At 67.6% G+C, this 57,076-nt stretch carries 59 protein-coding genes and 1 tRNA gene (1 of these 60 cut by a window edge); 14 read left to right on the top strand and 46 right to left on the bottom strand.

Features of this window, described 5'->3' with window-relative positions:
- A partial coding sequence (locus tag H976_RS30035) for a hypothetical protein (protein ID WP_231388929.1) occupies window positions 1-288 on the top strand: 288 nt, incomplete at its 5' end.
- A 331-nt stretch (window positions 289-619) separates the two neighbouring features.
- Here the strand turns inward: H976_RS30035 and H976_RS0114265 are convergent.
- From H976_RS0114265 to H976_RS0114315, 11 genes are all read right to left on the bottom strand, one after another.
- Window positions 620-1,093 carry an allene oxide cyclase family protein gene (locus H976_RS0114265; RefSeq protein WP_027862100.1) on the bottom strand — a complete coding sequence of 158 codons (474 nt, stop codon included), beginning with the start codon at window positions 1,091-1,093 and terminating at the stop codon, window positions 620-622.
- Between the two features lie 186 nt (window positions 1,094-1,279).
- Entirely contained in the window at window positions 1,280-2,068 is a 789-nt protein-coding gene (locus H976_RS26380; RefSeq protein ID WP_036226588.1) for a hypothetical protein, read from the bottom strand.
- A gap of 22 nt (window positions 2,069-2,090) precedes the next feature.
- Window positions 2,091-2,531, bottom strand: coding sequence for a hypothetical protein (locus H976_RS0114275; protein ID WP_027862101.1), 441 nt, complete (start codon window positions 2,529-2,531; stop codon window positions 2,091-2,093).
- A gap of 12 nt (window positions 2,532-2,543) precedes the next feature.
- Complete coding sequence (locus H976_RS26385) at window positions 2,544-3,344, bottom strand: hypothetical protein (RefSeq protein ID WP_231388935.1); 801 nt, start codon at window positions 3,342-3,344, stop codon at window positions 2,544-2,546.
- Between the two features lie 83 nt (window positions 3,345-3,427).
- Window positions 3,428-4,294 (bottom strand): ZIP family metal transporter, encoded by an 867-nt coding sequence (locus H976_RS0114285; RefSeq protein WP_027862102.1) that lies wholly within the window; start codon window positions 4,292-4,294, stop codon window positions 3,428-3,430.
- A gap of 47 nt (window positions 4,295-4,341) precedes the next feature.
- On the bottom strand, window positions 4,342-5,385 hold the full coding sequence (locus tag H976_RS0114290; protein WP_231388936.1) for a phosphatase PAP2 family protein: 1,044 nt from the start codon (window positions 5,383-5,385) through the stop codon (window positions 4,342-4,344).
- A complete protein-coding gene (locus H976_RS0114295) occupies window positions 5,382-6,071 on the bottom strand; it encodes a hypothetical protein (RefSeq protein WP_027862104.1) in 690 nt (229 codons plus the stop codon). The genes H976_RS0114290 and H976_RS0114295 overlap by 4 nt, the downstream gene beginning before the upstream one ends.
- Window positions 6,068-6,925, bottom strand: a complete 858-nt coding sequence (locus tag H976_RS26390; RefSeq protein WP_051276838.1) for a PIG-L deacetylase family protein — start codon at window positions 6,923-6,925, stop codon at window positions 6,068-6,070. The genes H976_RS0114295 and H976_RS26390 overlap by 4 nt, the downstream gene beginning before the upstream one ends.
- Complete coding sequence (locus H976_RS0114305; protein WP_027862105.1) at window positions 6,922-8,013, bottom strand: glycosyltransferase family 4 protein; 1,092 nt, start codon at window positions 8,011-8,013, stop codon at window positions 6,922-6,924. Before H976_RS0114305 ends, H976_RS26390 begins: the two co-directional genes overlap by 4 nt.
- Window positions 8,010-8,987 (bottom strand): YbhN family protein, encoded by a 978-nt coding sequence (locus H976_RS0114310; RefSeq protein ID WP_027862106.1) that lies wholly within the window; start codon window positions 8,985-8,987, stop codon window positions 8,010-8,012. The genes H976_RS0114305 and H976_RS0114310 overlap by 4 nt, the downstream gene beginning before the upstream one ends.
- A 115-nt stretch (window positions 8,988-9,102) precedes the next feature.
- Window positions 9,103-9,471 carry a phosphomannose isomerase type II C-terminal cupin domain gene (locus H976_RS0114315; protein WP_051276840.1) on the bottom strand — a complete coding sequence of 123 codons (369 nt, stop codon included), beginning with the start codon at window positions 9,469-9,471 and terminating at the stop codon, window positions 9,103-9,105.
- A 211-nt stretch (window positions 9,472-9,682) separates the two neighbouring features.
- On the opposite strand from H976_RS0114315, the gene H976_RS26395 reads away from it, so the two are divergent.
- Window positions 9,683-10,393, top strand: a complete 711-nt coding sequence (locus tag H976_RS26395) for a phosphatase PAP2 family protein (RefSeq protein ID WP_051276841.1) — start codon at window positions 9,683-9,685, stop codon at window positions 10,391-10,393.
- Between the two features lie 25 nt (window positions 10,394-10,418).
- Here the strand turns inward: H976_RS26395 and H976_RS26400 are convergent, their stop codons facing one another.
- Window positions 10,419-12,425, bottom strand: coding sequence for a spermidine synthase (locus H976_RS26400; RefSeq protein ID WP_036226597.1), 2,007 nt, complete (start codon window positions 12,423-12,425; stop codon window positions 10,419-10,421).
- Between the two features lie 165 nt (window positions 12,426-12,590).
- On the opposite strand from H976_RS26400, the gene H976_RS0114330 reads away from it, so the two are divergent.
- On the top strand, window positions 12,591-13,538 hold the full coding sequence (locus H976_RS0114330; protein ID WP_155918263.1) for an alkaline phosphatase family protein: 948 nt from the start codon (window positions 12,591-12,593) through the stop codon (window positions 13,536-13,538).
- Window positions 13,539-13,609: 71 nt separating this feature from the next.
- Here H976_RS0114330 and H976_RS26405 read toward each other — a convergent pair whose 3' ends face one another.
- Complete coding sequence (locus tag H976_RS26405) at window positions 13,610-14,980, bottom strand: HAMP domain-containing sensor histidine kinase (RefSeq protein WP_051276843.1); 1,371 nt, start codon at window positions 14,978-14,980, stop codon at window positions 13,610-13,612.
- On the bottom strand, window positions 14,977-15,666 hold the full coding sequence (locus H976_RS0114340; protein WP_027862109.1) for a response regulator transcription factor: 690 nt from the start codon (window positions 15,664-15,666) through the stop codon (window positions 14,977-14,979). The genes H976_RS26405 and H976_RS0114340 overlap by 4 nt, the downstream gene beginning before the upstream one ends.
- 159 nt (window positions 15,667-15,825) lie before the next feature.
- Between H976_RS0114340 and H976_RS0114345 the strand changes: the two genes are divergently transcribed.
- Window positions 15,826-16,128 (top strand): PepSY domain-containing protein, encoded by a 303-nt coding sequence (locus tag H976_RS0114345; protein ID WP_196804086.1) that lies wholly within the window; start codon window positions 15,826-15,828, stop codon window positions 16,126-16,128.
- Window positions 16,129-16,168: 40 nt separating this feature from the next.
- Here the strand turns inward: H976_RS0114345 and H976_RS26410 are convergent, their stop codons facing one another.
- The 3 genes from H976_RS26410 to H976_RS0114360 form a co-directional block, all read right to left on the bottom strand.
- Window positions 16,169-16,894, bottom strand: coding sequence for a hypothetical protein (locus tag H976_RS26410; protein WP_155918265.1), 726 nt, complete (start codon window positions 16,892-16,894; stop codon window positions 16,169-16,171).
- Window positions 16,895-17,004: 110 nt separating this feature from the next.
- Window positions 17,005-17,559, bottom strand: coding sequence for an LURP-one-related/scramblase family protein (locus H976_RS0114355; RefSeq protein ID WP_027862111.1), 555 nt, complete (start codon window positions 17,557-17,559; stop codon window positions 17,005-17,007).
- Window positions 17,560-17,633: 74 nt separating this feature from the next.
- Window positions 17,634-18,098, bottom strand: a complete 465-nt coding sequence (locus tag H976_RS0114360) for a hypothetical protein (protein WP_027862112.1) — start codon at window positions 18,096-18,098, stop codon at window positions 17,634-17,636.
- Between the two features lie 75 nt (window positions 18,099-18,173).
- On the opposite strand from H976_RS0114360, the gene H976_RS30040 reads away from it, so the two are divergent.
- Window positions 18,174-18,347, top strand: coding sequence for a hypothetical protein (locus H976_RS30040; protein WP_196804087.1), 174 nt, complete (start codon window positions 18,174-18,176; stop codon window positions 18,345-18,347).
- A gap of 328 nt (window positions 18,348-18,675) precedes the next feature.
- Here the strand turns inward: H976_RS30040 and H976_RS0114370 are convergent, their stop codons facing one another.
- The 7 genes from H976_RS0114370 to H976_RS0114395 all read right to left on the bottom strand — a co-directional run bounded on the left by H976_RS0114370 (window position 18,676) and on the right by H976_RS0114395 (window position 28,071).
- A complete protein-coding gene (locus H976_RS0114370; RefSeq protein WP_027862113.1) occupies window positions 18,676-19,746 on the bottom strand; it encodes a LuxR C-terminal-related transcriptional regulator in 1,071 nt (356 codons plus the stop codon).
- A gap of 1 nt (window position 19,747) precedes the next feature.
- Window positions 19,748-20,965: a serine hydrolase gene (locus H976_RS0114375; protein ID WP_231388938.1), complete on the bottom strand. Its 1,218-nt coding sequence runs from the start codon at window positions 20,963-20,965 to the stop codon at window positions 19,748-19,750.
- Window position 20,966: 1 nt separating this feature from the next.
- Window positions 20,967-22,547, bottom strand: a complete 1,581-nt coding sequence (locus tag H976_RS26415) for a biotin carboxylase (RefSeq protein ID WP_081682913.1) — start codon at window positions 22,545-22,547, stop codon at window positions 20,967-20,969.
- Window positions 22,548-22,562: 15 nt separating this feature from the next.
- Window positions 22,563-23,933, bottom strand: coding sequence for an NAD-dependent succinate-semialdehyde dehydrogenase (locus tag H976_RS0114385; protein ID WP_196804088.1), 1,371 nt, complete (start codon window positions 23,931-23,933; stop codon window positions 22,563-22,565).
- Between the two features lie 27 nt (window positions 23,934-23,960).
- Window positions 23,961-26,261 (bottom strand): N,N-dimethylformamidase beta subunit family domain-containing protein, encoded by a 2,301-nt coding sequence (locus H976_RS26420; RefSeq protein WP_051276847.1) that lies wholly within the window; start codon window positions 26,259-26,261, stop codon window positions 23,961-23,963.
- Entirely contained in the window at window positions 26,258-26,650 is a 393-nt protein-coding gene (locus H976_RS26425) for a hypothetical protein (RefSeq protein ID WP_036226600.1), read from the bottom strand. The genes H976_RS26420 and H976_RS26425 overlap by 4 nt, the downstream gene beginning before the upstream one ends.
- A 65-nt stretch (window positions 26,651-26,715) precedes the next feature.
- A complete protein-coding gene (locus tag H976_RS0114395) occupies window positions 26,716-28,071 on the bottom strand; it encodes an APC family permease (RefSeq protein ID WP_027862116.1) in 1,356 nt (451 codons plus the stop codon).
- A gap of 625 nt (window positions 28,072-28,696) precedes the next feature.
- Between H976_RS0114395 and H976_RS26430 the strand changes: the two genes are divergently transcribed.
- The gene (locus H976_RS26430) at window positions 28,697-29,920 is read left to right on the top strand and encodes a site-specific integrase (protein WP_051276848.1); all 1,224 of its coding nucleotides are present in this window, start codon (window positions 28,697-28,699) and stop codon (window positions 29,918-29,920) included.
- 327 nt (window positions 29,921-30,247) lie between these two features.
- Here H976_RS26430 and H976_RS0114405 read toward each other — a convergent pair whose 3' ends face one another.
- From H976_RS0114405 to H976_RS0114425, 5 genes are all read right to left on the bottom strand, one after another.
- Window positions 30,248-31,099, bottom strand: a complete 852-nt coding sequence (locus H976_RS0114405; protein WP_081682914.1) for a DUF4238 domain-containing protein — start codon at window positions 31,097-31,099, stop codon at window positions 30,248-30,250.
- A complete protein-coding gene (locus tag H976_RS31145; protein ID WP_196804089.1) occupies window positions 30,985-31,344 on the bottom strand; it encodes a DUF4238 domain-containing protein in 360 nt (119 codons plus the stop codon). Before H976_RS31145 ends, H976_RS0114405 begins: the two co-directional genes overlap by 115 nt.
- Window positions 31,345-31,453: 109 nt before the next feature.
- Entirely contained in the window at window positions 31,454-33,655 is a 2,202-nt protein-coding gene (locus tag H976_RS0114415) for a DUF3732 domain-containing protein (RefSeq protein ID WP_027862119.1), read from the bottom strand.
- Between the two features lie 4 nt (window positions 33,656-33,659).
- Window positions 33,660-34,139 carry a three component ABC system middle component gene (locus tag H976_RS0114420; RefSeq protein ID WP_036226605.1) on the bottom strand — a complete coding sequence of 160 codons (480 nt, stop codon included), beginning with the start codon at window positions 34,137-34,139 and terminating at the stop codon, window positions 33,660-33,662.
- Between the two features lie 85 nt (window positions 34,140-34,224).
- Window positions 34,225-35,550, bottom strand: a complete 1,326-nt coding sequence (locus H976_RS0114425) for an ABC-three component system protein (protein ID WP_196804090.1) — start codon at window positions 35,548-35,550, stop codon at window positions 34,225-34,227.
- An 88-nt stretch (window positions 35,551-35,638) separates the two neighbouring features.
- Between H976_RS0114425 and H976_RS30925 the strand changes: the two genes are divergently transcribed.
- Complete coding sequence (locus tag H976_RS30925; RefSeq protein ID WP_255337317.1) at window positions 35,639-36,463, top strand: tyrosine-type recombinase/integrase; 825 nt, start codon at window positions 35,639-35,641, stop codon at window positions 36,461-36,463.
- Window positions 36,464-36,796: 333 nt separating this feature from the next.
- Window positions 36,797-37,729: a TIR domain-containing protein gene (locus H976_RS29585; protein ID WP_196804091.1), complete on the top strand. Its 933-nt coding sequence runs from the start codon at window positions 36,797-36,799 to the stop codon at window positions 37,727-37,729.
- 328 nt (window positions 37,730-38,057) lie between these two features.
- Here H976_RS29585 and H976_RS28900 read toward each other — a convergent pair whose 3' ends face one another.
- Window positions 38,058-38,558, bottom strand: coding sequence for a hypothetical protein (locus H976_RS28900; protein ID WP_155918269.1), 501 nt, complete (start codon window positions 38,556-38,558; stop codon window positions 38,058-38,060).
- A gap of 168 nt (window positions 38,559-38,726) precedes the next feature.
- Window positions 38,727-39,503, bottom strand: a complete 777-nt coding sequence (locus H976_RS0114440; protein WP_027862122.1) for a hypothetical protein — start codon at window positions 39,501-39,503, stop codon at window positions 38,727-38,729.
- 202 nt (window positions 39,504-39,705) lie between these two features.
- On the opposite strand from H976_RS0114440, the gene H976_RS26445 reads away from it, so the two are divergent.
- From H976_RS26445 to H976_RS0114455, 3 genes are all read left to right on the top strand, one after another.
- Entirely contained in the window at window positions 39,706-39,942 is a 237-nt protein-coding gene (locus tag H976_RS26445) for a type II toxin-antitoxin system HicA family toxin (protein WP_196804092.1), read from the top strand.
- Window positions 39,939-40,745: a hypothetical protein gene (locus H976_RS30050; protein ID WP_155918271.1), complete on the top strand. Its 807-nt coding sequence runs from the start codon at window positions 39,939-39,941 to the stop codon at window positions 40,743-40,745. Before H976_RS26445 ends, H976_RS30050 begins: the two co-directional genes overlap by 4 nt.
- A 279-nt stretch (window positions 40,746-41,024) precedes the next feature.
- Complete coding sequence (locus H976_RS0114455) at window positions 41,025-41,498, top strand: hypothetical protein (protein ID WP_027862123.1); 474 nt, start codon at window positions 41,025-41,027, stop codon at window positions 41,496-41,498.
- A 223-nt stretch (window positions 41,499-41,721) separates the two neighbouring features.
- On the opposite strand, the gene H976_RS31150 is transcribed toward H976_RS0114455, so the two are convergent.
- The 4 genes from H976_RS31150 to H976_RS0114470 all read right to left on the bottom strand — a co-directional run bounded on the left by H976_RS31150 (window position 41,722) and on the right by H976_RS0114470 (window position 43,904).
- On the bottom strand, window positions 41,722-41,841 hold the full coding sequence (locus tag H976_RS31150) for a YfeC-like transcriptional regulator (protein ID WP_155918273.1): 120 nt from the start codon (window positions 41,839-41,841) through the stop codon (window positions 41,722-41,724).
- A 96-nt stretch (window positions 41,842-41,937) separates the two neighbouring features.
- The gene (locus tag H976_RS0114460; protein WP_155918275.1) at window positions 41,938-42,474 is read right to left on the bottom strand and encodes a hypothetical protein; all 537 of its coding nucleotides are present in this window, start codon (window positions 42,472-42,474) and stop codon (window positions 41,938-41,940) included.
- A gap of 292 nt (window positions 42,475-42,766) precedes the next feature.
- Window positions 42,767-42,840, bottom strand: a tRNA-Pro gene (locus H976_RS0114465).
- A gap of 74 nt (window positions 42,841-42,914) precedes the next feature.
- The gene (locus H976_RS0114470) at window positions 42,915-43,904 is read right to left on the bottom strand and encodes a hypothetical protein (protein ID WP_051276853.1); all 990 of its coding nucleotides are present in this window, start codon (window positions 43,902-43,904) and stop codon (window positions 42,915-42,917) included.
- Between the two features lie 256 nt (window positions 43,905-44,160).
- Between H976_RS0114470 and H976_RS26455 the strand changes: the two genes are divergently transcribed.
- Window positions 44,161-45,399: a S1C family serine protease gene (locus tag H976_RS26455; RefSeq protein ID WP_081682919.1), complete on the top strand. Its 1,239-nt coding sequence runs from the start codon at window positions 44,161-44,163 to the stop codon at window positions 45,397-45,399.
- 65 nt (window positions 45,400-45,464) lie between these two features.
- On the opposite strand, the gene der is transcribed toward H976_RS26455, so the two are convergent.
- The 10 genes from der to H976_RS0114525 form a co-directional block, all read right to left on the bottom strand.
- Window positions 45,465-46,808, bottom strand: coding sequence for a ribosome biogenesis GTPase Der (gene der / locus H976_RS0114480; RefSeq protein WP_027862126.1), 1,344 nt, complete (start codon window positions 46,806-46,808; stop codon window positions 45,465-45,467).
- Window positions 46,805-47,539 carry a 1-acyl-sn-glycerol-3-phosphate acyltransferase gene (locus tag H976_RS0114485; protein WP_027862127.1) on the bottom strand — a complete coding sequence of 245 codons (735 nt, stop codon included), beginning with the start codon at window positions 47,537-47,539 and terminating at the stop codon, window positions 46,805-46,807. Before H976_RS0114485 ends, der begins: the two co-directional genes overlap by 4 nt.
- On the bottom strand, window positions 47,536-48,186 hold the full coding sequence (gene cmk, locus H976_RS0114490; protein ID WP_036226689.1) for a (d)CMP kinase: 651 nt from the start codon (window positions 48,184-48,186) through the stop codon (window positions 47,536-47,538). Before cmk ends, H976_RS0114485 begins: the two co-directional genes overlap by 4 nt.
- A gap of 79 nt (window positions 48,187-48,265) precedes the next feature.
- Window positions 48,266-49,333, bottom strand: coding sequence for a prephenate dehydrogenase (locus H976_RS0114495; RefSeq protein WP_027862129.1), 1,068 nt, complete (start codon window positions 49,331-49,333; stop codon window positions 48,266-48,268).
- Window positions 49,326-49,709 (bottom strand): chorismate mutase, encoded by a 384-nt coding sequence (aroH, locus tag H976_RS0114500; RefSeq protein ID WP_027862130.1) that lies wholly within the window; start codon window positions 49,707-49,709, stop codon window positions 49,326-49,328. Before aroH ends, H976_RS0114495 begins: the two co-directional genes overlap by 8 nt.
- Window positions 49,710-49,719: 10 nt before the next feature.
- Window positions 49,720-50,469 (bottom strand): pseudouridine synthase, encoded by a 750-nt coding sequence (locus H976_RS0114505; RefSeq protein WP_027862131.1) that lies wholly within the window; start codon window positions 50,467-50,469, stop codon window positions 49,720-49,722.
- Window positions 50,466-51,131, bottom strand: a complete 666-nt coding sequence (scpB, locus tag H976_RS0114510; RefSeq protein WP_369759032.1) for an SMC-Scp complex subunit ScpB — start codon at window positions 51,129-51,131, stop codon at window positions 50,466-50,468. The genes H976_RS0114505 and scpB overlap by 4 nt, the downstream gene beginning before the upstream one ends.
- Complete coding sequence (locus H976_RS26460) at window positions 51,128-52,075, bottom strand: ScpA family protein (RefSeq protein WP_081682921.1); 948 nt, start codon at window positions 52,073-52,075, stop codon at window positions 51,128-51,130. Before H976_RS26460 ends, scpB begins: the two co-directional genes overlap by 4 nt.
- Entirely contained in the window at window positions 52,072-52,347 is a 276-nt protein-coding gene (locus tag H976_RS0114520) for a hypothetical protein (protein ID WP_369759033.1), read from the bottom strand. The genes H976_RS26460 and H976_RS0114520 overlap by 4 nt, the downstream gene beginning before the upstream one ends.
- A gap of 41 nt (window positions 52,348-52,388) precedes the next feature.
- On the bottom strand, window positions 52,389-53,300 hold the full coding sequence (locus H976_RS0114525) for a ParA family protein (protein ID WP_369759034.1): 912 nt from the start codon (window positions 53,298-53,300) through the stop codon (window positions 52,389-52,391).
- Between the two features lie 568 nt (window positions 53,301-53,868).
- On the opposite strand from H976_RS0114525, the gene H976_RS26465 reads away from it, so the two are divergent.
- On the top strand, window positions 53,869-54,915 hold the full coding sequence (locus H976_RS26465; protein ID WP_051276854.1) for an ATP-binding cassette domain-containing protein: 1,047 nt from the start codon (window positions 53,869-53,871) through the stop codon (window positions 54,913-54,915).
- Window positions 54,912-55,733 (top strand): ABC transporter permease, encoded by an 822-nt coding sequence (locus tag H976_RS0114535; RefSeq protein WP_027862135.1) that lies wholly within the window; start codon window positions 54,912-54,914, stop codon window positions 55,731-55,733. The genes H976_RS26465 and H976_RS0114535 overlap by 4 nt, the downstream gene beginning before the upstream one ends.
- Here the strand turns inward: H976_RS0114535 and H976_RS0114540 are convergent.
- Window positions 55,717-57,076 carry the final stretch of a BTAD domain-containing putative transcriptional regulator gene (locus tag H976_RS0114540; protein WP_027862136.1) on the bottom strand. It continues 1,787 nt past the right edge of the window, so 1,360 of the gene's 3,147 nt are visible here — the last part of the coding sequence; its start codon lies beyond the right edge, outside the window — the gene reads right to left on this strand; it ends in the stop codon at window positions 55,717-55,719. The two genes, H976_RS0114535 and H976_RS0114540, sit on opposite strands and share 17 nt — an antisense overlap.

A 57,076-nucleotide genomic window follows, 5' to 3' on the forward strand; every position in this document is an offset into this window, starting at 1 on the left:
TCCGGACATGCCGCACAGACGCTGCCTCCGGCGGACTCGTATCGTTCAGGCGTGGCGAAACACACCGGGGTGCTCTTGCGGTTTTCCGACGGCAGGAGGCAGTTCATCGACGACGCGCACGTGCATGGGTTCCGCGACGGTGACCTGCTGATCGCACTTGGACCTGCTGAGGCGGGTCTCCATGCTGTGGTGGCTCGAAGAGTTCCGGTCGCAGAGCTGGCCTTCGCTGACACCCGCAATGCCTATGACGACGACGGCGAGCCTGATACGCATACCCTCAACTGGTGAACCGTCTTATGGCGAGGACATCGCGATCAAGGTCTGGCTCGGACCGGCTCTGACATCGGATCAGCGGGCGGGTGGGGCCGGCCCTCGTGCCTCGGCCGTACCGTCCGCACATGCCGCGATCCGGGCGCCACACCCTTTCCGCGTTGACGGATCGTTCCAACAAGCGCGCCGTTGTTGGAACGATCCGTCAAGACACGTGAGCACCCCTGCTCAGATGGCCTGGCAAAGTACGGGCACTCACGAAGCCGGCGGTCGAGCCATCCCCATGACTGCGATCCAGCAGTCGCATCGCTCACGCGCGATTCCCGAGACGCGTGTCCGCACGACTCGATCAGTGCGAGCGGCGCAACGAGAACGTGAAGTTGTAAGCGCTGCCCGCCGCGTTGCGGGCGTGCAAACGCATCTCACCAGAGGCTCCGCGGTACTTACCGGTGCCTCCCGTGACAGCGAGGGTCGAATCACCGTGGTCTCTGAAGGGGCCGGAGACCACCAGCGAGCCACCGGGCAGCGACGTGGTCCACGTGCACTCGTAGGCCGATCCCACCGCGGTACGGACGCACGAGCCGTTGTCGGTGCCGACCTTGTGGGTGTTCTTCGCATTGAAGATCGGGTTGGCGAAGGCAAGCACGTCGCCCAGGCTGTCGCCGGCCGGACCAGTGTCGGCCGTTGTGTCGGTGAGGGCGCGTTCAACGACAGTGAACCTGCCATGACGATGATGGTCCGGCGACGAGGCCATCGCCTGACCGGCGAAGGCCAGGCTGGCAGCTACGACCGTTCCGACAGTGACCACGATTGATGTGCGCATGACGTCCGCCCTTCGTCCGGTTTCGGGACCGACTGGTGCCCGATGAGCTCGATGCTAAGGGTTGGAGCGCCAGCCGAGAGGCGCGAACAGGCGGCGTGCACAGCGGTCATCCGCACATGCCGCGATCCGCGCGGAGAACAACGCTGCTCGCTGATGTGACCAACGCGTGACCAGATGTGGTGTCGCTCAGTCGGCGCTGCGCCGCGGCAGCGCGGTGCGGCGTACGACGAGGGCCCGGTGGTCGGACGGAGTCGTCACCGATGTGACCAGTTCGGCGGGACCCGGCCCGTGCACGTCGTCGACCTTGCGACGTGGCCCGAGCGTGCCGGGTGCGTGCTCACGCCCCTCCCAGGCCGAGGTCAGCCCGGGGAGCCGGAATCCGTCGAAGTTGGAGTCACCGACGGCATGGACCACATGGCCGGCGGCGAGCAGCCGAGCGACGAGCTGCTCGAGGCGACGCACCTCGCGTCGGTGCCGAGCGACGAGCCGGGGTCTGTCCTCGCGGTAGCGGCCAACCGCTTGCACGCCCGAGACCAGGTGGTAGTCGAGCAACGCCACCGTGCCGCCCACCTGCCGGTCGAGGTAGACCCCGACCGTCGCGAGCCGGGGCGGCTCGAGGCCCAGGAACCGTTCCTCCCGGTCGGCACGCCCAGGACCGCTGAGCAGCACGGCCCGGCATCCCAACAAGCCGTACCGGTCCGCCCGGGCACCGACGACGCAGCCACCGAGGAGCGGGACCTGCCAGGTGTAGTCGCCGGATCCGCTGTCCGCACGCAGTCCCGGCCAGACACCGCGCCACGGCACGGGACCGACCCGCCCAGTCTCCTGGAGCAGCTTCACGCGCGAGGGGTACCACTCCTGGAAACCGACCAGGTCGGGCCCGAGCGCGAGCACGTCGCCCAATGCCTTCCGCGCGTCCTGGTGGTCCAGGGTGTAGAGGACATTGGCCGTGGCGACCGTCGTACCCGCCGGCATCCTGGTGACGCGCTCCCCTTCTTCAGCGTGCCGCCGACCCGGCGGTCACCGTCGTCACCGGCAGCCCGAAGTGGTGAAGCCGGTGCTCCAGGTCCTGGTGCAGCCAGGTCGAGAGTCCGTGGGGAGCGACGGCGATCATGATCTCGTCGATCGGCTCGCTGAACATGGTCTCCTCGATCGCGTCCATCGGGTCGTTGCGGACCGAGACGGTGCCGATCACCGGGCCACCGGCTGCCCGCTCGAGGAGTGGGAGGGCCTGCCGCAGGACCAGCTCTGCCTCCTGCGCCTTGTCGTGGCGTTCGGGGTGGAGCAGGTGCAGCTCGGCCCGCGCCGGGTTGGGTACGACGACCCGGAACTGCACCTCGCCCGTCTCGGCTCGGTGGGTGATCGCCTCCAACAATGCGTCCGAAGGATCTGCGTGGTCGGTGACCACCAGGATCCGCAGCGTGCGGTGGATGTCCATGGTCCGCTCTTCTCAGTCGTGTGCCGGTGCGGGTTGGGCGAGCTCGGTGCGGTCGACCTGGGTCCTGGTCAGGTAGACCACGACCGCGAAGATCGTGCCGAGGAACAGCACGCTGGTGCCGAGGGTGCCCAGGCCAAGCCCGCCGTCGGCGTGTGGTGAGCCGAGGAAGTCGCCGATGTTCGCGCCCAGCGGCCGGGTCAGGATGTAGGCGAGCCAGAAGCAGAGGACGGGTCCCGCACCGAGCTTCCAGGCGACGAGAACAGCGAGGATGAGGCCGAGCGGGAGCAGCACCGCGGCACCGGGCGACCAGCCGGTCAGCTCGATGGTCCAGTCCCCGGCAGCCGTACCGAGTGCGAAGGTCACCAGCACGGCCAGCCAGTAGAAGGCCTCGCGCAGAGTCGTGACGATCGTGTGGATCGACAGGGTGCGCTCGCGGGCGTACCAGATCCCGAACACGCCGGCGAGCAGCACCGAGAAGACCGTCGTACTGATCCACAGCGGTACGCCGCGTGCGTCGGTCAGGTTGTCGGTCAGCAGCGTGCCGACCACGCTGATCAGCACCACGGCCAGCCAGTACACGCCGGGCACGTAGCGGCGCAGCCGGAACTGCGCCACCAGCGCGATCGCCAGGGCCAGGCAGAACACCAGCGTGGTGTTCGTCAGCCCGAACCCGAGCGTCTCGTTGATGTAGTCCGCAAGGCTCTCCCCGACGGTCGTGCACAGGATCTTGATGATCCAGAAGTACACGGTGACCTCGGGCACCTTGTTGAGCATCTGCCGGGCACGGGTTGTCTCACGTGTCGTTGTCGCCATGCGCAGGAGTCTCGGGGGCCTTCCCTGCAGCTAACCTGACTATCCGCGCGGAACGTCCCCAACCGGGACAGCGGGAACTTGGCTCAGGCGCCGGCGGCGACGAGGATCCCGTCGGTGACGAAGCCGAGTGCCAGCCCACCGAGGATGCACCACGTGGTGAGCTCCTTGAGCCCGAGGCGGCGCGCGACCGCCAGCAGCTCGATCACCACGTAGAGCACAGAACCGGCCGCGAGACCGAGGAAGGCGACTGCGAGGGTGTCATTCACGACGCTCTGCCCCACGAGGGTGCCCACGAGGGTCGGTCCGCCAGCTATGAGCCCGAGAACGGCGAGCCGCCCCCACGAGGGGCGCTCGATGTCACCGGCCAGGGGTGCCACGATGCCGAATCCCTCGGTTGCGTTGTGCAGCGCGAAGCCGAGCACGAGCAGCACGGCCAGCGACAGCTCACCACCCGCAGCGGAGTTGCCGATGGCAAGACCTTCGGCGAAGTTGTGCAACCCGATCCCAGTCGCGATCATCAGTGAAAGCTCGGCCGCCGAGACAGCCCCAGGGGATCGGCCGGCCCCCTGGGCCACGACCGCGACGCGTCCGCCCTCGCCGTCGGACCTCGCCGCGGGCAGGCTGGTGGACAGGATCTGGTGTCGCGAGCGTCTGACGCTCATGGCCTTGTCGAAATAGACGAGTCCGGCCATTCCCAGGACGAGACCGACAGCGAGGACGGCACCGTCGCGGGCAGCAACACCCCAGTCGGCATCCGCGAGAGCCGCCTCGACCGGTTCCCACGCGTGGGTCAGGATGTCCCACACCAGGAACAGCAGCACACCGACGGCCACACCGTTGAGCGCCGCCTTCAGGCGTGTATGGGGATTGCGCAGCCGTCCGACGGGCAGCCCCAGGAAGATCGTGGCACCTGCAATGGCACCCAACAGGGCGACGTGGCTGGAAGACATGGCCTCGCTTTCGGTGGACGTCGCAGCAACTGTAAGGTCAGCCTGTCCTAACGGGGCTTGGTGCTCAGGGCAATCTCGTCGTCACTGACGCGCATCCGTCCCTCCGAGGGTTTGATGACCCGCCGCCCCAGCTGCACGCTGACCCATCCGATCGCCAGCCCGGCCAGATCGTCGACGGCGAAGTGCCAGCCCAGGTAGACGGTGGCGAGGATGGTGGCGCCGAGGAACACCGAGAGCACGCGCGTCGTACGCCGCAGGCCGTAGTAGGACGCCATCAGCACGATCACGGTCGTGACGCCCACGTGCAGGCTGGCGAAGGCGGAGACCTGGGCGAAGGACCCGGCGGCATGGGGGTGCGCGAGGAGCTCGGCGCGCTGGGCGAGGTATCTCGCCTGGGTGTCCTGCACCATCGTGTGCGGCAATCCGGCGAACTCCTGAGGCGCGGACCAGAACGGGCCCAGTGAGGGGATCACGTAGTACGTCGTGACGCCGAGGATCCACACCCACACCATCGAGGCGATGAACACGGCGCCATCACGGAAGCGCTCGGCAAGAACGACGCTGGCCACGACGGCGACCGAGACGAGCGTGGAGAACGACTCGTAGACCACGAGCAGGACGTACGCCGCAACGTGCTCCCCCAGCACGTGGTGGAGGAGCACCGCCGGGCTGTGCCCCAGGAAGATCCAGCGGTCCCACGCGAGCAGCATCTGGTCGTGTGGCCGGTTGAAGACGTCCCAGCTCTTCAGGTTGTGGTAGCAGAAGTACACGATGTGGTAGGCGAGGAGGACACTTCCGGCTCCGACGAGCCGACGCGGCGTCCACCGCTCGCGCACCGCCCGGGAGACGGAGCGGAGCGTTCGGCCACCGCGCGTACGCCGAGCAGCGTCGAGGACGACGAGCACGACGAAGATGCCGACCGAGAGCGCGATCCGGGTCACCAGGATGGCGCCGTGCGGGTCGCGCAGCGGGATGCCGACGTGGAGCGATCGCAGGATCGTGACGCCTGCGAAGACAGCGACCACCGTCCACAGTCGGAACATCCACGCCCGAGACGTGTCGTGCTCAGTCGGGTCAGAGGTGGTGGTCAAGCTGAGTCTCCTCGTCTGGGTGGGGCCAGGTACTTCTCCGGGCCGCTCGAGGCACGCGCCCCGCTCTCCAGCCACGCGTGCAGCGCTGCAGCGTCACGGCGCTCCAGCTCGTCGAGGCAGGCTTCTCGCAGGGCCACCAGACGAAGGACTGTCACGGGCGATGCCGGCTCGCGCAGGATCCAGAACGACTCGCGCCACAGCCGGCACAACTGCCAGTCATCCAGGCCCTTGAGCAGGCCCAGCGCCTCGGGTTGCGTCAACCGGGAGTCCGCGCCCTCATCCTGCGGCTGCGGCGCAACAAACGGCGGGTTCGCATCCGCAACCGAGATGTCTCGCGGGGACTGCCGTGCTGAGCGGATTGCTCGACGCACGACAGCTGGCGAAGAGACGCTGGCGGTCAGGACGACCAACAGGGCCAGCGCGGGCGTGAGCCGGCCGAAGGACCACACCGTCAAGAACCCGACGGACCCGATCAGCGACTGCGCGAGCACATGGCCACCGATCCCCCAGCCCGATGATCTCTCGATGATGTCCGGCAACATGTACTGAACGAGGCAGCAGAGCGCGACGAGCGGAACGAGGGTGACCAGCACGCCCACCGCGGACCACTCGAGAACCGCGAGTCCGACCCCGAGTGCCATCACGCTGAACCAGAAGCCGCGCCACAGGCGTTCGTAGACCCTCATGAGTCCAGCCCCGCACGGGTTCTCCAGGGCCGGATCTGTCGTGATCGGAGCGAGGCGAAGGGATCGTCGAGCCGGTCAGGAGCCTCACGGCCGTGCTCGACGTACCACTCACGTCCGAAGACCAGCCAGAAGATGGGCAGCGGTAGCCGCACGAAGCGGTCCATCGCTCGCCTTTCGTTGCCTCCTCGTCGCTGCGAGCCGTGGGCGGCCATCGCCGCCCGCTTCTGGAGAAGTGCACCTCGCACACGGACGCGGTGGGTGATGACGCGTGGGTGTGAGAAGACACGGTCCGTCCCCAGCGGGGCGGAGCCGCCCACGGGATGACCGAGGAACGCAAGGGCACGCAGCACGCTGGTGAACGCGCGTCCGGGGACGGTCGCCTCCAGGACGACGGGGGTCTCGGCCAGCCGGGCGGCCAGTAGACCGACCCGATGGACCTGGACGTGGTCGGGATGGCCGTAGCCCCCGTTCGCGTCGTAGATCGTGAGCACGTCCGCGCGTTCCTGCCGCAGGAGCTGAGCAAGTTCTTCTGCGCAGCGAGCCACGTCCTGGTTGACGAAGCTCGTCGGGTCGGCGGGATCGGGGTGCAGGCCTGAGTCTGCATATCCCAGGGCTACGACGCGCGCACAGCCCAGGACCTCCGCGGACGCGGCCAGCTCGACCATCCGCAGGGCGGCCAGGCCTTCGCGTTCCCGGTCGTCCGCCAGGCCACGCTCGCCCGCGGTCGCCGTGACGAGCACGACGCGATGCCCCTCTGCAGCTGAGCGGGCGAGCAGTCCCCCCGTGAGCAACGCTTCGTCGTCGGGATGGGCATGGAAGGACACGAGCGTGAACTGCTGACGAGTGCGCGTCACGGCTCCAGCACCGCCTCGTACTGGCGACCGCGCGCGAGCGCGTAGACGCGCTCGTGCGTGGCCAGGGACCGTGACCACGACATGCCGTGCGCGACACGGCGGTTGTGCTCGGACATCCGCAGGCGAAGGTGGCGGTCCTCCACCAGCTCGACGAGCGCGGAGACCATGTCGTTGTCGGACGCACACAGCAGCCCCTCGACCCCATCGTCGATGAAGTCAGCGAGACCGGTGGCGGTCCGGCCCACCACGGGCAGCCCGACGCCTCGTGCCTCGAGGGCGGCCAGTCCGAAGGACTCCAGCACCGCGGGGGCGACGTACACGTCAGAACGAGCCAGGTGGCGCAGCACTCGAGTCGGGGCGACGCGACCTGTGACGCGCACCCGATCCGCCAGACCAAGGCGGACGGCCCGGTGTTCGAGACGGTGGCGCAGCGGGCCGTCACCGACGACGGTCAGGCTCACCCCCGGGACGCTGACAGCCCGTGAGACCTCGTCGAGGATCCGGAGCAGCTCCAGGGGACGCTTGCGGCGGGCGATCCGCATGGTGCTCACCAACCGCACCTCCCCGTCGGGCTGGGGTGTTCTCGGGCGAGCTGGCGCCTCGACTGCGTTGGCGATGACGTGGACCGGCGTACCGAGCAGAAGGTGGCGACGGAGCTCGGCGGCCGCCACCCGGCTGACCGTGCTCCACGTGACCGGGGCACCACGCATGCCGGTCAGGGTCGCGGCGACGCGGGGAATCGCACCCATCCCGCTCCACAGCGAGTGCACGGTCACGACCGTCGGAACACCTCGTCGCGCGAACACCCCCACCAGCGGCGCCGTGAAGGGGGCGACCACCGAGACGTGGGCATGCACGAGGTCGAAGGTGTGTACGTCGACGCGCAAGCCGTCCAGCAACGAGCGCACGCGCCTCACCTCCACCGGCCCCACGTCGGTACTCGTCTGGCCCTCGGCGGTGCGCGGAGTGGAGGTGAGCACGGTGACGCTGTGACCCTGGTGGGCCTGACGCTCCGCCAGCCCGGCGACATGTGTCTCGATACCGCCGACGACGGGTGGGAAGTGGTCGGTCAGGTGCAGGATCCTCACGCTGGCACCTCGGATCCGGTCGCCGCATGCGCCGAGCGCTGCGACCACAGCCACCCGGCGAGCAGGACGCTGCCGAGCGGGATCTCCAACACGACCAGGAACACGCGGCACAGCAGCACGCCCGCCACCACCTCCACCGGTGCCAGACCGGCACCGACAAGCCAGGCGATTGCCCCGACCTCAGCCACGCCGGCCCCCGCTGGTGTGATGGGTATCAGCGATCCCAACCGCTCGATCGCTGCCGCCATCAGCACGATCGTCAGCGGCGGCTGCAGGCCGACCGTGTGGAGACTGACGTCGAGCAGCGCCACCTGTGCTGCGATGTATCCCGCGCTCGCTATCAGCAGCCGTGGCGCGCCGACCCTCAGCAGCTCACGGATCCGCTGCCACGAGTCCCTGACCTGCTCGCGCGTGCGCTCGATGACCCGGTGTCGGCTTCTGGTCCCGTGCGAGATCCGCCGCACGACCGGCTCGACCACGGTGCTCGCCAGCAGGACGGTCGCGCAGCACGCGGCCATCACCCACAGGGACGTCGGCACGTGCGCCGAGACCAGGGCCAGACCGGCGACAGCGACGAGCGGCAGCGCCAGCTTCGTCAACACGTCCAGGGCGTTGGTCAGGACGCAGAAGGCAGCGAAGGCGGCGCTGCTGTGACCCCAGCGGGTGACCATCCGCCAGTTGAGCGCCGTACCCGCCGCACCACCCAGGGGAAGCACGTTCGAGACGGCGCTACCGCTGAGGTTGAGCAACAGACTTCGCGGCACACCGAGTCCGGGCAGGGCCGCGGAGAGCACCAGGGAGTAGACGGCGAGACCGGCCAGCCAGATGACGGTGAGGAGGATCAGCTGCTCGGGTGCCACGTGGCGGAGGATCGTGACCACGTCGGACCACGCGACGTGCGCAACCCCGTGCGTGGCGGTCCAGAAGCCACCCGCGACCACGCACAGGACCAGACCGGTCTTCCCCAGACGCACCGCCCAGGTGCGACCGGTCCGCCATCGTTCACCTGTGACGGGGGCGCACTCCACGTGACCAGTAGACGAGAGCAAACCTGACCGTCACCTGACCAGAGCACGGGCGGGCAGGTGGTCAGCGCCCGTAGTCGTCCTCGAGGCGGACGATGTCGTCCTCGCCGAGGTAGGCGCCGACCTGGACCTCGACCAGGATCAGGTCGTCCTCCTGGTCGTTGCCGATCCGGTGAGGTGTTCCGACGGGCACATGGACGCTCCCCCCAGCCCCGAGCACGCGCTCACGATCACCGACGGTGCAGGTCGCCCTACCGCTCACGATCATCCAGTACTCGGACCGACAGGCATGGGTCTGCAGCGAGAGCCGGGAGTTGCCCCGAACGGTGATGCGCTTGACCTTGTAGTCCGGACCTTGGTCGAGCACCTCCCACGAACCCCAGGGGCGTACGTCGGATGTGACCCCTTGGTCGGGGTGGATCGTGATGCTCATGGTCAGACCTCTCCCTCGTCGCGGTCCACGAGGATCGACCGAACAACCTGACCGTCGCCTGACTGGTCCGGTCCCGACACGGGCGTCGGCTCGGCTCAGCGGCCTCCGTGCGGACCCCTCACCTGATGAGCGCGTGGATCCACCTGACCGCAACCTGATCGTGCGGGCCGTATCCCTGTCCGCCGCCGGACCGCCGACCTAGGGTCAGGTCATGTCACGACTGGACGTCTCCTCCACGGATGATGCCCCCCGCCGCTGGCAGCTCTCCGACGCCGGGGGTGCGCGGCTCGTGCTGGTCCTCATCGCCTGCCTCGCGACCACAGGCGTCGTGGCCCTGGCCGACGCCGCGAGGGAGCACGACGGGGTCAGCCGGCTCGACCCCACCGCGGCCGCGGACATTGTCAGGATGCGTACGCCGACGCTCACCGAGCTGGCCCATGTCTTCACCTTCCTCGGCAGCGAGGTCGTCGTCGGCGGCCTCGCCCTCGTCGTCCTCGCGACCCTGCTCATGCGGCACCAACCCAGCCGGGCAGCCACGTTCGCCATCGGCATGGCCGGCTCGGCCTTCCTCACCGTGGTGGTGAAGCTCGTCGTGGCACGTCCTCGACCCGGCGAGGTCGACCGCCTGGGAGCCCTGGACACGTCGTACTCGTTCCCGTCGGGGCACACCCTCAACTCCACCGTCTTCATCGCTCTCGTCGTGTGGTTGTTGTGGCCATCGGTGACGCGTGCTGGGCGCATCGCCCTGGTCACCGGGGGCGCCGTGCTGGCGGTCGGCGTGGCATCGAGCCGGATCTACCTGGGCTACCACTGGCTCACCGATGTGCTCGCGTCGGGCCTGGTCGCCCTCGCGTGGCTGTGCGTCGTAGGACTGCTCGGTTCGACACTCACGAGGGCTGGGCGGCTGACGCAGAGCGTGTAGTGGTCCTGCCCGTGCCGCTCATTCCTTACCGAGGTGCCCGGAGCATCCGGCTCCATGGCGGCGTCAGCAGGAAGGCTGCGAGGTAGAGCAGGCCCGCCAGGATCAGCAGGTTGTCGTAACCGGTCAGCAGCGCGGCGTACTCCAGACAACCGCCGACGATGGCCCCGAGCAGGTTCACCCCGAACGCCGACTGGGAGTCGCTCGTGTCCGCGAACCTCTTGGCGAAGGCGACGTTGGCCAGGTAGATCGGCAGGAACGCCAGCACGCTCGCTGAGACCAGACGCGGCCAGAACGGCAGTCCCAGGAGGTCATCGGGCTGGATCACCCATGCCAGGACGAGCGAGACCGCGATCCCGGCGAACACCACCGGCAGGGGTGGCGTCCTGACTCTCCTGGTCGTCTCGACAGCAGCGAGCACGATCACGAGGATCCCGGCGAACACCAGCGCGTTCACGAACCACGTGGTGCCGAACATGAGGGCGAAGCTGGCCACGTTCTTGGTCTCCAGGAGCAGAAAGGCTGCGCCCATGAAGCAGAGATCGGCGTACGGCCGCATTTCCCTGAACGGTCCGCCGACCGCGCGCACGGACAGCAGCGAGACCACGATGACGCCGAGCAGCGACCACACGTAGAGCCACGGGACCATCCCGCCCTTGAAGTACAGGAACGGCGAGTTGTCCGTGGCGGGCGCGACAACCTTGGTCGACGGCCTGTAGGCCGTGCCACACACCTGGTTCGACTGCTGGAGCGCCACGGCCACCACCGCTTGGTGTGAGGTGAAGTTGTCCACGCACGGCGTGTGGCCGAACACGGTGGCCGCGGTCCCTGCGAGGCGATCGATCAGCCAGTTCTCGCGGTAGTAGTTGTACATCGCGAAGCCACCATCAGGCCTGAGGTGGTCGCGCACCGCCTCCAACGCCTGCTGCGTGAACAAGAAGCTCTCGAGCCTGATCTGGGAAGCACCGTTCACGAGCGCCAGAGAGTCAGGCAGGGCAAAGAGGATGAGGTCGTACTTCGTGTGCGTGGACTCCAGGAAGGCGCGACCGTCGTTCGTGTGGGTGGTGACCCGCGGGTCCTGGTAGGCGTGGTCGGGGTTGCGCTGGCGACCCAGCTGCAGGATGCGCGGGTCGATCTCCACCGCGTCGACATGACGGGCCCCCTTGCTGAGTGCGATCGCCACGTCCGTCCCAGAACCCGCACCCACGACCAGCACGTTGTCCAGCCGGGCCTTCGGCAACCGCTGGTACGGCGTGCCGTACTGCTGCGGTGCATGGATCAGGCGCCATGAGGCCTTGGCCATCGTCTGGTGGGGCACCCCGTTGACCCAGATGGAGAGCGCCCCGGGCCCCGAACGAGACGGCTGGGTCTGCACCTTGTAGTACGGCGACCAGCTCACTCCCGCGGTCATGGTCTCGCTCAGCAGCATGCCGACGACGATGACCCCGCTCACGGCGTACACCAGGCGCATGCGGAGCCCGGTCGCGAGCACGACGAAGACCAGGGAAACCACTAGCCCCCAGACGACCGACGGTGCCCGCAGGAACGACATCAACGTGAAGACCCCGATGCCGAGCAACGACCCGAGCAGGTCGTAGCGGTAGGCGGTCAACGGCGCGAATGCCCCGAAGCACCGTCCGACCATCTCCGCGGGGCCAGCCACGATGACCGCCACCAGGAGGAAGACCACCGGCAGCGCCAACCAGGCCGGTGGTCCCGACACCTTCATCGCCGTGAAGTAGATGACGTCGCTGCCCTGTCTCTGGATGGTGACCGGGAAGACGAGGACCGCGCTGACGAGCAGTGCCAGCAGCGGCATTGCGACCGGCACCACGGTCCAGCGCTTGCGGCTGATCAGGAAGCCCAGGCCGACACCCAGGAACGAGCCGAGCAGCACGAAGTTGGAGAAGTAGCTCAGGTGCACGACGTTGGCGCCGAGCCACCGGATCAACGCCAGCTCCAGCAGCAGCATCAAGGCACTCGAGGCGACCAGACGGAGCGCGATGAGCCGGCTGGCGTCTGAGGCGGCGGTCACGGGCGCCACCGTCTCAGGGGCAACCTGTCTGTAGCCTGACCGGCCGACGGGGATCCACTCACGCCGCTGGCGCAGTCGTGCCCGACGCGACGACGGCAGTCAGGAGACGTGCAGGTTCACCACGGGATCCTCGCCATCCACCCCCGGACCGCGACGGAGAGCAACATGACCAACGCCCGTTCCTTCACCGCAGCAGTTCTCAGTGCGGCGGCGCTGCTGACGGGCCTGGCCGGGTGCGGTTCCAGCCAGCATCCGAACAGCTCCCCGGCGACCACGTCGGACGCCAGCGACACGTCCTCGCCGACGTCCACGGCAGCCAAGCCCACCAAGGTGCTCGTCGTGATCGAGGAGAACCACTCCTACACCCAGATGAAGGCGGGCATGCCGTTCCTTGCAGGCCTGGCCGCGAAGTACGGCTACGCCAGCCACTGGACGGCCCTCGCCCACCCCAGCCTGCCGAACTACCTCGGGATCGCGGGCGGCACCACCTTCGGCATCCTCGACGACAAGGCCCCGGCTGCTCACACCGCCGACATCGGGTCCGCGACCTCGGTCTTCGACCAGGCGATCGCGGCCGGCAAGACGGCCGGGACCTATGCCGAGACAATGCCTGAGAACTGCCATGTCTACGATTTCCCCGACCGCTCGGTCGGGACGCCGAAGTACGCGGTGCGCCACAACCCGTGGGTCTACTTCTCCAAGGGCCGCACCAGCTGCCTCGCCCACGACCGCGACCTGGCCCCCTTCGCCGGCGACGCTGCGCGCAACGCACTGCCGAACGTCGGGTTCCTGATCCCCAACCTCGACCACGACGCACACGATGGGTCACTGGCCACTGCCGACTCCTGGCTCAAGCAGCAGCTCTCTCCCGTCGTGAAGAGCACCGACTTCACCAGTGGCAAGCTGGTGGTGGTGGTCACGGCGGACGAGGACGACAAGAAATCCGGCAATGTCGTGCTCACCTCGGTGCTGACGCCCCGCATCTCCCACAAGGTGGTGACGACTCCGCTCACGCACTACTCCCTGACCCGCTTCATCGCTCAACTCCTCGGTGTCAAGCCGCTGAAGAACGGAGCCACCGCCCCCGACATGGCGGCCGCCTTCGGGCTGTGATTGATGCCTCGGTCCCGGGATGGACGTTGCCTCGACCCGCTCGAGGCGCGGCCGCCGTCACGCGCCCCTGCTCACCTGGAGATGTCAGGTCTCGCTGCGCACGCCGCGTCCGTGGGCAGGAGCAGGCGCATGGTGGCGCCGCCCTCGGCGTCCACGAGGTCGAGTCGGCCCCTGTTGCGTTCGGCCAGTCCCCGGGCGATCGACAGCCCCAGACCGTTGCCCCCGTCACGGGCGCGAGAGCTCTGCGCGCGGTAGAAGCGGTCGAAGATCCGGTCGCGCTGCTCGATCGGAACCCCGGGCCCATCATCGAGGACCACGAGGGCGGCCCACCCACCGGAGCACTCGACCGTCAGCTGCACCCGGGTTCGGGCGTGCACAACAGCGTTGTCGAGCAGGTTCCGCACCACGCGACGGACGTCGTCGGCGTTGGCGTGCGCCGGAGCCGCGGACACTCCGGTGGTGTCCACGTGCACGAGCCCGCGGGTTCGAGCGCGGGCAGCCTCCTCCAGGACGAGGCTGTCGAGATCGATGGCGGCCGGCTCGGGTGACACGTCGGCGTCGATGGATGCGACCACCAGGAGCTCCCCCACGAGACGCTCCATGTCAGCGGTGGCGCCGAGTACCTCCGCCCTGAGCAGGTCGGTATCGATGTTGCGCGGTCGCGAGAGTGCCACTTCCAGGGCGACCCGCTGCGCTGCGAGAGGGCTTTGCAGGTCGTGCGACACGTCGGCCACGAAGTCACGCTGACGCCGTACGGCGACATCGAGGCGCTCCAGCAAGGCGTTCATCGTCGCTGCCAGGCGGCCGACCTCGTCCTCGACGCCGTCGCCCGCCACCCGGGTGTGGAGGTTCTGCTCGGAGATGCGATCGACCTCGGCCCTGATCCGGTCCAGCCGGCCGATGGTGCGTCCGAGCAGGTACCAGATGACGAGGCCGAGGAGGATGACCACGACTGGTACGCCGAACCACAGGGCGCGCCGCAGCGCTGCCGACGCCTCCGAGACGGCCTCCAGGCTGTCTCCCACGTACACCGTCACCGTGCCCTCGGGACTGGGCCCTGCGGCGTACCAGAAGCGATAGCTCTCGATCTCCTGGTCGTCGGCGGCCCGGAACGTGCTCGTCCGCAGCTGCTGGCCCGCCTGAAGCTCGGCGACCGGGGGCTTGCCCGTGATGTTCGGCGACGCCGCCAGCACTCTCCCGCCCGGTCCGACCACCTGCGCGACACCGTTGTCGTCGACGTTGCGCAAGGTCGAGGGCAGATCACCCGTGCGCGCCAGTGCGCGCAGGTCGTCGACCCTGGAGCGAGACAGGTGGTCGGACGCGTCGGTCAGCCGGCCCTCCAGCGTCGAGACGAGAAGCAGCGCTCCGACCGCGAGCAGCGCCGCGATCGCGAGCGTCCCGAGCACGGTCGCCCGCGCGCGCAAGCTCAACCGCCTCTTCATCGGTCCTCGTCCGTCCTGTCGTCCACGACGCGGTACCCCACCATGCGAACCGTCTGCAATGACGCCCGCCCGAACGGCTCGTCGATGCGCTGTCGAAGCTGGCGCACGTACACCTCGACGATGTTGGGATGACCGTCGTAGGCGAAGTCCCACACATGCTCGAGAATCGCCGCCTTGCCCAGCACCTCCTCGGCGTGCCGCATCAAGAACTCCAGCAGGGCGAACTGACGAGGCGTCAGTTCCACCGGGCTTTCCCCGCGCCACACGCGGTGCACAGCAGGGTCGAGCCGCAGGTCACCCACCTCGAGGACGGTCGGCCGCTCGCGGCCCCCTCGCCGCACGAGTGCGCGCAGGCGCGCGGTCAGCACCATGAACGAGAACGGCTTGGAGAGGAAGTCGTCGGCGCCGGCATCCAGCGCCCGCGCTTCCTGCTCTGGCCCGCTGCGCGCCGTGAGCATGAGGATCGGAGTCCAGTCCCCGGTGTCGCGGCGTCGCGCACACAACTCGTCCCCCGCCAGACCGGGGAGCATCACGTCCACGACCATCGCGTCGTAGGCGTTCTCGGCCGCAAACCACTCTCCATCGGTGCCGGTCAGGGCGACGTCGACCGCGTATCCCTCACCCTCCAGACCGCGACGGAGCGCGGCCGCCAGCTGCTTGTCATCCTCGACCACCAGGATCCGCACCGACCCACGATCGCACTGCTGCGCTGAAGCCGCGCTGAACGCCGACTGAACAACGCGTCTTCAGGCTGCCTTCAGCACCTGTCCCACAGGCTGGCGGGACGAGGCAAACCGCGGACAGAAGACGGAAGAGGAGTGTCCATGCGCAAGCGAGCATTTGGCGTGGCTGCTGGGGCTGGAGTGGTCCTCGCAGTAGCCGGCGGTGGCATCGCCGTCGCCACGGGCGGGGACGACGGGCCGGCGAGCCACCAGTACACCCAGAAGCAGGCCGACGCCGCGACGAAGGCCGCGCTCGAAGCGACCGGCGGCGGCAGAGCCAACAGCGTCGAGACCGACAGCGAGAACGGCGCAACCTACGAGGTCGAGGTGACCAAGCCCAACGGGTCGACCGTCGACGTACGACTCGACGACGCCTACCACGTGGTGGTCATCGAGGGCGACAGCGAGGACGCAGGCGGAAACTGACTCAGCACCCCAGTCAGCTGGGGCCACTGACCTTGGATCGTCACGGGCGGTGGACGGCCACCACCTGGAATGTCTCGCTGCCACCCGACATGTCGCGTTCCTTCACGATGCCGACTCCCGGGGCATAGAGCTTCAGCGACAGGACACCGGGCTCCAGTCGCGTCCACTCGAAGCTGCGCACCACGTGGCCGAAGGTCCCCATCGGTGTCTTCGTGCGCGTGGAGTTGCCCACGATCCAGGCTTGGTCCTCCGCGTGGCCGCGGAGGAACTCCTGGCGGAAGGCCTGCGTCGGGTGCGGGCGGGCCGGCATGATCATGCCGGCTCTCGCTCCGTGGAGACCCGCCTGCCAGGAGCCTTCGCGGGACTCGAGGTGGCCCTTCTCGTCGTACGTCGCAGTCGCCTCGCCGAAGTACCAGACGTTGCCCGCGCCGTCGGCGGCGTACCAATCGGTCGTGCGCTCCGCCAGCCTTCGGTTGTCTCGGCGGAGCACGTCGGTGACCACGCGGGTCCGGACGCCCTCGATCACCTTGGTCCGATAGGTGACGTGCACGCGTTCGCGAAGGTGCTCGCCCTCGTCCGTGCCGCGCAAGATGGTCGTGGTGCCGGGGCGCAGCGGGAACCAGGGGTTGGCTTGCGGGTGCGCGAAGTCGGCCCGGGCGATCTGTGTCGAGCCCGCCTGAGTGCCGGCGGCGACGGTGGCGGCAGCGGGTCCGATGCCCACGGCTGCCGCGACCGTGAGCAGAAATGCAGTGGTGGTTCTCGTCATCGAACCAACCTAGGACCGGGCGCCTGTAGCCAGCCTGAAGAGGTTCTTGCAAGAGTGTTCAACAGGCCGTCGAACTCGGCGGTTGCTCCGCCGACCTCCGCGGTCGTTGGTCACTTCGCAGGGTGGGCCATCGTGTCGACGGCGACGGTGACGGCCAGGACGAGAGCGATGTCCACGTCGGGGACGATCTCCACGCCGTAGGTGTCACGAACCCGGAACCACTTCTTGGAGATCTCCGCGATCTTGTGGTCGTCGGCCTCCAGTTCGTACTCGTGGTCGACGACGTTGCCCTGCACCTTCCACTCCTGGTCCCCGGGAAGGTCTACCTTCCATCGCTCCCGCAGTGGCGAGATGAGTGCCTTGTGCACCAGGGCGAGGCGGTCACCGTTCGGGTCCTCGATGGCCATCGAGTCACGGATGTGCAGTACCCGGGTCTGGATCCGGCACAGCTGGTGGCCCTCCGCATCCTCGAGGTCGAGGGTGTTGCGCAGCCGCATCGCCTTGCCGTCCACCCGGAAGACCCGCTCGCCGGCGTCGTTCTCGATCCAGTAGTCATCGCCGATCGAGACCAGCTTCTGCCGCATCTGGTACCGGACGGCGGTCCCGCCGCGGCCGAACGCCGCACGCTCGTCACGACGCTTCTCGCGCCTGTCTCGAAGGCCCATCGGTGACTCCTGTTCGGGTGTGCGTGAGTGTTTGCCGGTTGCGCGTGAGGAGGTTGTCGAGGCGGTCCGGACGACTACGCCTCTCGCAGCTCGCCCCCGTGCACCGTGATGGCCCAGATCACCAGGATGTCGATCGTGATCATGATGGTCGACCAGATGGGGTACGCCGAGAGGAAGGCGATGTTCACGATGGCGCTGAACATCGCGATCGGCACGGCGATGAACCGAGCCCACACCTTCCCCGACAACAGTCCGACCCCCGCCGCGATCACGATGACGCCCCCGATGAGGTGGACCCATCCCCAGACCGTGTAGTCGACGTGGACCGTGAGCCCGGACTTGCCGACGAGGAAGTACTCGTCCTGGAACAGGGCGATCAACCCGTCGATGACGTGGAACGAGCCGAGGATCACCATCATGATGCCGGCGAAGGCCACCCACCCGACCCAGCCGGACATGCCGGTGGAGGTCACGTTCTGCCGGTAGTCCGTCTCCGGCGAACCGGAGGCGCCGGCGCCCGACTGACTGCTCTCTGACATGTCGGTCTCCTATCGCGAGGGCTCTGGTGTCACCACACTTCGGCCTCGTCGTGCTCCGCGGCTCATCCCATACGGGTGATCTGGCGTATTCCGGTGTTCCTGCCGGACTGGAACCGAGCCGTCCGAACCCACGTCATCCTGCTCGCCCAAGACCTCGAAGTCCGCGTCGTCAACGCCGTCACCGGCGAACCGCTGCGCGAGCTCACCATCGACACCAACAAGGACTACCAGCCACGAACCCCGAAATGACAAACACCCGAACCCACGTTCACGTGGGTTCGGGTGTCGCCGATGTCCTGAGACATCACACGGTCGGGCTGACAGGATTTGAACCTGCGACCCCTTGACCCCCAGGTCGGCGGGTTAGCCGTTTGAGCGTGAAAGGCCTTGGTGCTGCGTCGGTTCCGTGCCGATTTTCGCACTGAGTCCCAACTGTTTCGCCTACCGAGGTCCGCGATTGGTCCGTGGTTCAAGGGCACAACCCCGGCACCTCACCTATGAGCGGGTCAACTCGTTACGCCGCGATGACCTGCGGGTGCTCCAGCTCAAGTCGCGTGCGCCAGTGGCCGGACCGCATTCAGATCGCCCCACGCCTGGTTGCTATCAGGTCGAGCCGCAACAGCCCTTCTCGCGCTGCCTTGGCGGCGGCTCCTGCCCGCGACTCCTGTCCGAGTTTGGCCAGGATCCGCTCCACGTGGGTGGTGACCGTCCGCACCGAAATCGAGCGCTCGGAAGCGATGCGCTGGTTCGACGCCCCCTGCGCGAGGCCGTTGAGGACGTCGAGCTCGCGGGCGGAGAGCCCGTAGGACGTCTGCCACGGCGACTCGGTGACAAGGAGCGCGGCTGAGTGCTCGAAGAGCGGATCCTGCACGCGCTCGACCCTGACGGAGACCCAGCTCCCGTGGACGGGCCAGACCCCGAAGAGCACGTGTGAGTGGGTTCTCAGGAGGCGCTCGACGAACCTGCCGAAGTCCGGATCCGCGAGGCAGGTCGCCGGTTCGTACTCGTCGATGAGCCGGGGCTTCCCGGTGTGGTCGACGAGGCTGGCTCGCGATCCCTCGTCGGCCGGGAGCAGCGCCGACCTCAGCCGCCGCAGGCTGCAGAGCCGTCCCAGGCTTGCGGTCAGCGCCTCGATCATGTGCACATGCCGGGCGGCGAAGGCAGTAGGAGACTCAGCGGACATGTGCAAGATCCCGGCATAGGTTCCGTCGGCGGCGAAGACGCACGTTGACATCCCGTCGCCGAAGCCCGCGGGACGCAGCACCTCCTGGTAGAGGGTGGTCTTTCGGTAGTCGTAGGGCAGGTCGCTGATCCGCAGGGGGCGATGCGTCGTGAGCATCCGCCGGTAAGGGTCGGTCTTGGCATACGGCTCACCCAGCCCGGTCAGGGTCGCCGGGTTGTATATCGAACTGCCGAGCACGACGTGCTCGCCCGCCAGTGAGTCCCAGGCCATGAGCGCTGCGGCGTCCTGGTGCACGACCCGCTGCAGCTGGGCGAAGATCTCAACCACGGCCTCGTTGGCACGACCCGACCCGGCAACGTAGGCGCAGTCGACCAGCACTCGCGCCTCAGCGAGAGTGAATGCCTCGTCTGCTGCTGGTATCTGCTCGGCCATGAAGAGCTCTCTCGGCTCCGGCGGAGCGCTCACTCTACTCTCCTGCCGCATCCCCGTCCGAACCCTGAGCCAGCTGGCTCGACACCGCATCGAAAGCACGCAGGGTCGTGAAGAGCTTCCCGGGGTGCTGTGGCTCCGGCCAGCTGGACAGCTTGACCGCGACCACGCCCGTGGCTCCGTTGACGTAAAGCATCTGTCCGTGGATGCCGAGACACAGGAGTACGTCGCGGTCGGGGTAGGGCAGCCAGAACTGGTTGCGGTACATCCCTCCCGGCATCAACGTCTCGGTGGGGCTTGCCGCGAAAGCGTCACGTGAGTCTGGGTCACCCCGGAAGGTGTCCGCGATCCAGGCGCGAGGAACCACCTGACGGCCCGAGAGCGACGTGCCCCCCTGGGCCAGCATGGTGCCGAACCGGGCCAGGTCACGCAGCGTGGCACAGATGCCCCCGTCGTACATCCCAGACCCGACGGAGTCGACCGCGATCCTCGCGTCGTTCTCCGCGCCCAGGGCCGACCACAGGATCTGTGACATGAGCTCGGGCATCCGCATCCCCGCAGCCGCCTCGCATACCCAGCCGAGGATGTCGGTCTCGCTGCTGCGGTACTCGAACGGGCCACCGTGGGGGGCCTTCTGCTCGAGCGTCAACAGGTAGTCGTACATGGTGCGCGGGACCTGCGGATGCTGCCTCGTGGCCCAGCCGATCGCCTGTTCCAAGACGCGCACCTCGGCCTGCGGATCGAGGTAGTCCTCGGAGAAGTGGATCCCCGAGCGCATGTCGAGCAGATGACGTACGACCGCGCCGGCGTAACCGCTGGCCCCAAGTGCTGGGACGTATGCCGTGAGCGGCCGCTCGAGGTCGAGAGCCCCCTCCGTGGCGAGGGCCCCCGCCACGACTCCGACCAGCGACTTGCTGACCGACATGAGCAGGTGGCTCGTCCCAGGCCCCATGCCGGCGTAGTACTCCTCGGCCACCACCCGTCCGTGCCGGCAGACCATCCACCCGTCGGTGTCGGTTGCCGCCATGGTTTCGGCGACCATCGCGAGGGATCCGTCAGGCTGTGGGACGCCGAGGTCACCGACGCTCACGAGCCGGGGAGGCAGCTCGGCCACCGGGTCCGTGCCGCGGGAGATGAGCGCGGTCGGAAAGAGGTCTTCGATGTGTCGGAACGACCACTGCAGCTGGGGGGCTTCCTGCCAGTTGTCCAGGTTCACGGCACCGTGCGGCCGGCTCGACTGTTGCCCCAGCGCCACGTCAGCGCCCCGCCCTGGTCATGGAGCCACCCACGTCCCAGGTCGGGACCACCGTTGGTGGGGGCGTCACGGGCGTTCCGGTGTAGAGGGCACGCAGCGAGTGGATGAGGTGTTTGGCCCGGATCGTCAAGGTCGCCGGCTTCCCAGGCGTTCCGGTCTGGAGGCGCCCCTTAGTGACCAGTACGCCGATGTCGGCACCCTTCCAGCGGCAGTCGCCAGCCCCGTAGATCCGTAGGAAGAAAGCGTCGGACTCACTTTGGAGCTGGTGCCAGTCCAGGGCGGCCCGTTGGAAAACCAGGGCGCCGCTTGCGTCGAGGCTGTATGCCCCGGTGCGGGCCGCCGTGTCGATCCGCTGGACTCCCGGTGACGTCTCCTTGATGATCATCTGAGACCAAAGGTCGACCGCGGCAAGCTCCTGCCAGCGCTGGTTGATGTCGTCGAGGTCAAGGTCGAGCTCAATCGGCAGGTACTCGAGCAGATGAAAAAGGAAGAGCGGCACGTCGGCGTAGGCACCGGCGGTGACATTGGTGATCGACGAGGCGCCACTGATGCGCGGGTTGAGCTCACCGAGGTAGACCTCGTCGGTGTCGACGTCGACGAGCACATCGACCTCGAAGAACCCGCGGTATCCCTCCACGCCGAGCCGATCCCCCAAACGACGCACCAGCGCGGCCGCGCGCGCCCTGAGGTCACCGGTCAGCACCTCGGGGAACATCTCATTGCCGCACCAGCCTCCTCGATACGGCGTCAGCTCGGCGTGCCCCGTCAGCTCGGACATGAAGGGACCCACCACCGTCCCGCATCTGGTCAGTACCGCCTCCACGGCGACCGGGCGGTTGTTGATCCGCCTCATCACCTTGACCTGTTGGCCCACGATCTCAGTGCTGTGCTGGTCCCAGTCGGCCGCCGAGCTCATGAAGAAAGTGGTCTTGCCCGAGTCGCCGTACGCGGTCTGCACGACCAAGTCCGTCCCGAGCCCGGCCTCCTCGGCCGCGGCGGTGAGGCTCTCGAAGTCCTCGACCGTGGTCACCACGTTGGGCACGCTGGGCACATCCACCTCGTTGCCCAGCCGGGTCGTGACGATCTTGGAGTCCAGGTGCGCCCGCAGCTGCGCCTTCGGCAGGATCAGGTCGTAGTCGAGCTCGTCGCAGATGCGTTCGGTCTCTTCATCGAAGAAGACCATCGCGATCTTGGGCCGGGTCCCTGGGCGGGTTCGGCTGCCGATGAACGCGCGTACCTCTGAGTTCTCCAGCAGCCAGTTGTTGATGTGCTCCCCGCTCTCGAAGTCCACGGGCGGACGGTGCGCCGGCGTAAACACCCGCGGATGCGCGCCGTCCCACGCGTCGTAGTAGGCGACATAGGTGAAGTTGCGCACCCAGCGGTCCAGCCCGAGCAGGTTGAACGGCGTCGCGCCGACGAAGTAGATCGGCGTGTCGTTGGTGCGGAAGAAGTGCCTCACCTCGGACATGTTGCGCAGGGGCCGACGAGCAACGCCTGGCGCCGTCGAGGGACTCGCTGGTCCGAACGCCGCATCGGTGGCCACGGTCGCCACCGGGTCCGGGCCTGTAGGCGCAGTGGTCATGGACGTCCCCTATCGTCAGGCATTGGCGTGAGTGCGGATGAGCTTCTTGTTCACGAACTCGTCCATGCCGAAGTGGCCCAGCTCGCGCCCGAAGCCTGAGCGCTTCACGCCTCCGAACGGCAGCTCTGCCGCGTCGAGCATGACGCCGTTGACGAACACCATGCCGGCGTCGATTTGGTTCGCGACGCGCTCCGCCTGCTCCGGATCGGTGGTGAACAGGTAGGAGCCCAAGCCATACGGTGTGTCGTTGGCCAGCTCGACGGCCTCGACCTCCGAGGAAACACGGAAGACCATGGCGACCGGGCCGAACAGTTCCTGGGAGAAGGCGTCCTGGTTCGAGGAGACACCGGTGAGCACCCCCGGAGGGAAGAAGGCACCCGAGCGTTCCCCGGCGACGTGCAGAACGGCGCCTTGGGCCACAGCACGGTTCACCTGCCCTTGGAGCCCTTCGGCGGCGCGCACCGATGACATCGGCGCGATGCCATCGCTCGCCGCGAGCATCGACGTGGTGAACCGGTCGAGGAAGGCCTCGTAGAGCTCGTCGGCCACGATGAATCGCTTCGGGGCGTTGCAGACCTGGCCGGCGTTGTCCAGGCGTGCCGTCACCGCGGCCTCCACGACGGCGTCGAGGTCGTCGGTGCTGAGCAGCACGAACGGGTCGGAGCCACCCAGCTCGAGGACCACCTTCTTGAGGTTGCGTCCAGCGATCTCGGCAACCGCCGCTCCGGCCCGCTCGGACCCGGTCAAGGACACCCCGGCGATGCGCGGGTCGGCGATCATCTCCGCCACCTGGTTGACCGTCGCGTTAACCGCGACGTAGGCGCCACGGGGGAACCCGGCCTCGGCGTAGATCTCGTGCAGGGCCGCGGCCGACTCCGGGCACTGGGGTGCGTGCTTGAGCACAATGGTGTTGCCGATGGCGAGGTTGGGGGCAGCGAAGCGGGCCACCTGGTAGTACGGAAGGTTCCACGGCATGATGCCGAGCAGCGCCCCCACGGGGCTGCGGCGAACCACGGCCGTCCCGCCGCCGTGGCGCAGCGGCACCTGCTCGTCACGGAGAAGCCGCGCCGCGTTGTCGGCATAGAACTCGTAGATCTCTCGGCAGAAGTCGACCTCCCCGAGGGCCTCCTCCTTGGGCTTGCCCATCTCTCTGCCGATGGCAGTAGCGAGATCGTCGCGTCGCTCACCATGAAGTTCGCCCACCCGTCGGATCAGCGCGGCGCGCTCTGCCGAGCTCGATGCGCGACCCCACGACTCGCACGCGGACGCGGCGGCGCCGAGCGCGGCGTCGATGTCGGCCTGCGAGGCCTGAGGGAACGTCGCCAGGCGCTTTCCGGTTGCGGGGTCGATGACGGCATAGTCGTCGATGAGGGCGTACTCCTCCATGCTGTTCTCGCTTCCTGTGCGCCGTGGCTACTTCAGCGGTTCGGCGTCTCGGAAGCGCCGCAACACGTTCGTCGTGAGTCGAGCGATGTTGTTCTCGTACTCGTTGTGGGACAGCGATCCCGTCCACGCGATCGATCCGACCGAGAAGAAACCACCGCCCCCGTCGAGGGCCGCGTAGACGACATCCGAGCGGACCGACGGCTGCTCCGTGCCTCCCAATCCGGGAAGCTGTTCGTAGAGTTCCTCGGCGACCAGGAGGTAGTTGTCGGACAGGGGCCCGGAGGTGGCCAGCACCAGGGTGTCCGGGGGCGTTCCGAGGCTCGGGTTGTAGAGGTCGATCTCGGACCCAGCTGCGCCGCCTCCGATGATGCCGAAGTCTCCGAGCAGCTCCGTGGCTCCGATGCCCTCGAAGATGAAGGCAGCGCGCGCGTCGAAGCTGTCCTCGAGCCGCTGGTAGTGCGTGCACCGGTCGAAGCCTTGGGCAGACATGCCGACACCCACCAACCGCTCCGGAGCCTTGCCCTTGTTCCTCCACAGGCCGGCAGACTCACCCGAGGTGGTGTGCCGTCGCTCCGCGAAGGGTGACTGGTGGGGTCGGGTGCCGCCGTCGGCACGCCGTACCTCGACGACATGTCGGTTCTCCGGGTCGTATGAAGTGGTGGCGTAGAACCCGTTGCCGCCGAGGTACATCAGCCGTCCACCCGCAGCCGTGAACTCGGCGAGCGCATCGAGTTCTGCGCGGGTCATGTACTCCGGGTGGCTGCCGGTGATGATGACCCGGTACCGCGAGATGAGGTCGTAACCCTCGATGTCCAGGGTCTCGTCGGTGAGCGCGTCGAACTCGCAGCCGGCCTCATCAAGCCAATGCGCGATACACAGATCGGCAGGCAGTCCCCACGGTCCTTCGCTCATGAACGACGCTCGGTATCTGGGCTGCATCGTGATGAGCGGGCGTCGAGCGGTGCTGAAGATGACGCCTGAGCCGTCGTTGTGGATCTCGTAGCACGAGCGGCCGAACTCAGGATGGTCCTGGAGATCCAGATCTCCTGAGTGGACGATTGGGGTGTGGCCAAGCAGCATCTCCATGCTGTCGGCCTCGAACGCGATCCGGTCGTTCGCGTAGGCCAGGTAGGTGCCGGTGGGAAACAGCACAGCGACGTCTCGCGCACGCTGGCCGGGCCCGACGAAGAAGGGTACGTGGTGGTCCCTGCCATCGGCGGTGAGCCGGAAGGCGTACACACCGCTGGCGAGATCCTCAGGCACGTCGAATGTGAGGGCCACCGGCCAGTCCGCATCGGCAATGTCGTCGTCATGGAAGTGGATGGCGTCGTACTCGTCCGGGGCCACCCGGAAGTCCTCGACGAGACCTTGGAACGTGGGTCCGGTGACACCGCGAACCGGGCCGTTCACGCAGCGTCCGTCGAGGCCGTTGGGCGAATCGTCGACGACTTCGGAGAGAAGCAGTCCGTCGGGGCGCTCGCTCCGGCCGAAGTGCCAGCGTGCGACCGACTCGAGCCCGTCCGAGACGCGCTTCTGAATCTGGACGCCTCCGATCTTGCCGTTGAAGGCCGAGGTCGCCACGAGTCGTGAGTCCGAGCGAGCAGCGAGAGCCCCGATGCGGAAGGGCATGTCCGATGCCTTCAATCGACCCTCGGTCCGCACCCCTGCCGACTCCGGCGTCAGGCGTGCGGCGGCCGGAGCCACCAGATCCATCGCATGCTTCAGCGGGTTGCAGGTGAGGGTGACCTCCCCATCACCAGCCGGGACCTGGAGAAGGAGTTCGTACCAGTGGTGGGCCGTCAGCGCTGTGTCGAGCTGGACTGTGCGCGAGCGCCCCGACTCGCTCCAGACGAACGTGGGGCGACCATCCTCCAGCGTTAGGGCCCACCCGGTCGACGTCGCGGCATCCCACGTCCCCAGCACTGTCTGATGCTCTCCGTGGAAAGCCACGGAGCTATGGCTGATCCGGTAGGCGCCCAGGGTCCCACTGCGGTCGTCACGCGGAAGCGTCGGGAAGATTGCTGCGCGCACCTCGAAGCCGACTGGGTCCGTCAGCACCCGGTCTGGGTCGTTCACCTCGACGAACGAGCCGGGTCGGCACTCGTAGTGCTGCCCGGGGTACGTTCCGTCGACCCTCGTGGTCAAGACCGTCTCCTGGAAGCCCGGACCGGCTGAGCCGTCGAAGCCGTGGTGGAGCTGGACCACGCTGGCGGCGTAAGAGTCGGCCGCCTCGCAGCTGACGTGAAGCGTGAGCTGCTCACCCGGGCGCGCAGACAGTCGATCTGTGTACCCGTACACCTTCTGGTTGGTATTCGTCGGCGAGCTCATGATCCCGATTCCTTTCGTAGCGGCAGTTCGCGAACGGCGGTCGTCTCGAGGTATTCCGCCCGTCTCTCGTGGAACACCGCCCTCATCGCGTCCTCGTAGTCGCCGTACTCTTCTGGATGGACGACGAGGTTCCCAGGAGCTCCGTGTGTGACCCGAGCCAGGCACCACGGTCCATCGGGTCCGGTGGCGTAGATGAGGTGTTTGCCCCGGATCGGCTGGCTACGGAGTACACGCAGCACTCGATTCGCGCCGTCCTCCAAGATCGAGAGCGGGTCGGCGTCATGAAGCGCAACAACTTCCTCTGTGAACTCCGCGTGCAGGCGCGCCAGGCTGCGCTGGGTGAATACCTCGAGCAGCTCTGCCGCTCTGTCGGTCGCCGTACGAATCATTGACTGTTCCTGTCCCTCATGACGGCTGCGGGCTCCGTCGAGCGTCTGTGGTCGGTGAGATCGAGTCAGAGATCTGACTGCTCCATGGAACGGCCCGTGGCCTTGAAGAAGGCCGCCACTCCGAGTCCCACGGCGACCCAGCAGACTCCAAGGATCTTGGCGTGGGGGTTGGCGCTCCAGAGAGCGAAGAGCAGGATCGCGGTGCCGACGACGGGAGAGATCAGATGCAGGAAGAAGCGGCGGCTCTTTCCGCGAACGATGAAGTGGTTGACAACGGCGACGTTCAACAAGATGTAGGCGGTGAGGGCGCCGAACGTGACCAAGGTGATCAAGAGACCGGCCTGTTCGACGCCGAGAACACCGATCCCGATGGACAGCACCGCGATGAAGAGCATCGCGTTCCTAGGCACCTTGTGAGCGCTGACCCGCGCGAGGAACCGCGGCAGCTGGCCGTCGCGGGCCATGCTGAACACCAGTCGGGATGAGGTCGCGTTGGAGGCGATCGCATTGGCGAAGAGTGCAATGAGGGCGTTGGTCAGCAGCACTACGTGACCGAACCACGACGCCATCGAGTGACTCACGATGTCGTAGAACGCGTTGTTGGTGTCGGCTCCGTCAGCGAATGTGGTGCCGGTGGGAACGAGTACCGCGGCAAGGCAGACTTGGAGTACGAACAGCACGCCGACGCACCACATCACCAGGATGGTGGCGCGGGCCACTGTGGCTCCGCCGTGCTCAGCTTCTTCGTTCAGTGTGGAGATGGCATCGAAACCGATGAAGCTCAATGCAGCCACGGGGACTGCGGACGCCACGAGCGCCCACGAGGAGTTCGAGGAGGGAATGAGGACGTCCAACGACAGATACGCCTTGCCAGTGAAGATCAGCACGGTCGCCCAGCCCACGAAGCCGGCGAGGACGGCGAGCTGGATGCACAGGAAGATCTTGTTCATCCGGGCCGTCACACTGACGCCCATGATGTTGATGAAAGCGGTAGCGGCCACGAACAGGATCACCCAGGCCCAGCCCGGCACGATCGTGACCTCGGAGGCCATGGCGAGGGAGGCGAAGACGCAGAGGAGGGCGGGAAGCAGTAGGTAGTCGAGCAGGATCGCCCAGCCTGAGATGAAGCCGAAGAAGGTTGAGGTCCCCAGCCGGACGTAGGAGTAGACCGAGCCCGCGACTGGGAATTGCAGGGCCATCTCTCGGTAGCTCAAGGCGCTGAATGTCATGACGAGCGCAGTAACTAGGTACACCGCGCCGGCGGCTCCCACCGAGAGGTTGTAGACGACACCGAAGACCGAGATCGGTGCGATCGGCACCATGTAGATGAGTCCGTAGATGACTACGTCGGCCAAGGTGAGAGTTCGCGAGAGCTCGGGCTTGTATCCCAGCTCAGAGAGCCGCGCATTCTCAGTGTCCATCTGTTCTCCTGGGACAACCGTCGCATCCGCCTGGTCAGTCATAGCTGTCTACCTTTCGGAGCCGTCGAGGCTCGGTGTCTGCAGCCGCTCCTGCCTCGATCAGACGGACGACGGAAGCACTCAGGGTGGAAGTGCCTTGGTCTTCGAGTCTCAGTGCCGGTCGACGCTCTGCTCAATACGTACATGTGCGGATGGCGCGGCGAAGCACGCTGCTGACGCGTCGCGTATGTGGAGGCGCAGCGGACGCGTCGAACTACGTCTTCAGACCGCCACGAGCTCATCCGCTCGCGAAACGACCTCCATCGTTCCGGGAGGACCGTCGACGCAGGGAAACAGTGTTCTTCGCAGCCTCATGCACCACCCGCTTCGGTGCCGCGTCAGACCGGGTGAATCGGCTGTCGGCACTGTGGTGCAAGAGGTGTGTGCCTTTGTCTGTCGTTGCCCTTGTTCCTCAGTTTGTGGCCTTAGATCGACACCGTGATACCAGCACTAGATCAGTCTGACTTCCTCTACTGGTCTCTCTCAGTTCCAGGTAGTGGGCTCTTGCACCTCACATGGCTAGGGGTTATCCACAGGTATGACCGGCTCGGGGCCGCGTCGGCGCGAGCGGTGCGACAGTAGGTCCATGGCCGCGCGGGACGAGAAGGTGCCGCCGCTCGGGGTCCGGCTGACCGTTGACGTCGAGGAGCACGAAGGCGCCCGCGGGACGCACTACTGGGCTCGGGTGCGGTGGACAGACCCCAACACCGGCAAGCGCGAGGGTGTGAAGCGCAGCCACTCCTCTCGAGAGGCGGCCACGCGCTGGCTGGACCGGATGGAGCGCGCCGCGAAGACGGGGCTGGACAGTGGCCAGACACTGGCGGCGTACGTCGGGTTGATCGGCGACAGGTGGGCTCGTGGGATTGACCCAACATCGACCTTCGACGCCTACGCCGCCGGACTGCGCCGACGCGTCCTGCCGACTCTGGGGCACCTGCCGGTCGCCATGATCAGCGCTGGCCTGGTCGACCGGGCTATTGACGCGTGGGAGCAGGAACACGGTCGGTCGACGGTGAAGAACAGCGTGGCGGCGCTGGTGCTGGTCCTCGACGAGGCGGTCCGCGACGGGCTCATCACGCGCAACCCGGCCCGTGATCGCGCCCGGCGTCGGACCGTGGGCCGCTCCCCCACATCTGAGACGCCCGCGAGTCCGCGTGACTTGGCGTTGCCCGACGTGGCCACCCTCGAGCGCCTGGTCGCCGGTGTCATTGAGTCCGGGGGTCACCCCGCATACGGCGACGTCGTGACGATCCTGGCCACCACCGCCCTGCGGATCAGTGAAGTAGCGGGACTACGCGTCCGCGACGTAGACCTCACACAAGGTCTCGTGCACGTCGAGCGACAAACCTACCCCGGACGCGGCGGCCTGGCGACCAAGGCAACGAAGGGCAGGAGACGCCGCGTGGTCCCGATCATCGATCCCTTGCGACCGACGTTGGCCAGGCTTGTGGTGGGACGAGAAAAGGACAAGCGCTTGGTAGTCGGTCCACGTGGTGGCGTCATCACGACCGCGACGCTGCGGGACGCCACGAAGTGGGACGAGCTCGTGGCTGAGTTGGGCCTTGAGGGCCTTGTGCGGCACGGGCTGCGGCACACAGCCCTGACCTGGATGGCGGACGCCGGCGTCGAGCTGCACATGCTCCAGCGAGTCGCTGGACACCAAGACCCAGCAGTCACGAGCCGATACCTGCATCCCGACACACGAGCGGTTCTCGATGCCGGAGCCGCCTTCTCGCGCTGGTGGGCAAGTCCTCGCCCCGAGCAGCCCACGCTCGGAGTTATCACCGGTGGCGCCGGGACTGGCGCATAACCCCGGCTCATCCCGCCCACTAAGACGCAGCTGCTCGCGGCGGACGGCACCATCCGCGCGGCGGACGAACGGAGGCCGCCCTCATCTCCGGTGTTCAGCACGTCCACGAGACGGCGAGCGACACCAGGATGCGGAATCTGCCGGGAGTGTCCTAGCCCCCAGCCGAGACACCTTCGTCTGGACGGGACACTCCCCCCTTCTATCCGAGACACGCTCGTGGGATGGGAACCCTCGGCGAGACACTGCGGAGGCGAGAGGCCTTCTCGTCGGCGGGCACGGGGGCTCGACCGAGAGTAGCGCGCTCGCGCTACGTCGAGCCTGCGTCGGTCATGACCAGCGCTCCCACCAGCGGGACACGGGCCACGGCGTGTTCGACGCCGCGACCCAGCGGGTCGGCCGGTGCAGGCGGTACACGATCCGCCCCTCCTCCTTGCTGCCCTCGTAGTGCTCGGTGACTAGAGCTGGGGCCGGACCGGGAACTTGCATCCGCATCCCGATCTGCCGGCTCGGCTTCTCGAAGACCCACCGGCTCGAACTGGCGACCATCTCGCGGTTGATGTCGGCGAGCTCCACGACGTCCAAGGTTTGACTCGGCTCGCGTGGCAGGTCGCCTCGAAGGAGCACTAGCAGCTTCGACGGCGTGAGCGGGAACAAGATGACCGGCGCGTCGGCGAACCCACGCTCCTCCGCGCGCGTTCCGGCGGGTCCGCCGAGGACGACGACTGGCTCGTCGCAGGTGACCAAGAGGGCTGGGGTGTCGTAGACGAGCCACTGTCGCCCGAGCAACAGGTATTTCACGAGTTCACCGGCTGTCTCGGCAGCCTGGGCGGCAAGGGCGGCGTCTTGGGGCGAGACCCGCCATTCGTCCGCGACGATCTTCCCGACTGCTCGCAGTCCGGCCGCCACTGCCTCATCGGTGGCCTCCCCGCCATCCTTCTCCATGAGTCGCCTGACGCCATCCGCGTCCAAGTCCCCGAACCTCAGCTTGGCGAACTCGTGTGTGCCGGCCCGGAGCACTGCCCGGTAGCCGCGGCCACGGGTCGCCTGCAATCCGAGGTACCACGCTAGGTACGCCCCGTTTTCCGGTGAGCACGCTTGTCGGTCCAGCAACTCGTCGATCCCGGCCTTCGCGTAGCCCTCGATCTCACTGAGGAGCACCTCCAGCGCAAGAGGTGGCACTCATCTGGCTCCAGGCCGTCAGCCTCCAGCCGGTAGAAGTCTGCCTCGCGGCCAACTGTCTCCGGCCGTGCGCAGTAGGAACGCCTGGACTCCACGTCGGTGACGCGTACCTGGCCGTCCTCAGTCCACCGGTGCAGGTAGCTCGCGGGTACCAGATGCTGCTTCCGACCACCTCGGTTGGCCTCGATCTTCCGGGCGCGCTCGAACAGATCAGCGACCTTCTGATCATCGTCGTCCTCAGGCACATCACCATTCTCCGCGGCGACGCCAGTCAGTTTTCAAGGAGGCCAGGCAGGCTGTGGACAATGCCCGAAGGCTCGTCACCGCCGCTCCTCCGGTAGGGGGACCGATCTCTTACGACTCGCCCGACTCCTCGATCCAGTCCGCGGGGACCAGTCGTGTTCCATCCCGCCAGTAGTGTTCGACAGCGTCCTGGAACCACTCCTCTTCGAGGTTGGCGTGGTCGCTGACGATGATCTGCATCTGGGGTGCGAGCTCCACGACGAGATCGTGCATCACGGTGAACATGGCTAGGACGGCCTCGCGGTCCGCGTCTGCGACCGCTCCGGCGTTCTTCGCCACCTCGGAGGGGTAGAACGCCTGTGTCGGCTGGTCGACCATCAACAGTCGCGGCACCGGCCGGTCGTTCTCGACGAAGTACTTGTGCAGGGCCAGGTGTGTGGCGAGGTGGTACCCGATCCAGTTGGCGGCGCTGCCGATCCGCTGCAGGGGCAACGGGCCGTCGCTGGTGTCGGTCACCACGGTCAGGTTCGCCAGGTCGAGGCGAACGCCCGCCTCGACGTGCTCGAGCCCGAGCTTCTCGGCCATGTCGGTCATGGTGCGTCCGACGACGTTCAGGCGGGAGTGGAGCTGTTCTCGGTCAGCATCAGGGTCAAGCTCGGCCTGCAGCAGCGCTACTCGCTGATTGGCGGACGTCAAGTTGCGCCGCAGCCGGTCCAGCGATCCACCAGTCCCTGTCTCGAGGACACCGAGGAGGGCCACGATGCGACCGCGCGTGTAGTTCCTGGCTGCCGACGTGTCGCGCTGTGAGCGCGCCGTCTCGTCGGCGGCGTCGAGGGCCTCGACGGCGCCCTCGAGTGCTGCGAGTTCGCCACGGAGCCGGTCCGCCTCGGCCTCGAGGGTGGTCAGCGCGCGCCGCCGTGACTCCGGTGCCGCGTCGAGGGAGGTCAGCTCCTGGCGCAGCTCGGCAAGCCGAGCGGTCAGCTCAGCGGCCGACGCGTCTGGTTCGGCGAGCGCGGACCCACAGACCGGGCACGCGTCCTCAGGATTCGGGTGCTCGTCCTCGCCATGTTCGCCGGCGCCAGTCCCGCCGGTCCCGTCCTCGGCGTCGCCATCATCGTCCGGAGCATCTTCGATGCTGTAGTCGTTGGGGTTGTCGGGACCCGTGGACTGGGGTTCCGCCGGTGGGGGCAGCAGGTCGAGGCTGGTGAGACGCCCGGCGTGTACCGCGACCGCACCTGTGAAGTCCCTCTCCGCGTCGGCTCGGTCGAGCAGGAGGGCGCGGCTGTCCATCACCGCCTCGAGCTCATCGCGCAGAGCGACTCTGCGGCGAAGGAGTGTCCTGCGCCGGTCCTGACGTTCGGTGCCGTCAGCGCCGCGAACGCTCAGGTTCGCGGTCACGGGAGACCGGGGACCTGCGCCACCGCCAGGGTCCTCGTCCACCGCCGGGCCCGGGCCTGCTCCGAGCGACGCGGGTGCGGTCCACGACCCCGGCGAGAGGTCGCGAGTTGCTTCGTGCAGCGCCCCGATGATCTGGGCGCGCTCGGTCAACTCGTTCTCGTCGGTCAGACCTGCGGCGTGCGCTTCGGCGAGGAGTCCACGCAGCGTCGTGTCGACCGAGGAGGCCTCCTGCTGCGCTGCGGTCAGGGCAGCCTCTGCCCGGCGCTGAGCACGGATCGCGTCACGCAGCGCGGCCTTCTTCGCGGCTGCGTCCGCCGGCACCGCTCCGAGGAAGTACGGGATGGTGTCCTTCAGGTGCTCGGCGACCTGTGCTTCACCTTGCCGGTGGAAGAGCAGGTGCCGGCTGGCGATCTCGTCCTGGTCTTGGAGGCACAGCCAGGCGGCGTGACCCAGGTGTGCCTCGAACGGGGACTGGTTCATGCCCGGGCCGCGGGACTCGATGACGTTCTCGGCGATGCCGATGCGACGTCCGAGCTGCCGGCGCAGGCTGGCGGTGTCGGCGTTCTCGGTCAACTGGTCGAAGTCGAACAGTTCGAGGTTCGCGCCGCCGAACTCGAGCATGGCGCGCTGGATGGAAGCCTGTCCCTTCGGTGGGGCGGGCCGCCCGACGAACGCGCGAGGCCCCTCTGGGTCCGCGGTGAGCTGCCACAACGACCCGTACCAGCTGACGTGGTCGGTGATAGGGCCGGCGGGGATCAGGTAGGCGTTGCGACCGAGGCAGAACTCTGTGATGGTCAGCAGCGCGCTCTTGCCGGTCTTGGACTCGCCGGTGACGATGTTGAGACGCCCAGGCTGAAAGGCGACGTCGCGACGACGTCCGTCATGGGCGTAGAGGGCCAAGGCTAGCAACTGCACGGGGTCAGGGTTCCACACCGAGGAGCGCGAACGCGGTGGTTGGCGAGTCCAGCTGGGTCAGCCAGCGGCCGACGAACCCTGCCTTCGCGACGACCTGGGCTATGTCGCCGACCTGCGCCGGCCGGCGGCCGCGCAGGTGGCCGACCAGGGCACTGTCGACAACCTCAAGGGCCCCGGTGCGTATCCCGAACCGGATGCCTTCACGGACCGGACCAACCAGTGCCCTGGCGCGCGCCCCGAACCCGGCGGCCAGGACCTCGTGGGAGGTCACCCACTTGCTCAGGTGCGAGTCGACCCTGCTCGGGAGCTCCTCACGTGTCGCCTTGTGCAGCACCAGGGGCGCGACGAGGAACGCCAACGCGAACGGCATCGGGCGGCCGTCTCGCCGCTCGTACTCGGAGGCGGCCGCCGCGATGGTGATCGAGAGCAGGGCAGGGTTGAGCAGATCGGCGACTGCCGAGTTCCGCTCTGTCCACCGCCTCACGGAAACGCACCCTGTCACGATCCAGCCCGCGACGGGGCCCGTTCTCCCACGTCGCAAGACGACTGGTTTTCGGCGCGAGAGGCGCTCAGGCGTGCTCGAGCAGGAGCTGCTCCAGATGCGTCTGGAAGTCCGGATGCCAACCGAGGTCCGGCCCATCGGCCAGCGCGTGGCGACGCCCGCGCGCATGAGTGGCGTCGTCGAACCGGGCCCGGATCGCCAGCGTCGAGTTGCTCAGCGTGTGCAACAAGGACCGTCCAGCCGAACGCTTCTCCTCCTCGGACGCCTCCTCGCCCAGCTCGCCGCACATGAAGTCGAACTCGCGCTCCCACTCGTCGATGAGCTTCGCGGTGAACCGCTCCAGCTCGTCGTAGTCGACCAGATGCTCGGCCAGCCAACGCGTCTCCTGCAGGTACGCCACCTGGTAGTCCAGGATTGCCTTCTGCAGTTGACGCGGCTGCACCTTGACCCACTTCAGCTGGTGCACGAACGTCCGGTCCTCGTGCTGCTGCAACGCAGCCTCGAGGTCGATCTCGTCGGCCTGGACAAGCACGGGCAGGTTCTCTGAGGCGAACTGATCGCGGACGCGTTCCAGCGCCGTCCGCATACCTGCGACGGTGATCCGCTCTGTGCGCCCTCGCAGCATCGCCAGCGACGTCCGCCCCCACCAACCCCACACCTGGTCCAGGTAGGTGTCGAAATGCTGAGTCGGGGCCCCGGGCCGCAGCCGCGTGGCGACCTCCTCGTCGACGTCATCGAGGTCGGCGGACTCGTCCGCGACGTAGATCCGTTCGACGAACACCATCCGTTCTGCTGGCGACAGTTCGAGGAACTTGTCACGCGCCTTCTTCGTCTCCTTGTTCGTCGACTTCGCCGCCACCGCCGCGAGCAGCCCAGCCGCTGCGGCAGGGTCACGGGTGGCGGCGTCAGGGCGAAGCATCGAAGCGGCCGAACCTTCGGCTGCCGAGGAGTTCGTCACCAACGTCAGGACGGGTCCATGGACATCGCGGGGCCGCCCGTTGTCCAACCAAACGCCGAGGGTGCGCCACATGTCATCGGAGGAGTCTGTGAGGTCTTTGAGCGCCTTCACATGCAACTTCATCTGCTTCAGCTCCGTCGGTGTGCCGGCGTCTTCCCAGGCAACGTCGTCGTGCATCTCCAGGGTCAGGCTCAGGTCCGGGTTGTCGCCCTTGGCCCGCAGCAGTTCCAGGAGGCCCCACCGGGTCTGGTGCAGGTACCCGAGCACACTCGCTGCTGCGGAGTGCGCGGCCGGTGTCGTCGCCTGCTTCTTGACCGGAGTTGTTTGCGCCGCAGGGACGAGCCCGCCTGCCGAGGACGACTCAGTCGGCTCCTCGGTCGGCTCCGTGGACTCCTCCGAGCCAGAAGGGTCGTCACTCATCGACTCCACCTCCACAGTCCGCGTCCCGACGCTCGGCCGTGGCTTCCTGCCACCGACAGTGCTCGGTCGAGATTACTGCGCAACCCCCGGGCGAGGTCCAGACATGGCCGCGGGCCGGTCACACGAACCAGGACCCGACGCCTGTCCTACTCCGTCCCACGATCGGTCATCCTCGCTGCAGGAGCCGTCGGTGACCGAACCACCGCAACCGAGTTCGACCGCGGCCGGTGCGCGCTTGCTCCCTGCAACCGTAGCGTCGCCAGGTAGGTCTCGAGATCAGCGAATCCGAGGGCGCGCACCCTTGCCGCGCACCGGACCAGCGCCTCCGCCCACCGACGGTCCCGGTCCGCGCGCAACGCTGCGGACGCAACCTCACGCGACGCCGACGCCCGTCCCTGAGCGCGTCTGGTGCCGGCCGGATGCGCTCCCGCACGGGGCGCACGCAGTTCCCCGGAGCGCGCCAACTGCTGCCCTCGTGCGAGCATCCGAAGCCGCAGCCGTGCTGATCGAGGACTACGCCGAAACCCTCCGAGGCCACCGAGTGTCACACCTGGTCGGCAAAGGCAACAAGCCCGCCACCATGCCGATCACCGTGCCAGTCCTCCAAGTCTTGGAAGCCTGCCGCGGCCAGCGAACCACCGGACCACTCATCCTCCGACCCGTCTCGGGCAATGCCATCGACCGCCGCGACGCCTACCGGATGATCACCCGAATCGCGAAGGTCGCCGGCATCCCCTGCCACATCAGCCCGCACTCCCTGCGGCACGCCACCATCACCAACGCCCTCGACGCAGGTGTTCCACTCCGAGACGCCCAGATCCTGGCTCGGCACGCCGACCCACGCACGACTGAGCACTACGACCGCGCTCGCGGCAACCTCGACCGGCACGGGGTCCATTTCCTGACTGCCTACGTCGCGGGCGCGTGAGCGTTGCCGCTCAGTTCCACCCACTATGGGACAGTCCCCTGATCGCTCAACAGCCTTTGGGAGCGCCCGGGGTTCAACTCGCTTTCCCCTTCGGCTACTCGCCCTGCGGTTGTTACCAACTCGCGTGGCGCATCTCGGCCGTGGCGGAGCCTCCTAGAAGAGACAACCCGCCCCACAAATGCTGTCTCGATACGTCGCGGGTCAGCCCCCCAGCCCCCACAAGGGTCGCTAGGTCATCACCCCGGGCCCCCAAGGCTATACCTCAACTCCGTAGCCCTGCTGAGGCGCAGTATCGCGCGCGAAGCACCCGGGAAGCCACCTATCATCGGCACCGTGACAGCCCCGGCCAAGCCCGTCCGCGTGTTCATAGGTTCGTCGACCGAAGGCCGCGAAATCGCCCTGAACCTTCAAGAGCAACTGGAGAGAACCAGCGGTTGCGAGGTTGACCTTTGGGAACACGTTTTCGACCCGTCGGGCTATGCGCTGCCGAGTCTCCTCGCTGCCGCTGCCAAGGTCGACTTCGCAGTATTGGTTGCGACACCTGACGACACCACAATCAGTCGAGGAGTGGCCCAGGAGTCTGTGCGCGACAACATCATCCTGGAATTTGGGCTTTTCGCCGGGGCGCTTGGACTCGATCGAACCTATCTACTCCCGACCGGCGACGACGTTAAGTTGCCGTCCGATGTCGTCGGCCTAACGCGGCTGAGCTACAGGGAGCGGACGGATGGCCGGATACCCGCAGCGCTAACAAGCGCCGTCCTCTCCATCAAGAGCCAGCTCGACGCGCTCGGCCCCAGAACTCGTGCGGTCACACCGCAAGCGAACCCGGACGCGCTCACCGAAGCCGAGTTTGACGAGGCCGAAACGATCATTCACGAAAAGCGACGGAGTTACGGCACGGCGAACGCCTTCTATCGAAGTTTTGAGGCCGGAAGGTGGCTAAAGGGATTCAAGCTTCCACCGCGCTTCAGAACTCCATCAGCGGAGATGCAGCTGAAAGAACGCTGGATCCGAGAAGCCGACTTCACGCGAACCTGGGATCACAGCAACACGGTCTTTATGCAACTTCAATTGGTGACAAGCCACATCACTACGGAAGAGCTCGATCATATCCTCGACCTGCCAACTACGGATGATTACGGAAACGACCAGCAAGCAGGACTAGATATCTTCCTGCAATATGTTCAAAAGAACAACCCAGTAATTCTCTCCCAGAAGGCTATCGAGCGGCTCCAGGGATTTGAGAATGGCGGAACTTCGTAGCCGTCTGTGCCCGCCTCTATCGACCCAGATTTTCGAGGCCGGAGACTTGTCACCCGATGTGGCCGATCGGGATGGGGTGCTCGAGAAGAAGCTCACGCGACGAGGTTCGCCGGTCCCAGCAACGGGAGCGTCTGCGGTCATTTGCTCATCACCTGGCGGATGCAGGAGGGGCGGCCGCGCCGGGACCGCACTCCTCGAAACGGCGGCTCTCCTCAACCCCGACATATGCGTCGAACCACCGCTTGAGTGCGATCGTTTAGGCAAGGCCACCCGCCGCGAAGAGTCCGGCGCGTTTGAGCCAAACCATTGACGGATCGCCTCGCGCCAACTACGAAAAGTGATCGAGCACCGACTGCTCGGCGACGACGACGTTGTGGTCTGCGTACAGCTCGAGCAGGCCGTCGGCTACCTCGTCTCCAAGAATCTGAGCCACCAAGTTTGCGAGGACCCTGCAGAACAAGGGCCCGTGCCCGGCGGTCGGGGCGATGTGGTGTGTCAGCTCGTGCAAGACCAGCATGCGACCAAGCCGCCCCGAGCTCTCTGGCACAAGGTGGATGACACCGTCGTCGTAGTAGCCAGCTCGACGCCCGGGGCCAAACTCAAGATCGAACACGAACGCGGGTGAGGGTCGCACCCAGCCCGATGCGTCGAGGGCCTGGCGAGAGAGCGTTGGTACGTCGACTTGGCGGATCTCGTCGTCCCAGTTGCCCCAACACTCGACCATAAAGTCCTCGGCTTCGTAGACCAACCGCGTGATCGAGGCCTTCTCGCCTGGGGGCGTGCGCTCGACCCACATCCATAGTGCGTCGTCATCGAGAGTCGGCTTCACGTCATCATCAAACTCTGACGGTCACGTGCACTGCAGCCTTTTATCCAAGGTCACCACGCATTCGGAGTCGGCTTCCGGCACTTCCGTTGGGCTTGAGTCGTCCTTTTGAGTTCGGGCCGATGAAGGGGCGGAACTCGGCATCAGCGAGCCCACGTATTCCGCCGCGAGTTACCCGCCGGTGAGGGCCTCAATTAGGTGGCTGACGCTTCGGATGTCTGCGGTGACCCTGGCAAGCGGCTGCCTGCGAACAAATCCGGGCAATGGCTGCGCACCCTCTGCGAACGCGATGCCGGCGTTAGTGGGTTGCGCCGGGACATCTGCCTCTGCGTCCACTGATTGAACCGTGTGGTGCGGCGGGATTGTCGCGGACTGCAGGTACTCGTAGCCATCGGTGTCGTGGTCGTAGTCCAGTCGGTCGACCCGAGCCTCGCGCCAATCCTCGAGGGTCTCCCAAGGCTGACGGTCAATGGTCACGGGTCGCGAATTCGTGTAGGTGGGTGACTGCCAGTGGGCTCTGACGCTGCCCACCGTCGACCATCCGAGAATGGTGACTCTCGGCCTTCGCACCGAACGCTTGGCCACGCACCAGACGTATGCATCAGCATCCGTACTGTAAATCTGATCCTCGTTGACTATGCGGCCGTAGGCCGCAAGCCGGTCCGGATGCGTTGTCTTCACCTCGAGTCCAACGGTCGTCGCCCCCGACACCAACGAGATATCGGAATTGGTCGATGAGGAGTCCGCTAGGTGCAGGGCGGTCCACCCCTCTGACAGTTGACTGCGAACGAACGCGACAACGGCCAATTCGCCACAGAGGCCAAGGAGGTTGCTTTCGATTAGAAACTCGTCGGCCTGGTCCCGGCTCCGCAGTTTCCTCGCTCGCCACCTGGCCTGCAACTCCGCGTTGGGTCTGAGGTAGTCCTCGGGCTCGATGCTGATCGTCACACTGCAATTAGATCCGGTTGACGCCGCCGAGGGAACTGCGTCTCCAGTTGCGTCACACCACCGCCAGTCGGCGCGTCGTACTTGCTTGGTGAGTGACCGGACGGGAAGCCTAGATGGGCCGTCCTGCTCTGGGTCGCGCGCGGACTTACGGTTTTGTCTAGGCCGATTGACTAGAAACCGTCTAGGGACATAGACTATTCTCGTGACCAAGGAGATGAAGACGCGGGACTTCCTCCGGGTCCTGCGGGCGGCGGGCTGGTCGCCAGGGAAGACCGTTGGCAGTCACACAAAGTGGCGCTGTCCCGGCGACAACCACTCTGTCCCGGTGCCCGACGGGCACCGCATGATCTCCCCGGGCGTCATCCGAAGTGTCGCCGCCAAGATCGACGACTGCGACTGCACCACTGACACGAAGGACGAGAAGGGGGCGAGCAAGTGAAGCGATTCGAGGTCGAGGTCCTACGCGATGGCAAGTGGTGGATGATCAACATCCCCGAGATTGGCGGGGTTACTCAGGCGCGGCGCCTCGCTGAGGCCGGTCAGGCCGCAGCGGAGTACATCGCCCTCTCCGAGGATCTAGCCCTCTCTGAGGTCGATGTCGACATAGTTTCGGTCGATGTCAATGGCATGGACGTGCACGCTGCTGGTGAGCTCGTCGAGCATCTGCGAACCGAGGTGCGCGTCCTCGAAGGACTCATCGCGCAGTTGACGAGCGCCACCGCTCGCCAACTTGTCGACGACGATGTTCCCCTTCGCGACATTGCCGAGGTGCTTGGTGTCTCCCACCAGCGCGTCGCCCAGATCACAGGGGGAACGGAGCAACCCCGCACGGTTCTCTTCTTCGACTCGGACCCCCTCCTCCTGGCCAATTTTGATCGTGTTGCAACCGACGTCGTAGCCCCACTCGCGGACACCATCGCGCGCATGCAGGAACGGATGCGACCAGTTCGAGAAGCTGCTGCGGCATCCAGCCGTGCCATGGCCCCTGCACAGTCAGTGTTCGAAGAGATCAACCGTTCACTCGCTCCGTTCCGGGAAAGCATTCGCGCCCTTGATTCAGTCGGCAAGGAGATCAGACTCGCCAACAAGGTCGGCAAGAAAGTCGCAGTGGCCTCGGCGGCAGACCGGAGATCAGAACGCGTTGCTGCCAGAGCCGTCTCGATTTCACAAACTCAGCGAGATGCGGTTGAGAAAGCGCGCAAGTTCACAGGCGAGGAGAGGTCGCCAGGGTCGGGCCGCTAGATACCGAAGAGTTACCGAAGCGTCAGACGATGGCGATCCAGTAATGCGCATCAATTGCCATACGTCGCGACCCGCATTGTGATAGCGCCTGTGCCGTGACCTGTACTGGTCAACTCGCGACGCTCCACCGCGTCAGTCTCACGCGAGATCAGTGGGATCGCACTCTGGTCCGTTTAGGCTTCGGTAGTCCCATAGACGTGAGATCCACTTCGTACTGATCGCAGACCCGCCGAAGCCGGCGGCGAGTCATCGTCTGAGCTCAAATGAAACGGAGCATGCGTGTCAGACATTCTTGCCGTCGCCGCCATGATCGGGGTCCTGGCTGCCGTCTTCCAACTGCGTCAGGTGCGGAAACAGCGGAAGCGAGAATTCGAAGATCTCTTCGTCCAACGCTACTGGTCGATCATGGACCGCTTGTCGACTTCGGCCCTGGAATCCGTTCCCCACAGCGGGGCCATTCGTGACGAGGATCGCCGGGCGGTGATCGCGTATTTCCGACTCAGCGAGGATGAGCTCGACTTACGCGCACGCAACTGGATAAGTCGTGACGCATGGGAACTGTGGCGCGATGGCATAGCCACGCAGTTGCGGCGCTGGCCGTTCGATGAGATCTGGCGCGAAGTCGCCGAACGTGAGTCGCAAGCTGGCGCGGACGGCCAGTTCGTCCAACTGAGGCGCGCAGATATTGAGATCTATCAGGAGGGGTTTGATCCGCGCACGGAACCCACATGGTGGCATTGGCGAGGACGCTGAGCAGCCCCCGACTGCTTTCACATGAGTTAACGGAGCCGCGTCTTACCGCCGCGAGCGCTCGTGCGTCATTCGACCATGGGCAGGTCCCCTGCGTGCGACTCAGGTTTCGTGTCCAGCCCGTCGGGCCGCCGCGCCCCTGGCTGAACGTAACCGGCTCGTCCAGCCCGCAGCCGTGGGTCTCAAGGGCGGAAATGTGTGCGGACCTGAGCCGCTTGCTCCTGGGTCAGTCCCCAGCGGGCGTAGGGACGCTTTGCCATCCTTGGTCTCGCAACCACTGGCGGATTGCCCGATCACTGACGCCCAGCTCCGCCGACAGTTCCTTCGGAGTGATTGGTTCGGTCATTTGTCGAAGATAGCTGGGAGCCCTACTGCTCCGCGTCGTCTGGTGGCCGGCCGGAGTAGACACCGACGTCGCGTGGGCTGAACCTGCGTCATACCGCTAGGGCTCGTTAGGTGGCCTACCAATACCAACCGTGTGCGCGCCGGAGAATCGATCGAGCTCAGGCCGAACTTGGCGGAAGTGTTCCCAGAGCGTCTTGTTGAAGTCCAAACCGCTTTGGTCTTCCGGAAGGAGGACATGCAGTGCGCGCCCCTTAGGGTGCGCAGAGGTCGACTCCTCCCAAACCTCGACGTGCAACGGCTGGGACGACACGAGAGTCTGGCTTCCCAAGTATGCGACCCTGGCGAGCGGCCAGCGGAGTGGTGGGTCGTTGCCGAAGAGGGGATTCACGATCAGGGCCTCGGACGTGAGGAAGAGGCGAATCGGAGCGCCGCTTTTAGCGGCGGTCGCCTGTGTGGTAGCGAGCTGATGCTCCCCTTTAGAGATCAGGCCGGAAAAGTCGCCCTCCAGCAGACCCCATTCTGCCAAGTCATCCAACACCGTGTCGTCGTGCGGAGTCGCGTTCACGCGATCGAGTAGAGGATCTCGGCGCCGGCCCACAGGCGGTTCGGCGCCCTTGCGCTTGAACAACCTCATCTCGGCTCAACCACCTTTCCTTCGACGTCACGATACGAATCGTTCACACCAGGTCGCTGAGCAATCGAGAAATTCATGGTGCACCCGGACCCGGGAGGACCTGCGTCACTCCGCCGCCTGTCGGCTACGTGCACGCGCACACCCCGGACAGTCGCCCCTAAGTACCGAAGCAGTGCTGTCGCGTTGATGGTCCGGTTCTGGTCCGTAGCGGCCACGCTCAGTCTTGTCGCCAGAGCGCGGCCGGGAGCATGACAAAGGCCCTGACCTGCGTGAACAGATCAGGGCCTCTCGGTCGGGCTGACAGGATTTGAACCTGCGACCCCTTGACCCCCAGTCAAGTGCGCTACCAAGCTGCGCCACAGCCCGATGCCCCGCGATCTGCTCGACCGGCAAGGCGAATGGAACCCTACCGCAGGGGTTCGACCGCGCCCGAATCGGCCTCAGCGACGGGTGGCGGCCGAGTTGGCGGCGACCTTGAGCCTCGAGGTGTCCACGGCGACGAAGGCCGAGGCGGGGATCCGCTTGAGGGCCTCGACCATGGCCGGGGGCCAGTGCGGGTTGCGCTCGCCCTGGAAGTACCACGGCGACCCGTTGTCGGCGAGGACGAGTCCGTAGTGCTTCATCGCGACGATGACACGGCGGGCGTAGGTGCCGTAGCCCTTCAGCGGGTACGCCGCCTTCAGCCGGAACCGGGCTCCCATCGGCGGGTACGCGAGGCTGTTCTGCGAACCGGCGTCGTGCCTGGCCGGCCAGAGGTGGTGCCGGCTGGTGACGTCGGTGGTGAACCGGATGGCGTGCCGCACCGGACCCGCCTTCACCTCGTTCCAACGCAGCAGACCCGGCAGGATCGGTAGGCCTGCGGCGTCGGCGGAGGTCCACGTGTCACGCCGCAGCGCATTGGACTTCAGCGACCAGGTCGCGCCCGACCCGGCGCTCCAGCGGCCACCGCTCTCCCGGGTGTTCCAGGTCTCGTAGAGCCGGCACGTCCCCTTCTGTACGACGACCGCATGCATGTCCCCGCCGGAGTTGCGACCGCCCTCGATCATCGTGTCGGCGCCGAACGGGTAGCCGACCCGGTTGCTCTCGCTCGCGTAGTCGAACCTGACCGGAACCTTGCGATGTGCCTGAGAGACCACCGTGATCGGGATGCCGTAGTTCGGGCCATCGCCGTACGACGGGCCGAAGTCGGGATGCAGCTTGCGGGACGGCGACATGTGCGCGAGCCACTGCCGACTGCGCGGGTTGATCGGCAACCGGGAGATGTCCCGGTTCCAGTAGTTGTTCGCGGGGAACACCGCACAGCCGCCGACCCGCGGCACGACCGACTTCGCCGCCAGCGCGACCCCCGGCGCAGTCTCCGGGAGCACCGACGCCGTGGGCAGGAGCGCGGCGAGGAGGGCAGCAGGCAGCAGCAGTCGTAAACGCGGCATACGTCCAGATTAGGGGAAGGGCGTCCTGGTGGCGGTCGATGTGCGAGGTCGGTGGGACGGGGGTGGTACTGCTCGGGTGACGGTTTCCCCGGGCGTCCGGGGAAACTTGTCCACTCGCGTGACTCCTGTGACCACGCGACAGGGGCTCGACCAGGCCGAGGCCACCTGAGGGATCTCAGGAACTTCTTCGCCGGTCACAGCCATCCCTCCGACGGCTCACAGGAAACCTTCGGCATTGCCCAGTTCTCTGGGATCCATGCCCGAGAACGACACGACTCCCCCTCCCCACGGCCCCTTCCATGGCGCCGCTCCCGCACCCACCCCGGCACCCGGACCGCCTCGCCGCGGCCGCCGCATGCTCGTCCTCCCCGCGGCGGCCGCGGCGTTGGCCCTCGGCGTCGGCGGCGTCAGCGCCGGGTACGCCTTCGCGCGCCAGCACCCGGCTGGCAGTTCCGGCACCACCCCCCAGAGCTCCAACGTGCTGCTCACCCCGGGGGACGGCTACTCCTACGGCCAGGACCCCGGGGTGCAGCAGCTCCCCACCAGCCCCTACGGGTACGACGGCGGCGACTGGACCGGACAGGGCAGCTCCACCGACACCACCACGCAGGCCTCGGACTCCCAGCTGACCGGCCTCGTCCGCATCGCCACCACCATGAAGTACGACGGAGCCGCCGCGGCCGGCACCGGTCTGGTGCTCACCTCCGACGGCGAGGTCGTCACCAACCACCACGTGGTCGCCGGCGCCACCTCCATCGAGGTGACGGTGATGTCGACCGGTGACACCTACACCGCCAAGGTGGTCGGAACCGACACCACCGACGACGTGGCCGTCCTCCAGCTCGAGGACGCCAGCGGCCTCGACACGGTGAGCACCGACCACGACGGCGTCACCCAGGGCGAGGCCGTGACCGCCGTCGGCGACGGCAACGGCACCGTCGACTACCTCAGCGCCGCCACCGGCTCGGTGATCGCGACCGACCAGTCCATCGCAACCCAGAGCGAGGGCAGCGCCGCGGGCGAGAACCTCACCGGCCTGATCGAGATCAGCAGCGACGTGGTCGGCGGGTACAGCGGCGGCGCGACGTACGACGCCGACGGGGAGGTCGTCGGCATGACCACCGCCGCCTCGACCGGCGGTGACGTGGTCGGCTACGCCATCCCGATCGCGAAGGTGCTGAGCATCGCCGACGACCTCGAGAACGGCGTCTCGAGCGCGGCGTACGCCTATGGCTACCCGGCCTTCCTCGGCGTCGGTCTCGGCGACGGCACCGTCGTCCAGGGCGTGTACGACGGCACCCCGGCTGCCGATGCCGGGATCGCCGCCGGTGACACCATCACCTCGGTCGACGGCACCACCGTGACCGGTGCCGACCAGCTGCACTCGCTGGTCGCAGCCCACTCCCCCGGCGACGACGTCCGCGTCACCTGGACCGACGCCAACGGCTCCAGCCACTCCGCCACCGTGACCCTCGGCAAGGGCCCTGTCGCCTGACCCCCGCTTGCGTCATACGAATCGAGCGCTCTAGGCACCAATTCGTATGACGCAAGCAGCCGTTCTCAGCGCTTCCGCTTCTCCCGAGGACGCTGCTGGATGTCGATCGGGGTGCCGACGAAGCCGAACTCCTCGCGGAGGCGGCGCTCGATGAAGCGCAGGTAGCCGGCGTCGAGGAGGCCGGAGGTGAACAGCACGAAGGTGGGCGGCGAGGTGGTCGGCTGGGTGCCGAACAGCACCTTCGGCTGCTTGCCGCTGCGCACGGGGTGGGGGTGCTCGGCGACGAGCCGACCGAGGAACGAGTTCAGCTGACCGGTGCTGATCCGGGTCTCCCAGCCCTCGAGCGCCTTCTCCAGCGCGGGCACCAGCCGGTCGACGTGCCACCCGGTGCGGGCGGTGACGTTGATCCGCGGTGCCCACTGCACCTGAACCAGGTCTCGCTCGATCTCGCGGTCGAGGTAGTAGCGACGCTCCTCGTCGACCAGGTCCCACTTGTTGAAGGCGATCACCATGGCGCGGCCGGAGTCACGCACGGTCTGGATGATGCGCATGTCCTGCTCGGAGACCGACTGCGAGCCGTCGATGACGAGCACCGCCACCTCGGCCCGCTCGATCGCGGTCTCGGTGCGCAGCGAGGCGTAGTACTCGTGCCCCGACGCCGTCTTCACCCGCTTGCGGATGCCGGCGGTGTCGATGAACCGCCAGGTCTTGCCGCCGAGCTCGACCAGCTCGTCGACCGGGTCGACCGTCGTACCCGACGCGTCGTCGACCACCACGCGGTTCTCGCCCGCGAGCTTGTTGAGGAGCGAGGACTTGCCGACGTTGGGCCGGCCGATGATCGCGATCCGGCGGGGGCCGCCGACCTCGCCGAACGTCTCGGGAGGGGTCTCCGGCAGCGCAGCGAGTACGGCGTCGAGCAGGTCGCCCGAACCACGGCCATGGAGCGCCGAGACCGGCATCGGCTCGCCCAGCCCGAGGTTCCACAGCCCGTAGGTCTCGGCCTCGGCCCGCTGGTCGTCCACCTTGTTGGCCGCGAGCACGACGGGCTTGCCGGACTTGCGCAGGATCCGTACGACGGCCTCGTCGTTGTCGGTGATCCCGACCCCGGCGTCGACCACGAACATCACGGCGTCGGCGATGTTGACCGCGATCTCGGCCTGGGCCCGGATGCTCTCGGCCAGCCCGCGGGCGTCGGGGTCCCAGCCGCCGGTGTCGACGACGGTGAAGGCGCGACCGTTCCAGACCGCGTCGTAGGACACCCGGTCACGGGTGACGCCGGGGACGTCCTCGACCACCGCCTCGCGACGGCCGATGATCCGGTTGACCAGCGTCGACTTGCCGACGTTGGGGCGACCGACGACGGCCAGGATCGGCGCGCGGGTGTCAGGGGTCTCTGCAGGGGTGCTCATCGTCTCTTCTTCACGGGCTTCGGGCCGAGCGGGCCGGGCAAGGTCATGCCGGTCTCGTTCTCGGCGGTGTGGATGGTCTGCAGAATGGCGTCGGTGACGCGCGTGGCCGCGTCGGCCATGTCCTGCTGGGTGCGGGGCCACGGGCGCCTGCCGAGGTCGACGGGTTCGCCGAACGTCATCGCCAGCCGGGTTCCGCGAGGCGGCAGGGTGCCGTCGGTCCCGGGTACGCGGGTCCCGAGGAACGCCACCGGGACGACGGGCGCTCCGGTGACGAGCGAGAGGTAGGCGGCCCCGGCGCGCGGCGAGGCCATGTCGCCGGCACCTCGGGTGCCTTCGGGGAAGACCCCGACGCACAGCCCGTCCTCGAGCGACTTCACCGCGACGCGGATGGCGTTGACGTCGACGTGGAAGCGGTCGAGCGGGATCTGGCCGACGGCGACCAGGAAGGCACCCATGCCGTGGGAGAACATCTCCATCTTGGTCAGCGCGTGCACCGGTCGTGGCGCGCAGATCGCGAGCAGCGGTCCGTCGAGCCAGCCGACGTGGTTGGCCGCCATCACCACCGGTCCGGTCCGGGGCACGTTGTCGGCACCGTGGATCTCGAGGTTCCACCACGTCCGGATGATGGCCGCGGGCACGAAGCGCCCTGCCGTGATCAGCCGCGTGTGCGGGGCACGGACGCCGTCGGTCGAGGGCAGCTCTCCACCGTCGATGCGGAGAGCCCCGGTCACGGTTGTCTCTCCAGCCCCGCTTGCCGGACGAGGCCCACCACCTGGTCGACGACCTCGTCGAGGGAGTACGGCGTGGTGTCGATGTGCACGGCGCCGTCGGGCATCATCGCCGGGGCCACCGCGCGACCCGAGTCGATCCGGTCCCGACGAAGCAGGTCGGCCTGGGTCGCCTCGACCGAGCCGGCACCGTTCTCCGCCGTACGTCGCTGCGCCCGGGCTGACGGGTCTGCCGTGAGGTAGACCTTCACCTCCGCGTCGGGAGCCACCACCGAGCCGATGTCACGTCCCTCGACCACGATGCCGCCGTCGCCGATGATCGCGCGCTGCAGCTCGAGCAGGCGGCGGCGTACCTCCGGGACGGCTGCGACCGCGCTCACGTGGTCGGTGACCGCCTGGGTCCGGATCTGGGCGGCGACGTCGCGGCCGTCGACGGTGATCGTCGGGTCCTGTGGGTCGGTGCCGGAGACGATCTCGGGCTCGCCGGAGCGGGCGGCAATGGCCGCCGGGTCGGAGAAGTCGACGTCGTGCCCGATCATCCAGGCGGTGACGGCCCGGAACTGGGCCCCCGTGTCGAGGTAGCGCAGGCCCAGGCGCGTCGCGACACCTCGTGAGGTGCTCGACTTGCCCGATCCGGAAGGTCCGTCCATGGCGACGACGACCCTCGTGGATGACTGGCTGCCCACTGCGCTGCTCCTGCTGTCTCGACTCCTCCAGCAGGGGCCAACCCTACCGGTGGGTGACCCATTCCCTCGTCTCGAGAGCGACCCGCAGCCCCTCGGCGGATGTGTCCTCCACCACCAGCTCCACCAGCCCGACGGGGCGACCCGGGTCGTGGTCGATGTGCAGGTCCTCGATGTTGACGCCGATGTCGCCGACGTCGGCGAACAGGCGCGCCAGCTCGCCAGGGTGGTCGGGCACCGACACGAACACCGATGCGGTGGCGATCGCGGGCCCGCCGTGCTTGCCCGGGATGGCCCGGGTGCCGGTGACGCCGCGGGTCAGGATGTCCTCGAGACGCTCCTCGTCACCGCTCGCCAGCACCTCGACCAGGCGCTCCAGATCGACCTGCACGTCGCGCAGGAGCTCGCTGACCGCCGCGTTGTTGGCGCGGATGATCTGGCCCCACATGTCCGGGTCGCCGGCCGCGATCCGCGTGACGTCGCGGACGCCCTGCCCCGACAGCGACAGGTGCTCGGGCTGGGCCTCGGCGAGCTGGCCGGCGGTGAGCACGGCGAGCAGGTGCGGCAAGTGCGACGTACGCGCCACCGCCCGGTCGTGCTCGACCGGGGACAGCCGGACCGGCTCGGCGCCGCACAGCTGCGCCAGTGCCTCGACCAGCTCGACGGCTTCCGGGGAGGAGTGCGTGTGCGGGGTGATCGCCCACGGACGTCCGTCGAACAGCGCAGCGCTCGCGGCCAGCGGCCCCGATCGCTCGCTGCCGGCCATCGGGTGGCTGCCCACGTAGCAGGCGAGCAGGTCCTCCTCGACGTGGTCCGAGACCTGGGTCAGCGGGAGACTCTTCACGCTGCCGACGTCGGTGACCACGCCGCCACGCTCGAGTGCCTCGACGACGAGCGCGGCGATGTGGTCGGGCGGTACGGCGACCACCGTGACCTGCGCGACCCCGTCCTCCGGCGCCTGACGCCCGGCTCCGAGGCCGCTCGCGGTGCGCACGTGCTCGTGGTTGGTGTCGCTGAGCCAGACCTCGAGCCCGGCCCGCGCGGCCGCCAGCCCGACCGAGGTGCCGAGGAGTCCGGCGCCGACGACGTGGATGGGGCCCGTGAGCTCATTCATCTGGAACCGCTCGGACCCGAGCGAGGTCACGGCGCAGGGCAGCGGCGCCGTGCAGGTAGACGTGGGTGATGTCCTTGCGCGACAGGTCGGTCTCGACGTGCGCCATCATCCGCACCACCCGCGGCATCGAGGAGCCGATCTCGAGCTCACGCGCGCAGATCAGGGGTACGTCGTCGAAGCCGAGCTGGCGGGCGGCGTACGCCGGGAATTCGGAGTGCAGGTCGGAGGTCGCGGTGAAGATGATGCTGATGAAGTCGTCGACGGCCAGCGAGTTCGCGTCGAGCACGTCGCGCACCATCTCCGCGACCCGGTCGAGCATGTGCTCGCGCTCGTCGGACTCGAGCTGGGTGGCTCCCCGTACGGCTCTGACGGACACGCGGCTGAGCCTACAGACCGGCAGAGTCGAGCAGCTCGCCGACTTCGGCGTCGGTCAGCTCGCGCAGCCGACCCGCTTTCAGCTCACCGAGACGCACCGGCCCGATGCGGGTCCGGGACAGTCGACGCACCGGGTGGCCGACCTGGTCGAGCAGCCGTCGCACGATGCGGTTGCGTCCCTCGTGGATGACCAGCTCGACGATCGAGCGACCGCCGTGGGCGTTGCGCACCCGCGCCTCGCGGACCTCGACCGGACCGTCCTCCAGCACGACACCGTCCAGCAGCTGCTTGATGGTGGTCCGTGAGACGACGCCGTCCACCTCGGCGACGTACGTCTTCTCCACCTCGTACGACGGGTGCGCCATCTTCTGGGCGAAGTCACCGTCGTTGGTCAGCAGGATCAGGCCGTCGGTGTCGGTGTCGAGCCGGCCGACGTGGAACAGCCGCTCCGGACGATCGGCGACGAACTCGGCCAGCGTGCGATCGGCATGGGGGTCCGACATCGTCGAGGTGACCCCGGCCGGCTTGTTCAGGACGAGGTAGACGTGCTCGCTGACCGGCGGCAGCCGCCGCCCCTCGACGCGGATCACCGCCGTGGTCGGGTCGACCTTGGTGCCCAGTCGGGTGACGACCTCGCCGTCGACCTCCACCAGTCCGGCGAGCATCAGCTCCTCGCACTTGCGACGGCTGGCCACCCCGGACTGGGCGAGGAGCTTCTGCAGGCGGATCAGCCCCTCGTCGTCGGTCTCGACCTGCCTCATTCCTCCATGCTGTCGGATGCGACCTCGCCGGCCACATCCGGGGCCGCAGGCGCCTCCGCGACGACCTCCTGCTCGTCCTCGAAGTCGTCGACCCCCGGGAGGAACGGCGCCAGCTCGGGCAGCTCGTCGAGCGAGGTGACACCGATGCGCTCCAGGAAGTAGCTCGAGGTGCGGTAGAGGTGGGCACCGGTCTCGTGGTCGGTGCCGGCCTCCTCGACCAGGCCACGGGTCAGCAGCGTGCGCATCACGCCGTCGACGTTGACCCCACGGATCGCGGAGACGCGGCTGCGGCTGACCGGCTGCTTGTAGGCGACCACGGCCAGGGTCTCGAGCGCCGCCTGCGTCAGCCTGGCCTGCTGCCCGTCCAGGACGAAGCGCTCCACCACCGGGGCGAACTCCTCCCGGGTGTAGTAACGCCAGCCGCCGGCCACGTTGCGCAGCTCGAAGCCGCGCCCCGACTCGTCATACTCCGCCACCAGGGCGTTGAGCGCCTCGACCACCTCGCCCACCGGGTAGCCGACCGCGGTAGCCAGCGTGGCGTCGTCCAGCGGCTGGTCGGCCACCATCAGCACCGCCTCCAGGGCGGGGCGCAGCTCGGCGAGCGGGACGTCGAGGGTCTCCGCCTCGGTGACGGTCTCGTCCTCCAGCATCTCGGTGGTCACTCGTGCTCCTCATCACTCGGTGGTTGAGGAGGTTGCGCAGCAACCGTCTCGAAACCACTGGTTTCCCCGTCGACCGGAGCCGGCTCCTCAGCCGGCTCCTCGGGGGGCGCTCCGTCGAACTCGTCGTTGATCTCGATCTCCGCGTCCTCGGTGCCGGTCCAGCGGATGCTCAGCTCACCCAGCGGCGTCATCTGGTCGAAGGACACCACGCCCTCGCGGAACAGCTCCAGCAGGGCCAGGAACCGGGCCACCCGCGTCATCATGTCGGGCGCGTCGGCGGCCAGCGCCCGGAAGGTCAGCGTGCCGCTCCCCTTGAGCCGCCCCACGACGACGGTGGCCTGCTCGCGAACGCTCACCGCAGGAGCGTGGATGTGCGCCAGCCCGATGCCCTCGGGCTCGGGCTTCGGCTCCAGGGCGCGGGCAGCGAGCCCGGCGAACTCCTCGAGGCCGAGCCCGATCAGCACCTCGGGGAGCAGCGTCGAGAAGCGCTCCTCGAGCCCGACCGAGCGGGGGTGCCGGCGAGCCTCCCCCGTCATCCGGCGGTCGAGGATGCCGGCGACCTGCTTGAACGCCTTGTACTGCAGCAACCGGGCGAACAGCAGGTCCCTGGCCTCGAGCAGGGCGAGGTCCTCCTCGTCCTCGACGTCGCCCTGCGGCAGCAGCCGGGCCGCCTTGAGGTCGAGCAGGGTCGAGGCGACGAGCAGGAAGGAGGTGGTCTGCTCGAGGTCCCACACCTCGCCGCCGGCCTTGATGTGCGCGATGAACTCGTCGGTGACCTGCGACAGCGCCACCTCGGTGACGTCGAGCTTGTGCTTGCTGATCAGGCTCAGCAGCAGGTCGAACGGACCCTCGAAGTTGGCCAGGTGCAGGGAGAAGCCCGCACTGGCTGCGACCTCCTCGGAGCCCGCGACCTCCCTCTCGGGCGCGACCGCCAGGTCTGTCATCGAGCGATCAGCCGCTGCACCAGAGCGCTGTCGTCACCGTTGGCCTCGAGGTCGGCCAGCGCCATCGCGATCGCCTCGCGCACGAGCCGGCCACGATCGACCGCCAGCCCCTGGTGTCGCCGCAGCGAGAGCCGGGCGTGCTCGATGTCGAGCAGCTCGTCGGCGGTGACGTAGACGGTCATCTTCTCGTCGTGGCGGACCCGGCCGCTGGGCTTGCGCGGGGCCGCGCTGCTGCGCTCCTCGGGCGCCGGCTCGTCGGGGACGGCCGTCATCGGCCGGTTGCCGCGGAACAGGTCGTCCGCGGCCGGCAGGCTCACGCGTCGAGACAACGGACCGCCACCTCCCTGGCCAGGTCGCGGTAGGACTCGGCACCGGCTGAGCTGGAGGCATAGCTGGTGATCGGCTCGCCCGCGACGGTGGAGTCGGAGAACTTGATGGTGCGCCGGATGACGGTGTGGAAGACCTGGTCACCCCAAGCCTCGACCAGTCGTTGCATCACCTCGCGGCTGTGCAGGGTGCGGCCGTCGAACATGGTGCCGAGCACGCCGTCCACGGTCAGTCTCGGGTTCAGCCGCTCCTGGACCTTGTCGATGGTGGTCTTCAGCAGGGCCACGCCGCGCAGCGCGAAGTACTCGCACTCCAGCGGCACGATCACCCCGTCCGAGGCGGTCAGCGCGTTGACCGTGAGCAACCCGAGCGAGGGCTGGCAGTCGATCAGGATCACGTCGTACTTCTCGATGGCCGGCGCCAGCACGCGTTGCAGGGTCTGCTCGCGGGCCACCTCGTGAACCAACTGCACCTCGGCGGCGCTGAGGTCGATGTTGGAGGGCAGCAGGTCCATGCCGGGGACACCGCTCGGGACGACCACGTCGTCGAGGGTCACGTCGCGCTGCATGAGCAGGTTGTAGATGGTCAGGTCCATCTGGTGGGGGTTCAGGCCGAGACCGACCGAGAGCGAACCCTGCGGGTCGAAGTCGACCAGCAGCACCTTGCGACCGAACTCAGCCAGCGAGGCACCGAGGTTGATCGTCGTCGTGGTCTTGCCGACGCCGCCCTTCTGGTTGCACATCGAGATGACGCGCGCGTTGCCGTGGGTGAACACCGGCTTCGGGTCCGGCAGGACCGGCATCGGACGCCCGGTCGGGCCGAGCACGACCTCGGCCTCGGGCTCGGGCTTGGTCTCGGTCTCGGCGCTGACCTCGACCTCTGCCTCGACGTCCGGCACGGTCTCGGGCTCGAGCGCGGGCTGCTCGACGCGGGCCTCCTCGACTGACTCCTCGACCGGCTCCTCGACCGGCTCCTCCACCACCGTCGACTCCGCGCGCTGCGGCGGGGGCTCGAGCACCCGCCCGGTGCGGAACGGGATCGGCGCAGCGGGGGTCTCCGTCCCCTGGGGCGGAACCGGAGGTCGGAGCAACGGGGGCATCTCCGAGGCTGCGCTGTCTGGCTGTCCGCCGCCGAAGAAACGCCCGAACCCGTTGGCACCGCTCATGGTGCAGTTCCTCTCGCCGTTCGCGGGCCTCGATCCTTCCCCGGATCAACCCCGCTGATTGTCGACTTACCGCCAAGCCGCGGGCGCGACTCTATGCACCTGTCTCATCGGTCACAAGCCGTAGGCAAACGCATCACGTCCATCATCCAAATCTGGGGAGGAGATGTGGGTAGCGCCTCGCCGTGGACACACAATTACTGCTAGTCCTGTGGGAAAACCTGTGTACGACGAGATGACCGGCGCAGCGCCGCGAGTGCGACGTGAAACTGCCGTGAAACCGGGGCACCCGAGACTTCGGGACATGACGACACACCACTTCTCCACCGAGGTCGACTCTGGACCGACGGCCGAGCTGGCCGTCGAGGCGCACGGCCTGGTCAAGGTCTTCGGTGACCAGCGCGCCGTCGACGGCGTCGACCTGGTCGTACGCCGCGGCGAGGTGTTCGGCGTCCTCGGCCCGAACGGCGCCGGCAAGACCACCATGCTCAAGATGCTCGCCACCCTCCTCCCGATCGATGGGGGCGAGGGCAGCATCTTCGGTGTCGACGTGCGCACCAACCCGCACGTCGTACGCCAGCTCCTCGGGGTCACCGGGCAGTACGCCTCGGTCGACGAGAACCTCACCGCCACCGAGAACCTCGTCCTGTTCGGCCGCCTGCAGGGCCTCAGCCGCCCCGCCGCCCGCGAGACCGCGGCCCGCCTGCTCACCCAGTTCGGGCTGGAGGAGGCGGCCACCAAGCAGATCGCTCAGTTCTCCGGAGGCATGCGTCGCCGGCTCGACCTGGCGGCCAGCCTGATCACCCGTCCGCCGCTGATCTTCCTCGACGAGCCGACCACCGGCCTGGACCCGCGCACCCGTGGCCAGATGTGGACGACCATCCGGGAGCTCGTGGAGCAGGGCAGCACCATCCTGCTCACCACCCAGTACCTCGACGAGGCCGACCAGCTCGCCGACCGCATCGCGGTCATCGACCAGGGCCGCAAGGTCGCCGAGGGCACCTCCGACGAGCTCAAGTCCTCGGTCGGCCGCTCGACCCTCCAGCTCCAGCTGGTCTCGGCCGACGACATCCCCGTGGCCGCCAGCATCGCGGAGCGGCTGATCGGGGAATCGCCGGTGCTCACCCCGGAGGCCCGGCGGATGAACATCGCCCTGCAGCGCAGCGACCAGGCCGTCGACGTGCTCGTCGGCCTGCGCGAACAGCAGATCCACATCGACTCGGTGACCGTGCAGAAGCCCTCGCTCGACGAGGTCTTCCTGGCACTCACCGGCCACGACACCGGTGAGGGCGGCGCTGACACCGACCCGCCGACCGGCCGCGACTCGAACGACCTGGAGGCGGTCCGATGAGCACCATGACACGCACGCCCGAGCTGCACCCCGCGGCCAACCTGCCCACCCGGGTCAGCCTGGCCGACACGCTCAGCCAGACCATGACCATGGCCTGGCGGGCCATGCTGAAGATGCGCCGCAACTTCGAGCAGTTCTTCGACGTCACCCTCCAACCGCTGCTGTTCACCGCGATGTTCGCCGTCATCTTCGGTGGCGCCGTGTCCGGCGACGTCAGCTCCTACCTGCCGATCCTGATCCCCGGGCTGATCGCGCAGACGGTGATGACGGCCTGCGTGGCCACCGGCGTGCAGCTGCGCGAGGACATGGACAAGGGCGTCTTCGACCGGTTCCGGGTGCTGCCCATCTCCCGGATCGCGCCACTGGCCGGTCCGATGGTGGCGGACACCCTGCGCTACGCCATCGCCGCGACCCTGACCTTCGCCACCGGCATCGCCATGGGCTACCGGCCCGGCGGCGGCGTGGTCGGGCTGACCGGCGCCATCGTGCTCGCCGTCTTCACCGGCTGGTCGCTCGCCTGGGTGTTCACCTGGTTCGGCACGGTGGGCAAGAGCGCCCAGATCGTGCAGGGCTACTCGCTGATGGTGATGTTCCCGCTGACCTTCCTGTCCAACGCCTTCGTCCCGGCCAGCACGCTGCCGGACTGGCTGCAGACCTTCGTCAAGCTGAACCCGGTCTCGCACGTCGTCTCCGCGGTCCGCTCGCTCGCCAACGAGGGCACCATCACCGCCGAGGTCGGCTGGTCGGTGCTGGCCCTGGCCATCGTGGTGGCGATCTTCGCCCCGCTGTCGGTACGCAGCTTCAAGCGGAAGATCTGACGGCTTCCTGCGCCTGGGCGAGGAGGTCCGCCACCTCCCCGGTCAGCGAACGGCCCGGTCGCCCGTCGTACTCCTCCAGGAGCGCGGCGAGCCGGCCGGGCCGCGCGCGCTCGGCCAGCTCGGCCAGCGGCTCCCACGCCATCACCGGGAAGGTCCGGTTGTAGGAGAAGCAGCGCGCCAGCGCCAGCAGGCGTACGCCGGCCTCCGTCTCGACATCGCGGTCGAGCAGCCACGCCCCGACCCCGGCCAGCAGCATCCCGGTCACCGGGTAGTCCAGGAACGAGTCGGCCATGGCGAGCAACCGCGCGCCGGTGTCGAGCAGGTCCACCGCGAGCTGGTCGCGCACGGTGCGCTGCTCGGCCGTCTCGGCGTACCGCACGTGGGCGGTCAGGGCGGCAGCGCGGGCGACGATGGTCCACGGCTCCATGCCGGAAGCGTCCATGCCGGGGAACCTGATGGCGGCCATCTCCCCGATCGCGTCGTAGTAGACCTTGAGGCCGGTGGCGACATCACCTCGGGCCAGGGCCAGCTCGGCCCGGGTCGTCGACTCGGTGGTGTGGCCGCCGAACGAGGGACCCTGCTTCATCTTGCGGACCTCGCCCAGGATGCGCTCGCACTCCTCGACGTCACCCAGCAGCAGCTTGCCCATGGCCATCCCGGCCCGCACCTGCACGGCGTCGTCGTCGGCGTGCAGCCGGACCAGCAGCGGCCAGGCGGTCTCGGCGTGCGTCGCCGCGGTGGCCGGATCCCCGACCTGCATCGCGAGCAATGCCATCTGGGTGTGCAGCATCGCGCGCGGCCACGGAGTGGTGTCGTCGTCGAGCGCGACAAGTGCGCGCTGGGTGTACTCCCACGCCGCGTCGATGTCGCCGGAGTTCTCGGTGAGGTTGGCCGCCCACTGCAGCGCCATCATCGCGGTGGCAGGGTCCGGGCTGTCGGCGACCTTGAGCACCGCGTCGAGCCGGTCCTCGTCGGACCTCGCCTCCACGAACAGGGCGTAGGTCGCCCGGGCCCAGGGCTGGTCGGGTACGCCGAGCCGCTCCATCGTCGCGACCATCGAGTCGAGGTTGCGGTCCTGGAAGAAGCCCATGTGGCTGATCAGGATCGAGACCGCCATCTGGGACTCCATGACCAGGTCGGGCGGTGGATCCCAGTCCTCGAGCAGCTTCTCGGCCCCGTCGAGCATCGCGAACACGCGCGGGTTGTTGCCGGTGATGGCCCAAAAGGACCCCAGCGCGGCCATCAGGGGTACGGCGACCGCAGCGTCGTCCTCGGTCATCGCCCGGCGCAGCACGTCGGCGAGGTTGTTCTCCTCGTGGCTCAGCTCGTCGACCGCCGCGACC

The organism is Marmoricola sp. URHB0036, assembly GCF_000426045.1.
Taxonomy (GTDB): domain Bacteria; phylum Actinomycetota; class Actinomycetes; order Propionibacteriales; family Nocardioidaceae; genus Marmoricola.

Bases quoted from the DNA above. Each gene is read 5' to 3' on its own strand.
- H976_RS30925 (WP_255337317.1), top strand. From the start codon at position 35,639: ATGGCCGCGGGCCGGTCACACGAACCAGGACCCGACGCCTGTCCTACT.
- der (WP_027862126.1), bottom strand. From the start codon at position 46,808: ATGAGCACCCCTGCAGAGACCCCTGACACCCGCGCGCCGATCCTGGCC.
- H976_RS0114285 (WP_027862102.1), bottom strand. From the start codon at position 4,294: ATGTCTTCCAGCCACGTCGCCCTGTTGGGTGCCATTGCAGGTGCCACG.
- H976_RS0114360 (WP_027862112.1), bottom strand. From the start codon at position 18,098: ATGTCAGAGAGCAGTCAGTCGGGCGCCGGCGCCTCCGGTTCGCCGGAG.
- H976_RS0114295 (WP_027862104.1), bottom strand. From the start codon at position 6,071: ATGAGGGTCTACGAACGCCTGTGGCGCGGCTTCTGGTTCAGCGTGATG.
- H976_RS26430 (WP_051276848.1), top strand. From the start codon at position 28,697: ATGGCCGCGCGGGACGAGAAGGTGCCGCCGCTCGGGGTCCGGCTGACC.
- H976_RS26410 (WP_155918265.1), bottom strand. From the start codon at position 16,894: ATGACGAGAACCACCACTGCATTTCTGCTCACGGTCGCGGCAGCCGTG.
- H976_RS26385 (WP_231388935.1), bottom strand. From the start codon at position 3,344: ATGGCGACAACGACACGTGAGACAACCCGTGCCCGGCAGATGCTCAAC.
- H976_RS26405 (WP_051276843.1), bottom strand. From the start codon at position 14,980: ATGAAGAGGCGGTTGAGCTTGCGCGCGCGGGCGACCGTGCTCGGGACG.
- H976_RS26380 (WP_036226588.1), bottom strand. From the start codon at position 2,068: ATGCCGGCGGGTACGACGGTCGCCACGGCCAATGTCCTCTACACCCTG.
- H976_RS26465 (WP_051276854.1), top strand. From the start codon at position 53,869: ATGACGACACACCACTTCTCCACCGAGGTCGACTCTGGACCGACGGCC.
- H976_RS0114460 (WP_155918275.1), bottom strand. From the start codon at position 42,474: ATGAGGTTGTTCAAGCGCAAGGGCGCCGAACCGCCTGTGGGCCGGCGC.
- H976_RS0114395 (WP_027862116.1), bottom strand. From the start codon at position 28,071: ATGGACACTGAGAATGCGCGGCTCTCTGAGCTGGGATACAAGCCCGAG.
- H976_RS0114470 (WP_051276853.1), bottom strand. From the start codon at position 43,904: ATGCCGCGTTTACGACTGCTGCTGCCTGCTGCCCTCCTCGCCGCGCTC.
- H976_RS0114265 (WP_027862100.1), bottom strand. From the start codon at position 1,093: ATGCGCACATCAATCGTGGTCACTGTCGGAACGGTCGTAGCTGCCAGC.
- cmk (WP_036226689.1), bottom strand. From the start codon at position 48,186: ATGGACGGACCTTCCGGATCGGGCAAGTCGAGCACCTCACGAGGTGTC.
- H976_RS0114535 (WP_027862135.1), top strand. From the start codon at position 54,912: ATGAGCACCATGACACGCACGCCCGAGCTGCACCCCGCGGCCAACCTG.
- H976_RS26395 (WP_051276841.1), top strand. From the start codon at position 9,683: ATGTCACGACTGGACGTCTCCTCCACGGATGATGCCCCCCGCCGCTGG.
- H976_RS0114275 (WP_027862101.1), bottom strand. From the start codon at position 2,531: ATGGACATCCACCGCACGCTGCGGATCCTGGTGGTCACCGACCACGCA.
- H976_RS0114385 (WP_196804088.1), bottom strand. From the start codon at position 23,933: ATGGAGGAGTACGCCCTCATCGACGACTATGCCGTCATCGACCCCGCA.
- H976_RS0114505 (WP_027862131.1), bottom strand. From the start codon at position 50,469: ATGAGGCAGGTCGAGACCGACGACGAGGGGCTGATCCGCCTGCAGAAG.
- H976_RS0114315 (WP_051276840.1), bottom strand. From the start codon at position 9,471: ATGAGCATCACGATCCACCCCGACCAAGGGGTCACATCCGACGTACGC.
- H976_RS26460 (WP_081682921.1), bottom strand. From the start codon at position 52,075: ATGACAGACCTGGCGGTCGCGCCCGAGAGGGAGGTCGCGGGCTCCGAG.
- H976_RS0114330 (WP_155918263.1), top strand. From the start codon at position 12,591: ATGACCAACGCCCGTTCCTTCACCGCAGCAGTTCTCAGTGCGGCGGCG.
- H976_RS31150 (WP_155918273.1), bottom strand. From the start codon at position 41,841: ATGACCGAACCAATCACTCCGAAGGAACTGTCGGCGGAGCTGGGCGTC.
- H976_RS0114520 (WP_369759033.1), bottom strand. From the start codon at position 52,347: ATGACGGCCGTCCCCGACGAGCCGGCGCCCGAGGAGCGCAGCAGCGCG.
- H976_RS0114495 (WP_027862129.1), bottom strand. From the start codon at position 49,333: ATGAATGAGCTCACGGGCCCCATCCACGTCGTCGGCGCCGGACTCCTC.
- H976_RS26415 (WP_081682913.1), bottom strand. From the start codon at position 22,547: ATGACCACTGCGCCTACAGGCCCGGACCCGGTGGCGACCGTGGCCACC.
- H976_RS26425 (WP_036226600.1), bottom strand. From the start codon at position 26,650: ATGATTCGTACGGCGACCGACAGAGCGGCAGAGCTGCTCGAGGTATTC.
- H976_RS26455 (WP_081682919.1), top strand. From the start codon at position 44,161: ATGCCCGAGAACGACACGACTCCCCCTCCCCACGGCCCCTTCCATGGC.
- H976_RS26420 (WP_051276847.1), bottom strand. From the start codon at position 26,261: ATGAGCTCGCCGACGAATACCAACCAGAAGGTGTACGGGTACACAGAT.
- H976_RS0114355 (WP_027862111.1), bottom strand. From the start codon at position 17,559: ATGGGCCTTCGAGACAGGCGCGAGAAGCGTCGTGACGAGCGTGCGGCG.